The organism is Umezawaea endophytica (genome assembly GCF_025061645.1).
GTDB lineage: Bacteria > Actinomycetota > Actinomycetes > Mycobacteriales > Pseudonocardiaceae > Umezawaea > Umezawaea endophytica.
Map to the genome: position 1 here is coordinate 149697 of NZ_JANYMP010000019.1, position 46224 is coordinate 195920.

The following is a 46224-nucleotide window of genomic DNA, read 5'->3' on the forward strand; positions in this document are numbered from 1 at the left end:
TGGGGGGGGGGGGCGCCCCCCGGCCGACCACACCGGGCGTCACGCGCGGTCGTCCGGTTTCGCCACGGGCGGCGAGGTGAGCTTGCCGCTCTCGCGCAGGGCGAGCACGGAGTGGCTCTTGCCGTAGGCGAAGTACACGACGACGCCCGCCGCCATCCAGATGAGGAACCGGACCCACGTCAACGCGGTCAGGTTCAGCATCAGCCACAGGCAGGCGAGGATCGCCAGCACCGGCACCAGCGGCACGAGCGGGGTGCGGAACCCGCGCGGCAGGTCCGGCCGGGTCTTGCGGAGGACCAGCACACCCGCCGAGACGAGGATGAACGCGAACAGCGTGCCCACGTTCACCATCTCGGCCAACTTGCCCGCCGGGAAGAAACCGGCGGCCAGCGCGATCAGCGTGCCGACCAGGATCGTGACCCTGGTGGGGGTGCCGTGCTTGCCGGTCTTCGCCAGGCCCCTGGGCAGCAGGCCGTCGCGGGACATCGCGAACAGCACGCGGGTCTGGCCGAGCATGAGGACCATGACCACGGTCGTCAGACCGGCCAGCGCGCCCACCGAGATGACGTTCGCCGCCCAGTCGACCCCGAGGTTCGCGAACGCGGTCGCCAGGTTCGCGGGCGTGCCGTCGGCGGACGTCTTGAGGTCCGTGTACGGGACCATGCCGGTGATCACCAGCGCCACCGCGACGTACAGCACGGTGACGATGATCAGCGAACCGATGATGCCGCGAGGCAGGTCGCGCTGCGGGTTGCGGGTCTCCTCGGCGGCCGTGGCCACCACGTCGAAACCGATGAACGCGAAGAACACCAGCGACGCGGCGGCGAGCATGCCGTACACGCCGAACGTGCTGCCCTCCTGGCCGGTGATCAGCGAGAACAGCGACTGCTCCAGCCCACTGGACCCGACGCCCGTGCCACCGGTCTCGGCGGGCGGGACGTACGGCGAGTAGTTCGAGGCCTTGATGTAGCCGATGCCGACCACGATCACCAGCAGCACGACGAGCACCTTGACGGCCGTGATCACCTGGCTGACGCGCGACGACAGCTTCGTGCCGAGCACCAGCAGCACGGTGAGGGCGACGACCAGCAGCACGGCGCCCCAGTCGAAGTCGACCGACCCGACGGAGACCGTGGTCTTGGCGTCCAGCCCCACCTGCGCCAGCACGATCTGGAGGTAGGACGACCAGCCCTTCGCCACGGCGGCCGAGCCGACCGCGAACTCCAGCACCAGGTCCCAGCCGATGATCCACGCCACCAGTTCGCCGAACGTGGCGTAGGAGAACGTGTACGCGCTACCGGCCACCGGCACGGTCGACGCGAACTCGGCGTAGCAGAGCGCCGCGAGACCGCACGCGACGGCGGCCAGCACGAACGACAGCGAGACCGACGGCCCCGCCAGGTCACCCGCCGTCTGCGCGGCGACGGTGAAGATGCCCGCACCGATGACGACGGCGACGCCGAACACCATCAGGTCCCAGGACGTGAGGTCCTTGCGGAGCTTGGTGTCCGGCTCGTCGGTGTCCTCGATGGACTGCTCGATGGACTTGGTGCGCCACAGCCCGTTCCCCGGCACGGTGGTCCTCCTCTTGCAGGGTGAAGTACGACCTTTCACCCTAGGGGTCCACGCGTGCCGGGGCCTCTCGGCGAGATCAGGATCCCTCGGACGCCGATCCGGAGTTCGTCTGGCTCAGGCTGCGGTCGAGGTCCGGCTCCAGGTAGATGAGCCGGGCGGCCGGGATCTTGTTGCGCACGCGCAGCTCGGCGTCGTTGATCGCCTCGGCGGTCTCGGCCACGGTCAGGCCGGGGTTGAGGGCGATCTTGGCGGCCACCAGCAGCTCGTCCGGGCCGATGTACTGGGTGCGGATGTGGATGACGTTCTCCACCTTGCCCTTGGCCAGCTCGGCCTCCAGCACGTCCAGCTCGGCGGGCGAGGCGCCCTCGCCGATCAGCAGGCTCTTCATCTCGATGATCAGGATGATCGCGATGACGCCCAGCAGGACGCCGATGGAGATCGTGCCCAGCGCGTCCCACACCGGGTCGCCGGTGATCGTCGCGAGGCCGACGCCGATGAGGGCCAGCACCAGGCCGATGAGCGCGCCCGCGTCCTCCAGGAGCACGACGGGCAGCTCGGGCACCTTCGACTGGCGGATGAACTGCCACCAGGTCGCGTTGCCCTTGATCAGCTTGGACTCCTTGATCGCCGTCATGAAGCTGTAGGTCTCCAGGCCGATGGCGACGACCAGGATGACCACGGCGACCATCGGCGACGACAGGCCCTCGGGGTGTTGCAGCTTGTGGATGCCCTCGTACAGCGCGAACACCGAGCCGAGGGTGAACAGCATCAGCGCCACGACGAACGAGTAGAAGTACCGGTCGCGGCCGAAGCCGAACGGGTGGTTGCGCGTGGCGGCGCGCTGCGACGTCTTCTGCCCCAGCAGCAGAAGCCCCTGGTTGGACGTGTCGGCCAGCGAGTGCACCGACTCCGCGAGCATCGACGACGACCCGGTCACCAGGAAGCCGACAAACTTCGCGACGGCGATCCCGGCGTTGGCCACGAGCGCGGCGATGATCGCCTTGGTCCCGCCCCCTGCTGACAAGTGAGCCCCCTGATGAGGTCGAAAGTCCGATTTGTCGAGCCGAACCCTAACCGGCCGGGTCGCCTCAAGCCCCGGCGGTGGCCCGGAACACGAGCGCGGGTTCCCCGTTCGCGGACCTGGCAACCACGGCGGGGTCCGCCGCGGCGAGCCACATGGACTGGCCCCTGGTCAGTTCGAGTTCGCCACCGGCGCCGTCCAGGACGGACACGGTGCCGCGGACGCACAGCAGGATCTGCGGCCCGGCGTCGTCGACGCGGACGTCCACGCCCGCGGTGAGGTCCAGTCGGGAGAGTTCGAACTCCGACGACGGGGTGCGGTAGACCGCCAGGCCGGGGGTGACCTCCTCGCCGCGCTGCACGGGCATGTCGCCGCAGGTGAAGTCCAGCACGCGCAGCAGTTCCGGCACGTCGACGTGCTTGGGCGTGAGGCCGCAGCGCAGGACGTTGTCGGAGTTGGCGAGGATCTCGATGCCGGTGCCGTGCAGGTAGGCGTGCAGGTTGCCCGCGGGCAGGTGCACGGCCTCGCCCGGCTGGAGCACGAGGCGGTTGAGCAGCAGAGCGGCCAGCACACCCGCGTCACCGGGGTAGGCCTCGCCGAGTTCCAGGACCGTTCGGCACTCCAGGTCGAACTCGCCGCGCTCCTTGACGTGCAGCACGCACGCGTCCAGCACCTGTGGGAGCAGCAGGTCCAGCGCGGTCTGCGGCAGCGTGATCAACGTGGTGAACAGGGCCCGCAGGCCCTGCGCGTCCGGCTGGGCCGCGAGGAGTTCGGCGTAGGGCGCGAAGTCCGGCGCGTCGAGCGACCGGAGCAGGGCGGCGCTGCGGTGCGGGTCGCGGAACCCGGCCAGCGCGTGGAACTCCGTCAGCGCACAGATCAGCTCGGGCTTCGGCGACGGGTCCTTGTAGTTGCGGGTCGCGGCGTCCATCGGCACGCCCGCCTTCTCCTCGGCCGCGAACCCCGACGCGGCCTGCTCGGCCGACGGGTGGGCCTGCAAGCTCAGCGCCTCCTCGGCGGCGAGCACCTTCATCAGGAACGGCAGCCTGCCACCCCAGCGGGTCGCGAACACCTCGCCGAGCTGGCCCTTCGGGTCCTCCGCCAGCAGCTCCAGCAGCGACCGCTCGGCGCCGTCCGGCCCGACCACCTTCGACGGGTCGCCGGGGTGCGCGCCCATCCACAGCTCGGCCTCGGGGTGCGGTGCGGGAACGGCCTTGCCGAGCAGTTCTGAGATGGCCGTGCGCGAGCCCCACGCGTACGGCCGGATCGCGTTGTGCAGCAGTTCCACGGTCTCGTCCACTCCCTCGTCGGCGTCAGACCGCCGGTGCGTACAGCCCCGGTCCGCCCAGCTTGCCCGCGGCGAGACCCAGGTAGAGCGCGGCCAGCTCGAACCGCAGTGCGAGCAGCGCGGCGCACACGGCGTCGCCGCCGGTCACTTCCTCCGCCGGTTCGAGCACGTCGGCTCCCGGCAACGTCTCGTGCGCGGCACGACGGGCCATCTCGGCGAGCTGCCCCTGCCGCACGGCGAGCAGCAGCACCCTCACCTGACCGGTCGGCTCGTCGTCGGGGTCCGCGAACAGGTCCTCGGCCGACGTGGACTGGACGGCACGCCGGTGCAGGACCGACCTGGTGAGCGCTTGGGGGTACCCCGCCACGTCGCTCACCACACCCGCGTAGCAGGCCAGCATCGCGGCACCGTGCGCCGCCACCGCCGTCGCCGGGTGGTCGAGCCCCCACAGCAGCGGGGTGCGGTCGGCGATCCGCAGCGCCAGCGACTTCGCCGGGTTCACGAACGACTCGTGCATCGGGTGGTCGCGCTCGGCCTCGCGGTCCAGCTCGTCGGCGATCAGGCCGACGTCCGTCTTGAGCAGGCCCATCGCGTTCAACGCGACGAGCCAGCCGCCGAACGCCCGCGCGAACCCGAAGCCCTGCGGCACGGGCACCCGCGGCGGGATCAGCAGCGCGTGACCCGCGGCCGACGCGGCCACCGGCCCGTCCGGCTCGGCGGTCAGCAGCACGCGCGCGCCGCGACGGCCCGCGCGGTAGATCGACTCGGCCAGCACGGCGTCGCCGGGGTCCTCGGTGTGCGCCAGCACCACGTCCAGCGCGCCGACCCACGGCGGCAGCTCGTCCGCGACGACCACCGGCACCGGGCAGGCCGGGCCCAGCAGCGCGGACGCGAGCTTCGCGACCGACGTGCCCACACCGGGACGGGTCAGCAGGACGAGCGCGCGCGGCCGTTCCCCGAACGTCCTCGCCACGCCCAGCTCCCCCGCGACCTCCGCGGTGGCGCGGACCTGCGCCCCCGCGTGCGCGGCGGCGCGCAGCCAGCCACCGGTGTCGTTGTCACCGAGGCGGCGCGAGTCGTCCAGCAGGCTGTCGTCGAACACGCCGGGTCACCCGTCCGTCGGGTCCTGGTCGGCGTCCAGCCGCACGGCCTCGTCGAGCAGCAGCACCGGGATGCCGTCCGTGACGGGGTACGAGCGGTGGCACACCGAGCAGGTCAGGAAGTCGGCCCCCGGATCGGCGGGGGTGCCGACCAGCAGCGCGCCGTGCTCCGGGCACGGGCAGGCCAGGATCTCCAGCAACTGGGCGTCGAGTTGCACTGCCATTGGTCGTTCCCTTTCGTCAGCCGCGCACGATCGCGAGGACTTCGTCCCGCAATGCGGCGACCGCGTCGGAGTCGGCGGCTTCCACGTTCAGGCGGAGCAGCGGTTCGGTGTTGGACGCCCGCAGGTTGAACCACGAACCGTCGGGGAGCTCGACGGTGAGACCGTCCAGCTCATCGAAGGTGACGCCGTTCCGGGCCCCGAAAGTTGCCTTGATGGCCGAGATCCGGTCGGACTGGTCGGCGACGGTCGAGTTGATCTCGCCGGACGCCGAGTACCGCTCGTACTCGCGGGCCAGTTCGGACAGCGGCTCCGGCTGCTCGCCCAGCGCGGCCAGCACGTGCAGCGCGGCCAGCATGCCGGTGTCGGCGTTCCAGAACTCGCGGAAGTAGTAGTGCGCCGAGTGCTCGCCGCCGAAGATCGCGCCCGTCGTCGCCATCTCGGCCTTGATGAACGAGTGGCCCACGCGGGTGCGGACCGGCTTGCCGCCGCGCTCGGCGACGATCTCCGGGACGGCCTTGGAGGTGATCAGGTTGTGGATCACCGTGGCGCCGGGGTCCTTGGCCAGCTCGCGCACGGCCACCAGCGCGGTGATCGCGCTCGGCGAGACCGGCTCGCCGCGCTCGTCGATCACGAAGCAGCGGTCCGCGTCGCCGTCGAACGCCACACCGGCGTCCGCCCCGACCTCGACGACCTTGGCCTGGAGGTCGACCAGGTTCTTCGGGTCGAGCGGGTTCGCCTCGTGGTTCGGGAAGTTGCCGTCCAGCTCGAAGTACATCGGGACGACCTCGATGGGCAGGCCCTGGAAGACCTCGGGCACCGTGTAGCCGCCCATGCCGTTGCCCGCGTCCACGACGACCTTCAGCGGACGGCTGCCCGACAGGTCGACCAGTGCGAGCAGGTAGGCCGCGTAGTCGGCGAGCAGGTCGCGCTCGGAGCGCGTGCCCGGCGTGACGCCCTCGGCGTCCGGGACCTCGCGCTCGGCGTCCTCGCGGACCTGCGCCAGGCCCGTGTCCTGGCCGACCGGCGAGGCGCCCGCGCGGCACAGCTTGATGCCGTTGTACTCGGCCGGGTTGTGGCTCGCGGTGAACATGGCGCCGGGCAGGTCGAGCTTGCCGGACGCGAAGTACAGCATGTCCGTGCTGGCGAGGCCGATGCTGATCACGTCGACACCCTGCGCCGTCACGCCGTCGGCGAAGGCGCTCGACAGCTCGGGCGACGAGTCGCGCATGTCGTGACCGATGACGACGGCGGGACCGCCGACCAGGCGCGCGAAAGCGGCACCCAGTGCGCGGACGACGGCGGCGTCGAGCTGCTCACCCACCACACCACGCACGTCGTAGGCCTTGACGACGCCGGACAGATCGCGCACGCGGACACTCCTCGGCTGGACACACTCGGCTTCGGCAGCTCTTGACACCGCCCGGCCGGAAGCCTACCGGTGACCCGCCCGGCGACTCAGTCCTCGTGCGGATCAGGCAGTACGCGCAGGTGACCCCGCCGTATGTTGCCCGTCTGGAGGTCGCGCTGGAGATCGCGCACCTCCAGCGGCCGATCGGCCCGTCCCGCCTCGCGCACCGCCTCGGCCAACGCCGTCAGGTCGTCCACGGTCGGCTCTGGAGCCGCGAACTCACCCTGGTACCTCACGACTTCCCACCCGCGGGGGGCGGTGAGCCTCAACGCGTGCTCCTCGCACAGGTCGTAGCTGTGCGGTTCGGAGTACGTGGCGAGGGGACCGACGACAGCGGTGGAGTCCGCATAGGCATAGGTGAGCGTGGCGACTGCCGGGTTAGCGCACCCGGTTCGCGAGCACCGTCTCACGCTCCGCACGGCGGGGACGATAGCGCGTCCGGCCGCCGCCGTGTCGGAGGCACGCTGGTTTTGGCGTGGGACACCTCTCGTCCACCTGTCCGGAGGGCGGGTTTGAACACCTCCCCAGCAGGACAACTAGGCTTGAGGGGTGGTGATGGCTCGGGATTCGTGGCGACAGGGTTCTCCGCGGCGACGGAATCGCGACAGGCACGGAAGAGGCCTGCGCGGCCCGCTGTACCCGGCGACCCTCCCCGCGGCCCGGAGCAGGGCCGAGCGCTTCGACGCGCTGGTGCTCGAAGCGCTGGAGCCGATCGAGGCGCGGTGGCGGACGGAGCTGACCCAGCTCGACGTCGCGGTCGACGACGTGCCCGACGTCCAGCCGACCGACAGCGAGGACGGCGGGGTCGTCGAGGACGGCAACGTGCCGCTCGCCCGGCTCATGCCCGCCGCGTCGGACAAGTCCGGTGGGCCTTCGCGGGCGCGGATCGTGCTGTACCGCCGTCCGCTCGAAGCGCGCGCCAAGGACGGCGCCGACCTCTCCGACCTGGTGCACGACGTGCTGGTGGAGCAGGTCGCGAACTACCTCGGCCTCGACCCGGACGTCATCGACGGGGAGTAGCCGCCGCCCGTGACGGGATGGCCGTCAGCAGGGTGAACAGGACCGCTGCCGCCTGGAGCAGCAGCAACAGCTCGCGCACCGAGCCGGGCGCCTCGATCCGCACCTCGCTGGCCGTGGTCGGCACGGTGACGCCGACCTGGTGGCCCCAGACGCGGGACACCGGGGCCGGTCGTCCGTCGACCACCGCCCGCCACCCCGGTTCGTCCTCCGCGGCGAGCACGAGGACGCGGCCCTCCGGGCCTTCCGAGACGCGCATGGCGGCCGACGGCGGCCCGGACTCGACCGGGGCGATGCCGGGGACGCCGAGTTCCGTCGGCGGGCCACCACCGGAGCGGGCGCGGCGGGCGAGTTCCGGCGACAGCAGGACGGCGTTGCCCGCCGCGAGCTGGACGCGCAGCACCGGGCGGCCGTCCGTCATCGGGGGCGCGTCCGCCACGAGGTCGCCGACGGCGGCGCGCACCCGGTCGGCCGCGGGTCCGTCGGGCAGCACCACGAACGCGACCCCGGCCGTGGCGGCCTGGGCGAGCGCCAGGCGGGCGGCGTCGGGGGTGCCCTCGGTCAGGTCGCGGGTCCAGCGGTTCAGCCGGGCGGGGCTGGACGACGTCGGCGCGAGGTCGTCGTCGCCGAAGGACGGCATCCGGCCTGCCACCTGGCGGGTCCGCTCCCCCAGGACGAGCACGGCCCGGCCGGTGCGCGGCAGTTCGGCGGCGACGGTGGACGGCAGTTCGGCGCCCCCGGTCCGGAGCGGACCCTCGCGCAGGCCGAACACGCCCGAGCAGGCGAGGCCGACGACGGCCACCACGCCCGCCACGGACACCAGGTGCCGCACGCGGGCGGTGGCGGGTGGCCCGTCCCGCCCGCACGCGGCCAGGACGACCCACAGCAGGCCCCAGCCGAGCAGCACGAGCGGCGCGCCGGTCCAGCCGTACTGGGCCGGGCCGCCGGTCAGCGGGGTCATCGGCACGGCGAGCAGCGCGGCCCCGGAGAGGACGCCGAGGACGACCACGCCCAGACCGGGCAGCATCGCCCGGTTCGGCCGCAGCGCGAGCGCGCCGAACGCGGCCAGCACCACCAGCGCGCCCACGAACGGCAGCGCGCCGGGCCCACCGGGCCGCAGGGCGACCAGGTCGAGCGGACCGACCTCCGGGGTGGCCACGGCCGCCCCGGTGCCGTGCAGGACCACCACGGGGTGCTGGAGCACCACGGCGGGCCACGGCAGCAGCAGCGCCATCGGCAGCAGGACGACGGCGAACAGCCCGGCGACCCGGCGCCTGCCCTCCCCCGGCTGACCGGGGACGGCGACGAAGCCGATCAGCGCGCCCACGATCACCGCGAGGTGCACCAGTGGCGAGAACGCGCCGACCACGGCCGTGGCGAACGCGGTGCCGGACACCACCGTCAGCCACGACCGGCCGCCCGCCCCGCGCAGCACACCGAGCACGCCAGCGAACACCAGCGGCGCGAGGACGTGGACGACGACCACGTCGAGCCGCCCCTGGCTGACGGCGGAGGTCGCGGCGGGCAGCAGCCCGTACGCGGCGGCGACCACCGCCCGCACCGGGCGGCGCACCCGCACGCGCCTGCTGGCGACGTAGGCGCCCAGCGCGGCGAGCGGCGCGTCGAACAGCAGGACCAGCGCGACCACGGCGGCCGGACCGCCGAGGAACGAGCCGAGCAGGCCCAGCACCGCGAGCGTCGCGGGGGCGGGCGAGGTCGTGCCGCCGCTCACCGGGTTCCACGCGGCCAGGTAGCCGGACCACGTCTCGCCGAGCCCCTGCACGGGGAGCAGGCGACCGCCGGACAGGTCGATGCCGAGCCTGCCCGAGTTCGCCACCAGCGCGAACAGCGTGAGGCCCAGCACCAGCAGCAGCGGCGGGCCGATCAGCAGCGACCGCAGGACGCGGGCCCGGTCGACCTCGACGAAGACCAGTGCGGGTTCCGGGGCCGTGCCCCTGGGCACCGGCGACGGGCGCGGTGTGGGGCTCGGCCGCAACGCGGGCGCGAGTTCCGCCGCGTCGGTCGCGACCGGCACCACGGTCGCGGGGCGGCGCAGGCCGCTGGTCGCGCGCGCCGGGTGGCCCCGGCCGAGCACGCCCGCGGGCAGGGCGTCCGGGCCGACGACCCGGCGGCGGGTGTCCTTGCCGGACGGCGGTGGCCGCCAGCCGCTCGGCCTGCCCTCGTCCTCCGGCAGCCTGCCGAGGCTGACGTCCGCCTGGACGCGGCGGCGGATCAGGTACGAGGTGGCCGAGCGGACGGCGTTGCGGAACCTGGTCGTGCGGCTGGTGACGAGCCCGCGGACCGCGCCGGAGCCGCCGCGCCTGGCCCGGCGGGCGGCGAGCAGCCCGGCCCGGCCGCTGAGCAGGTAGCGCAGCGCGCCGAACTCGCCGCGCGCGTCCGTCCACCTGCGCAGCAGCACGAAGCCGAGCGCGCGCAGGACCTGGAGCACGGCGAGCCGGGGCAGGCCGAGCAGGAACGAGGGCGTGGACGTGTTCGCCAGGAACGTCCGGAGGCCGTGCCCCCGGTCGACGCCGCGCAGCAGCGGACCCGGCCTGGCGGCGACGGCGTCCAGCCTGCGCAGGCCGCGCGAGGCGGCGCGGACGTGCCGCATCCTCGCCACCGGGACGCACAGCACGAGGTGGCCGGCGCGGTTGGCGCGCCAGCCGAAGTCGAGGTCGTCGCGCAGCATCGGCAAGCGCTTGTCGTAGCCGCCGAGGTCCTGCCAGACGCGGCGCTTGACCAACGAGCCCGCCGAGGACACCGCGAGCGCCTCGGTGCTCTGCTCGAACCGCGCGGAGCCGCCGGAGCCGAAGCGGCTCCAGTCCGGTTCGGCAGGCCCTATCCCGGTCTGCCGGTGGCCGGAGGAGTCGGTCGAGACGCCCGCCTCGACGACGAGCCTCGGGTCGGCCCAGTCCAGGGACAGCGGGCCGAGCACGGCGGCACCCGGCGAGAGTTCGGCGGCGGCCAGCAACGAGGACAGGCAGTCCGGTTCGGGCGCGCTGTCGTCGTGCAGGAGCCAGATCCACTTGCCGGGGTCGCCCCAGCGCTGGACGGCGTGGTCGACGGCGGCGTGCACGGCGGCGGCGAAACCCGCTCCCCTCGGCATTCCGAGGACGCCGTCGAGGATCCGGTCCGGACCGTCGGCGGCCTCCGCGAGCATCTTCGCCGTGCGGTCGGTGGAACCGGTGTCGACCGCAATAACGTGACGAGGCCTCGGTTCTTGGCGGCGCAACGCTGACAGCGCGGTGCCGAGCCACTGGTCCCCGTCGTGGCAGACCAGCACGGCCAACACCGGCGCGGTACGAAGCCGCGGAGTGGTACTGCTCACCAAGTGCCCACTCCCGTGCCGCTCGCCGCCTCGCCTGTCCGCTGAGCATTCCTCACGACAGGCCGGTTCGGCGAGCTTTCACACGGCGCGCTTCTTGAGCTTCCTCCGCTCGCGTTCGGACAGGCCGCCCCAGATGCCGAAGCGCTCGTCGTGCGCCAAGGCGTACTCCAGGCATTCCGAACGCACCTCGCAGCCAAGGCAGATGCGCTTGGCCTCACGGGTGGATCCGCCCTTCTCAGGGAAGAACGCCTCCGGGTCGGTCTGCGCGCACAGGGCGCGCTCCTGCCAGTCCTGCTCGTCAGTCGGGTCGTACAACTCGGTCAGCATTCCCAGCTCCTGCGCCGGGCCCTCCAACCGGTCCACGCCACGATCCCCGTCGATTTCCTGCATACAGTCCGCCTCCTCGCCTTCCGCTCTCCCCGGTTGGCGGACACCACTCGCAGTCCCACAACAGCGAATGACACCGATGTGATTACACCTGCGTCACAGCAGGGGGTCAAGCCGAGTCCACAGGACGGGGGATATTCCCGCGAATGGCCCCAAAACCCTTGACTAGCAGCACAGACGGTGATTGGTCCCACGCTGGCAGCGATGCCCGCAGCTCCAACGGCCTAGAGGCCGCTCCGCGGGACAGGCCACACTGATGGGGTGAAGCGATCAGCGGTCCGACCCAGTCCACTGTTCCTGGGTCTGTTGGCGGTCACGGCAGCGGGGGCCGTGCTCACCACCATCGGCGTCGAAACCGGCCCCCTCGCGGTGACGGGAACCGTGCTGTTCATCCTCGGTGGATGGGCGGTTTCCTTGTGCCTGCACGAATTCGGGCACGCGATCATCGCCTACCGCGGTGGAGACTACTCGGTCGCGGGCAAGGGATACCTGACCCTCGACATCCGCCACTACACCGATCCAGTGCTGAGCATCGTGCTACCGCTGGTGCTATTGGCCTTCGGCGGAATCCCCCTTCCGGGTGGTGCCGTGTGGATCAACCACCACTCCCTGCGGTCGAAGGGGGTGCAGTCGGCGGTCTCCTTCGCGGGTCCGCTGACCAACCTCGTCCTCGGTCTGCTCCTCGCCGGATCGGTGGCAATTTTCAACCCGTCCGTGGCACTCGCGTGGGCGCTCTCGTACCTCGCGTACCTCCAGATCATCGCCTTCGTGCTCAACATGCTGCCGATCCCCGGCCTCGACGGGTGGGGCATCTGGGAGCCGTACCTGCCCTACAAGGCGCAGGAGTTCGGCGCCAAGGTCCGGCCGTGGGCGCCGCTGGCGCTGTTCGCCGCGCTGTTCGCGTTCCCCGCCGTGGCGAGCGTGTTCTTCGTGCTCGGCGAGTCCGTCTTCGAGCTCATCGGCGGTGAGATGCGGCTCGCGGGCTTCGGGCAGTTCAACTTCATGTTCTGGCGCTGACGAAACGGGGGAACCGGCCACGTGGGAGGATCGCGCCCCGTGAAGGTCGTCGTTCTGGTTGGTGGCGTTGGCGGTGCCCGGTTCCTGGTCGGCCTGAAGGCCCTCCTGGGGGCCGAGGCGGGGCACGAGGTCGTCGCGGTGGTGAACACCGGTGACGACGTGTGGATGCACGGGCTGCGGATCACGCCCGACCTCGACACGTGCATGTACACGCTCGGCGGCGGCATCGACGCCGAGCGCGGCTGGGGGCGGCAGGACGAGTCCTGGACCGTCAAGGAGGAGCTGGCCGCCTACGGCGCGGAACCCACGTGGTTCGGCCTGGGCGACCGGGACATGGCGACGCACCTCGTGCGCACGCGGATGCTCCGGGCCGGGTACCCCCTCTCCGCGGTCGTCGAGGCGCTGTGCGTCCGCTGGCAGCCGGGGGTGACCCTCCTGCCGATGTCGGACGACCGCGTGGAGACGCACGTCGTCGTCGAGCAGGACGGGGAGCGGAAGGCGATCCACTTCCAGGAGTGGTGGGTCCGCCACCGCGCCGAACTGCCCGCGAAGTCGTTCGCCTCCGTGGGCGCCGACACGGCGACGCCGGGTCCCGGCGTGCTGGACGCCATCGAGACGGCGGACGCGGTGGTCCTGGCCCCGTCCAACCCCGTCGTCAGCGTCGGGACGATCCTCGGCGTGCCCGGTGTCCGCGACGCGCTGCGGAAGACCGAAGCCGGTGTGGTCGGGCTGTCCCCGATCATCGGCGGCAAGCCGCTGCGCGGGATGGCCGACGCGTGCCTGACGGCGATCGGCGTGGAGACGACCGCGGAGGCCGTCGGCCGCCACTACGGCTCCCGCAAGTGCTCGGAGGACGGCGTGCTGGACGGCTGGCTCGTGCACACCGGCGACCGCGCCGACGTCGAGGGTGTCGCGGTCCGCGCCGTGCCGCTGCTGATGTCCGATGTGGACGCCACGGCCGCCATGGCCGCGGCGGCGCTGGACCTCGCGGGGGTCGACCTTGGCTGACCACTCCGCGCCGGGCGGCATCGAGCTGCTGCCGGTCCCCGGCCTGCCCGAGTTCCGGCCGGGCGACGACCTGGCGGCGGCGCTGGCCGACGCGGCCCCGTGGCTGCGGGACGGCGACGTGGTGGTCGTCACCAGCAAGGTCGTGTCCAAGGTGGAGGGTCGGCTCGTCACCGTCCCCACCGACCCCGAGGAGCGGGACGCGGTCCGGCGGCGGTGGGTCGAGGCCGAGTCCGTTCGCGTGCTCGCCCGCAAGTCCCGCACGCTGATCACGCAGAACAAGCTCGGCATCGTGCAGGCCGCGTCCGGCGTGGACGCGTCGAACGTCGCGGGCGACGAGATCGCCCTCCTGCCCGTCGACCCCGACGCCTCGGCGGTCGCGCTGCGCGCGGACCTGTTGGCGCGCTTGGGGGTCACGGTCGGCGTCGTCGTCACCGACACGATGGGCCGGGCGTGGCGCGTCGGCCAGACCGACGCGGCCATCGGCTCGGCGGGCCTGGCCGTCGTGCACCGCTACCGCGGCCAGGTCGACGGCCAGGGCAACGAACTGGTGGTGACCGAGGTCGCCGTGGCGGACGAGATCGCCGCCGCCGCGGACCTCGTCAAGGGCAAGCTGGGCGCGACCCCGGTCGCCGTCCTCCGTGGACTGTCCATTGAGGACGACGGCTCCACGGCCCGCGACCTGACCCGCCCGATCGAGGACGACCTGTTCCGCCTGGGGACGGAGGAGGCCATCGCCCAGGGCCGCGCCGAGGCCGTGCTGGTGCGCCGCTCCGTGCGGGCGTTCACCGACGAGCCGGTGGACCCGGCGCTGCTGCGCCGGGCCGTCGCGGCGGCGCTGACCGCGCCCGCACCGCACCACACGAGGCCGGTCCGCTTCGTGCACGTCCGCTCGCGGCGGGCCGCGCTGCTGACCGCCATGCGGGACCGGTGGGAGGCGGACCTCCGCGCGGACGGCTGGGACGACGAGCGGATCGCCCGCCGGGTCAAGCGCGGCGACCTCCTGCACGGCGCCACGGAGGTCGTGCTGCCGTTCCTCGTCCGCGAGGGCGCCCACGACTACCCCGACACCCGCCGCGCGAGCGCCGAGGTGACCATGTTCACGGTCGCGGGCGGCGCGGCCGTCCAGGGCCTGCTGGTCGCGCTGGCGGCCGAGGGCGTGGCCTCCTGCTGGGTGTCCTCGACGATCTTCTGCGCCGACGTGGTCCGCCGGGTCCTCGACCTGCCGGACGGCTGGGAGCCCCTGGGCGCCGTCGCGGTGGGCCACCCCGTGGAACCACTGGTCCCGCGCGCTCCGCGCGACCTCGACGAAGGGTTCCTGGAACTGTGACGCTGCACGCCGACGCCGTCTCCACGCTGACCGCCTGGACCCCGGCCGACCGGGAGCAGGAGGCGCTCAAGCAGGCGTACCTCGGCTTCCTGGGAGCGCGGGAGGACGCCTGCGCCCGCTCGTGCGAGCCGGGCCACCTCACCGCCTCCGCGCTGGTGCTGGACGCCACCGGGGAGCGGACGCTGCTGACCCTGCACCCGAGGGTCGGGCGCTGGCTGCAACTGGGCGGGCACTGCGAGCCCGCCGACGAGACCCTGCGGGAGGCCGCGCTGCGCGAGGCGACCGAGGAGTCGGGCATCCGCGGGCTGCGGATCGAGCAGCAGCCGATCCACCTGGACGTGCACCCGATCACCTGCTCGCTGGGGATCCCCACGAGGCACTTCGACGTGCGGTTCCTGGTGCGGGCACCGGTGGGGGCGCGGCCGGTGCGGAGCGCGGAGTCGGTGGACCTCCAGTGGTGGCCGCTGGACTCGCTGCCGGGCAACGTGGACGACCTGACGCCGATGATCGACGCGGCCCTGGCGAGGTTGCGCTAGGACGGGGCTCCGGTCACGACGGGGCCCCGGTCACATGGCGCGGTAGTCGCGCGGCGAGAACCGGGGGGCGAAGCGGGGCTTCCGGAACCCGGAGGCCTCCACGTACCGCACGGCCCGGTGCCGCTGGGGCGCGTACGGGGCCAGCACCTCGGCCATCCCGTCGTCGTCCAACGGCTTCCCCAGCAGGGCCCACCCCACCACCGACGGGATGTGGAAGTCCCCGAAGCTGACCGCGTCGGCGTCCCCCCACGCCCGCTGCGCCACCTCGGCCGCCGTCCACACGCCGATGCCGGGGATCAGCCGGAGCAGCTTCCGCCCGGCCTCCCCGCGCAGCTCCACGGCCTTCTCCAGCCGGTGCGCGACCTGGGCGGCGGCGATCAGCGCGCGCCGCCGAGCGCTGTCCACCCCGGCCTTGTGCCACTCCCAGTCGGGGATCCCCAGCACGGCCCGAGGCGTGGGGGCGACCCGCATCCCGACCGGCACCGGTCCCGGAGCGGGCGTCCCGAACCGGCGGCACAGCTCCCGGTAGGACCGCCGGGCCTCGGTCCCGGTCACCTTCTGCTCCAGCACCGAGGGCAGCAGCACGTCCCACACCCGCCCGGTGGACCCCAGCCGCAGCCCCGGCTTCCGCCGACGGGTCTCCGCGATCAACGGGTGATGCCCCTCGAACCCGGAGTCGTCGTCCTCGGCCCCCAGCAGGGCGGGCAGGCCGTCGAGGAGCCACGGGCCGCCGTCACCCCACGCCGTGCCCTCCACGACCTCGCTCGGCCGCCGCACGCACAACGTCCCCGGCCCCAGCGGGGTGTTGGCCGTCAGCCACACGGCCCCGGCCGCGTCCTGCTGGAACGTCGGATCGCCCGCTCCGCGGCGGAGCGGGCCCAGCACCGACCCGAGGTCCAGCGGGAACGGGGGCGACCAGGTCCTAGACATCGGCGGAGAAGCGCACCCCCGCCTCGGGCAGCACCACGGCGGGCCACACCCGTGCCCCGCCGACCAGTTCGCAGCGGGCGCCGATGACCGCGCCGTCACCGATCACCGCGTCCCTCAGCACCGCGTCGGCCTGCACCAGCGCGCCCGCGCCGAGGACCGACCGTTCCACCACGGCGCGCTCGCCGACCACTGCGCCGTCGAAGACCACGGAACCGGTCACGACCGCACCGGCCGCGACGGTGGCGTTGGCGCCGATGGTCGTCCCGCCGGACAGCCGGGCGTCCTCGTGGACGTCGGCCCCGCCGAGCACGATCGCCTCACCGGGCTCGGACGGCAGCGCCGACGACGGCGCGATGCCGCGCACCAGGTCGGCCGACCCCTGGACGAACGCGGCGGGCGTGCCCAGGTCGAGCCAGTAGGTGGCGTCGACGTGCCCCTGCACCCGAGCGCCGCGCTCCAGCAGGCCGGGGAACGTCTCGCGCTCCACGGACACCGGCCGACCCTCCGGGATCTCCAGCACGACCTCGCGCCGGAAGACGTAGCAGCCGGCGTTGATCTGGTCGGTCGGCGGGTCCTCGGTCTTCTCCAGGAACGCCGTCACCCGCCCGTCCTCGTCGGTCGGCACGCAGCCGAACCGCCGCGGGTCGTCGACCTTGACCAGGTGCAGCGTGACGTCGGCCTCGGACGTCCGGTGCGTCTCGACGATCCCGCGCAGGTCGACGCCGGACAGGATGTCGCCGTTGAACACCATCACGTCCCGCTCGCGCAGCTTGTGGGCGACGTTGCGGATGGCGCCCGCCGTGTCCAGCGGCACGTCCTCCACCACGTACTCCAGCTCCAGGCCGAGCTTCGCCCCGTCGCCGAAGTAGTCCTGGAAGACTTCGGCCTTGTACGAGGTCCCGAGCACCACGTGGGTGATGCCGACGGCCCTGATCCGCGACAGCAGGTGCTCCAGGAAGGGCACGCCCGCCGTCGGCAGCATCGGCTTCGGGGCGGACAGGGTCAGGGGACGAAGTCGGGTTCCCTTGCCACCGACCAGAACAACCGCTTCCACGCCGTGCAGCTCCGACATGCCCGTTTTTCCTCCTCCACTAACACGCAACGACCGATTCGAATACTGTGGCAGACAGCATCCGATAGACGGGCAGTGGTCCCTGGCGGGCGCGTGTCAGAAATCGGGAACGCCGGCACCCCCAGCCGGCCCTAGGCAACGCAGGAGAGATCCGAATGGACCCCCGCGACCGGGCCGACGCGCTGCTTGCCCGTGCACGAGCACGTGGCGCCCACGTCGTCACGCCGGACAACATGACGTCGCCCATGGACTCGTCGGCGACGCAGCAGATCCCGAGGGCCGTGGTGAACGCGGTCGACCCGCGTGAGCTGGACCCGGAGTCGACGATGGTCATCTCCGCGCAGATGGCGTCGGGCGGCAGGCCGCAGCAGGCCCAACAGCAGCAGTACCAGCAGCAACAGCCGCAGCAGCACCAGCAGGCGCCACATCAGCAGCAGCACTACCAGCAGCACCAGCAGCCGACCCAGCCCGAGCCCGTGCAGCGGGTCGGGCCGGGTCCGGTGCCGACGGTGCAGCAGGCGCCGAGCGGGCGGCCGAGCCTGACCCAGCGGCTGAGCGGCGACCAGCCGCCACCGCCGGGTCTGGCCCAGCGGCTCAGCGGCGACGCGTGACGAGCTTCAACCTCAGCCCGAGCCCGAGCCGGACGGCGAGCAGCACCGGGGCCCACTGCGGGCCCCGGTGGCGGTCGGACAGGTAGCGGTAGGCGCTGCTGTGGTGCGCGGCGAGCATCCGCGAGGACGCGCTCGCGGTCGAGTGGCCGCCGATGTGGACCACTTCGGCGTCCGGTACGTACACGTTGAGCCAGCCCGCGCGGCCGATCCGGTCGCCGAGGTCGACGTCCTCGAAGTACATGAAGTAGCGCGCGTCGAAGCCGTCGACCGAGTCGAAGGCCTCGCGGCGCATCAGCAGGCACGACCCGGACAGCCAGCCCGCGGGCCGCTCGGTGATCTCGGTCTTCTCCTGCCGGTACTCGCGGGTCCACGGGTTCGCGGGCCAGACCTTGCCGAACACGGCGTGGCCGAGGCCGCGGCCGAGCGACGGCAGCAGCCGGGCGGACGGGTAGACCTCGCCGGTCGTCTCGCGGATCAGCGGGCCGAACGCGCCGCCGCGCGGCCAGCGCTTGGCCGCTTCGAGGAGCTTGTCGAGCGACCCCTCGGCCCACTCGACGTCCGGGTTCGCCAGGACGATCCAGCCGACGTCGTCAGGCAGCGAGGCCACCCCGCGGTTGAGGCCGCCGCCGTAGCCGAGGTTGCCGCCCGTCGGCAGGAAGGTGACGTCGTCGCGTTCGGCGGCGGCGCGTTCCGGCTCGCCGTCCTTCGACCCGTTGTCCGCCAGCACGACGCGGACCGGCAGCGTCGTGGCCTTCGCCAGGGTGTCCAGGAAGCGGTCGAGGGTCTCACCCGGTGAGTAGGTGACGGTCACCGCCGCCAGTGCGTCGCCGTAGCGCGTGGATTCGGTCACGCGCCACATTGTGGCACCGTCAGTGGTGGTGGACGTGGTGCACCACCGCGTGCCCCTTGCCGCGCGAGATCAGCCACCGGTTGACCGGCACGGTCAGCACGAAGGCGACCGCGAGCGAGAACGCCAGCGCGCCCCAGAACAGCACGCTCGCGAGGCCCGCGTCCATCGCGCCGGGCACGACGACCATGACCGCGTTGTCGACGACCTCCATGACGGCGATCGACACGGTGTCGGCGGCCAGCGCGAGCTTCACCGCGGCGCCGAGGCCGATCCCGGCCTTGAGGACGCCGCGGAGCGTGAGCGCGTAGCCGAAGAGGAAGGCCAGCGCGACGGACAGCACGACCGTGCCCCACGTGGGCAGGCCCGCGGACGTGCCGATGACCATGCCCAGCACCTCGCCGATCGCGCAGCCGGTGAGGCAGTGCAGCGTGGCCGAGACAGCGGTGGACCAGGAGGCGTTCATGCCGGTGAATATACCCCTGGGGGGTACCTGGCGCGAGGTGTTCCGCCATGACTTGCACGAAGGTGTGGACCGGCTGGGTGGGTGCGGTGTTCTCGGCAGCGCACACCAAACGCCCGACCCTGAGGTCGGGTTCGTCCGGGTCCTGGACGTCGTCGAGCGGGCGCTAGCGGCCCTTGCGGTGCACGTGGTGCGCGCGCGAGTAGGCCAGGCGGTGGCGGGCGGCGCTGGTCGACCAGGTGAACGCCTTCGCCCGGACCTGGGCGTCGGCGGCCAGGTCGGCGCGGCGGGCCGGGTCGTCGAGCAGGCCCGCGATGCCCGCGGCGATGTCGCCCGCGCCGACGCCGCAGTACGCGACCGCGTCGCCGCCGACTTCCGGCAGGCTGAGCCGCCGGGTCGTGAGCACGGCCGCGCCGCAGGCCATCGCCTCCAGCACCGGCAGGCCGAAGCCCTCGCCGAGGCTGGGGTAGGCGACCAGCTCGGCGCCCCCGAGGAACCCCGCCAACTGGCCGAACGGCAGGTAGCCCGCGCGGATCACCCTGATCCGGTGCGGGACCACGTCGAGCGCGCGTTCCACCTGGCTGTCCCAGCCCGGCTGGCCCGCGAGGATCAGCGCGGGCGGGTTCGGCCTGCCGACGCAGGCCTGGGCGAAGCCGCGGATGAGGGCGGGCACGTTCTTGCGGGGTTCCAGCGCGCCGAGGAACGCCACGTACGGCATGTCACCGAGGCCGAGCGTCCGGCGGACGACGGCGCTCTCGTCCGGCGCGGGCGGGTGGAACCGGTCGGTGTCCACGCCGTGCTGGGCGATGTGCAGCGCCCGGCGGTCCGCCCCGGCCACGCGCTCCAGTTCGGCCGCCGTCGCCTCGCTCGGCACGACGCACAGGGCGGCGCGGCGCAGCGACGCGCGCGTCCAGCCCCGGAAGAACCGCGCCTTGACCGAGGAGTGCAGCACCGGGTCGGTGAAGAACGTGGCGTCGTGCAGCGTCACGACCGTCGCGGCCCGGTTCGCCAGCGGCATCGTGTAGTGCGGGGAGTGCAGCACGTCCGCGCCGAGGCGCGCGACGATCCGCGGGAGCGTGGTCTGCTCCCACGTGAGGCGCGCGGTGCGGGTGGCCACGGACTCGGCCGCGACCAGCACCCGCGAGGACGGCGCCATCCGGGTGTACAGCTCGGCGTCGCGCGGCTGGCAGACGACGCTGAGCCGAGCGCCGTCGGCGTCCAGCGCGGCCACGAGCGAGTCGACGTACCGGCCTACGCCACCCCGGTCCGAGGGCACCGCGGTGGCGTCGATCAACACGCTGGGTTCGACGATGGGCACGGGCTGAGACTAGTGCCGTCGACCACCCGATCTACCGCGCGTCGCTCAAGTGACGCGCGGTAGACGGAGTCGGAGGTGCGCCGCCCACGTGTCCCGCGCGGCTTTCTCCCAGGTGAACTCCTCGGCGCGCCGCAGACCAGCGCTTACCATGCCCGCGGCGCGGGCCTCATCGTCCACAACGGACCGGATCGCCGCTGTGAGCGCCCCCACATCGCCACGCGGTGTGACCAGTCCCGCCCCACCGGCCACCTCCACCAGCGCGGGCGCGTCCGAGTGCACGACCGGGACGCCCGCGGCCATCGCCTCCAGCAGCGGCAGGCCGAAGCCCTCGGTCAGGCTCGGCACCACGAGCACGGCCGCGCGGCGCAGCGCGTACACCAGTTCCGCGTCCGGCAGACGACCGAGCACCCGCACGTGCGGCGCGTCCGCGTCGACCTCCCCCCAGCCGCGAGGACCAATCAAGACAAGGGGAATGCGCATTCCAGCCGTGGCCTCGACCAGCGTTCCCAGGCCCTTGCGGGGTTCCAGCGTCCCGATCGCGAGCACGTACCGCTCGGGCAGCTCCACCGGGGACTCGTCCGGCCACGCCGTGACGCCGTGGCCGATCACGTGCACCGGAGCGGCTCCGGGCGCGTGGTGCGCGAGGTCCTCGGCGACCGCACGGGTGGGCACGACGATCGCGCCCGCCTTGGCCGTGGCGCGGGAGATCACCTTCCGGTGCCACGCGACCCCGCGCCGCGTGAGGGTTTCCGGGTGCGTCCACGGCACCGCGTCGTGCACGGTCACCACCACCCGGCCGCCGGGGGGCGCCAGCGGCGTCGGCGCGTGCACCGCGTCGCCGCCGGGCCAGAACGGGATCCCGTGCTCCCAGGCCGCGATCAGGGCCCGACGCGGCAGCGGCAGCACCTTCGGGCCCTCCACGCCGGGGACCACGGCCGCCTCGACGTCGCGGTGGCGGCTCACGGCACCGGTGACGGTCCACCCGGCGGGCGCGGTCGCGGCGAGCGCCGCGGCCAGCTCACGGGTGTACCGCCCGGTGCCGCCGGGGACGGGGGCGAGCAACTGCTCGGTCAGCACAACGAGCTGGGGCACGTGCCGTACCGTCTCACGCCGTGTCCAGTTCCAGCACGGTGGTCGTGGTGACCTGGCGCGGGCGGGAGCACGTCACGGCGTGCCTCGACGCCCTCGCGGCCCAGAGGAGTCCACACCGGACACTCGTCGTGGACAACGCGTCGGATGACGGGACGGCCGACCTGCTGGCCGCCCACCCGAGCGCGCCGGACGTCGTGCGGCTGCCCCGCAACCTCGGCTACGCCGGTGGTCTGGCGGCCGTGCTGGACCAGGTGGACACGCCGTACGTGGCCTGGCTGAACGACGACACCGTCCCCGACCCGGCGTGGCTGTCGTCGCTGGAGGAGGCGCTCGACGGCGACCCGCTGGCCGCCGCGGCCACCTCCTCGATGGTGCTCGCGGACGGCGCCACGCAGTCGGTCGGCGTCGCGCTGACGGCGGACGGCCACGGCGTGGACGTGGTGCTCGCGGGCCGGGAGGTGTTCGGCTTCTGCGGCGGCGCGGCGCTGCTGCGGACCGACGTCCTGCTCCGCGCGGGTGGCGTGCCCGCCGGGTTCTTCTGCTACTACGAGGACACCGACACGGCGTGGCGGCTGCGGCTGGCCGGGTACCGGGTGGTGTCCGTCGGCCCCGCCCGCGTCCGGCACCGGCACGGCGCGAGCACGCGGCCCGGCTCGGCCCCGTTCCACCGGTGGAACGAGCGCAACCGGCTGCTGATGCTGCTCAGGTGCGCCCCGGCGGCCGTCGCGCTGGAGCAGGCCGCCCGGTTCGCGGTGATCACCGCGCTGCTCCCGTTCCGCTCCGGGGTGCCCGACGCGGCGAACTTCCGGGTCGGGCTGCGGCTGCGCGTCCTGGCCGAGGTGCTGCTCCGCGCCCCGTCCGCGCTGGTCGCGCGAGCGGGCGTCGGGCGGCGCTCGACGGTCGCCCGCCGTGACGTGTGGCGCGCCTGGGCGGGCCAGTAGCACCTTCGTCGCACGGCGCTCGGGGCGATGAGGCAGGCTTACCCCGCACAGCCGTCGTGGAGCGAGGAGACTGATGGTGCTGCCCGTCGTATCCGTGGTCGTGGTGAACTACCGCGGCGCCGAGGACACCATCACGTGCCTGCGGGCCCTGGAGGGCCTCTCCTACCCGGCGGACAAGCTCCAGGTCGTCGTGGTGGACAACGCCTCCGGTGACGGCGGCGCCGACCGGATCCGGGCCGCCGTGCCGTCGGCGACCGTGGTCGAGTCCCCGACCAACCTGGGCTTCGCGGGCGGGTGCAACCTCGGTGTCGAGTCGGCGACCGGCTCGGTGCTCGCGTTCCTGAACAACGACGCCAAGCCGCACCCGGACTGGGTGCGCGCGGCCGTGAAGGTGCTCCAGACCGAGCCGACCGTCGGCGCCGTGGCCAGCAAGGTGCTCGACTGGGACGGCACCGACATCGACTTCGTCGACGGCGGGCTCACCTGGTTCGGCATGGGCTACAAGCGGCACGCGGGCCAGCCGGACGACGGCAGCCACGACGCGCCGCGCGACGTCCTGTTCGGCACCGGCTCCGCCCTGTTCGTCCGCGCCTCGGTCTACCGGTCGCTCGGCGGGTTCGACGAGCGGTTCTTCATGTTCTACGAGGACGTCGACCTCGGCTGGCGGATGAACCTGCGCGGCTGGCGGGTCCGCTACGAACCCGCGTCGCTGACGTTCCACAAGCACCACGCCTCGATGTCGTCCATCGACCACAGCCGCGAGCTGTACCTGCTGGAGCGCAACGCGCTCGCCGCGCTGTACAAGAACTTCTCCGACGACACGCTGGCCAAGGTGCTGCCAGCCGCGCTCGCGCTGGTGGTGCGCCGGGCGACCGCGCGCGGCGAGATCGACGCGACCCAACTGGAGATCACCCGCAGGCCCGCGGACGTCGCAGACGACGCGGCACCGGTCCCGGTCGACCGCAAGGCGCTGGCCGGGTTCCTCGCGATCGACCAGTTCGTGGAGCTGATGCCGTCGCTCCAGGAGTCGCGGAAGGTCGAGCAGGCCAAGCGCGTCCGCAGCGACCGCGACCTGGTCCCGCTGATGCGCAAGGCGATGGAGCCCGCGTACCCGCTGCCGCGCTACCTCGCGGCGCACGACGTGCTGGTGGACGTCTTCGCGCTGGACGAGGTGTTCGGCAGGCCGCGGCGGATCCTGATCATCACCGGGGACGCGATCTCCGAGAAGATGGCGGGCCCGGCCATCCGGGCGTGGAACATGGCCGACGTGCTCGCGGGCGAGCACGAGGTCCGGCTCGTCACGGTGAACCCGCTGTGCGCGCCGCCGGACGCCCCGTTCACCGTCACCGGCTCCAAGCCGCGGGACCTCGCCCCGCACATCGGCTGGGCGGACGTGGTCGTGCTCCAGGGCCACGTGCTGGAGATGGTGCCGGAGCTGAAGCGCACCGCGTCCACCAAGGTCGTCGTCTGCGACGTGTACGACCCGATGCACCTGGAACTGCTGGAGCAGGGCAAGGACGCCACCGACGAGCAGCGCGCGCTGGACATCGTCGGCGTGACGCGGGTGCTGAACAACCAGTTGAAGCGCGGCGACTTCTTCCTCTGCGCGTCCGAGCGGCAGCGGCACTTCTGGCTCGGCCACCTCGCCGCGCTCGGCAGGCTCACGCCGACGCTGTACGACAACGACCCCACCGTCCGCTCGCTGCTGTCCGTCGTCCCGTTCGGCCTGCCCGGCAAGCCGCCGCAGCGCACCGGACCGGCCATCAAGGACGTCGTGCCGGGCATCGCGAGCACCGACAAGGTCGTGCTGTGGGCCGGTGGCGTCTATAGCTGGTTCGACCCGCTGACCCTGATCCACGCCGTGCACCGGCTGCGGGACGACCACCCTGACCTGAAGCTGTTCTTCCTGGGCATGAAGCACCCGAACCCCGAGGTGCCGGACATGGACATCGCGGGCCAGACGCGCTCGCTGGCCAAGCGGCTCGACCTCGTGGGCTCCTCGGTGTTCTTCAACGAGACGTGGGTGCCCTACCACGACCGGCAGAACTGGCTGCTGGACGCGGACTGCGGCGTCACCACGCACTACGAGCACGTCGAGACCACGTTCGCCTTCCGCACCAGGGTGCTGGACTACCTCTGGTCCGGGCTGCCGATCGTCACCACGGCGGGCGACTCGTTCGCCGAACTGGTGGAGCGCGAGCGGCTCGGCGTCGTGGTCCGCTCCGAGGACCCGGACGAACTGGCCCGCGCGCTGGAGAAGGTGCTCTACGACGAGGAGTTCGCCGCGGGCTGCCGCGAGCGGATCGCCGTGGTGGGGGAGCGCTTCACCTGGGAGACCGTGCTCGCCCCGCTGGTCGAGTTCTGCCGCAACCCCCGCCCCGCAGCCGACCGGCTGCCGGGCAACGCGCCGCTCGTCCGCAACACTCCGCTGACCACGACCGCGAAGGTGCGCCGCGACGTCAAGCTCGTCCGCGAGTACCTCGACCAGGGAGGACCGACGGAGTTGGCCAAGCGCGCGACCGGCCGGGTGTTGAAGAAGCTGCGCGGCGGCGCACATGGCTGAAGCGCTGCGCGTCCTGCTGGACGGCACCCCGCTGCTGGGCCACCGGACCGGCATCGGCCGCTACACCTCCGCGCTGGCCGAGGAACTGGCGTCCATGCCGGACGAGGTCGACGTGCGGGCGGTCGCGTTCACCCTGCGCGGCTGGCGCGCGTTGCGGACGGTCCTGCCGCACGGCGTCCAGGCCCGCGGCCTGCCCGTGTCCGCCCGGCTGCTCCGCCAGTGCTGGCTGCGCGTCCCGTTCCCGCCGGTCGAGCTGCTGGCGGGCGTGACGGACGTGATGCACGCCACCAACTTCGTGCTGCCGCCGACGATCAGGGCGGGCGGTGTCGTGACCATCCACGATCTGGCGTTCCTGGCGTCGCCCGGTGACCTGCCCCCGTCGGACGCGCGCCTGCCGGAGCTGGTCCGCCAGTCCGCCCAGCGCGCGGACGTGGTCTGCACCCCGACCGAGGCGGTCGCCCGCACGGTCGAGGAGCGGCTGGGCATCGGGTCGGACCGGATCGTGGTGACGCCGCTGGGCGTCGACCCGGCGTGGTTCGCGTCACGGCCCCCGAACGACGCCCTGCGCGCCCGCCTGGGCCTGCCGTCGCAGTACCTGCTGTTCGTCGGCGCGGGCGGGCCCCGCAAGGGCCTGGAGACGCTCCTGAAGGCCCACGCGTCGGACACCTCGCTGCCGCCGCTGGTGCTGGCCGGTCCACGTCAGTCCGGAGTGGACGGACGGGTGATCCGCACCGGCTACCTGGCCGACGTCGACCTGCGCAGCGTCGTCGCTGGCGCCTCAGCGCTCGTCCTGCCGTCGCGCGACGAGGGCTTCGGCCTGCCCGTCCTGGAAGCGCTTGCCTGCAACGTGCCGGTCGTCTGCTCCGACGTGCCCGCGCTGCGCGAGGTCGCGGGCGGCCACGCCCTGCTCACCCCGGTCGGCGACGCGGACGCGCTCGCGCACGCCCTGTTCGAAGCCGTGGAAACGCCGCCCAGCACCGCCGCGCAGGCCGCTCGCCGGACGCACGCGTCGGGCTACACGTGGCGCAGGTGCGCCGAAGCCACCCTGGTGGCGTACCACCGGGCGGCGGGTCGGTAGAGGTGGCCCGCGCCGGTGCGGGCCGGGGGACCTAGCGCCTGGGCGCCCGGTCGTCCGCGTCGTCGCGCGAACCGGTCAACGTGGTCAGCGAGACCTGCCGGGACCCGGTCACGGCGGCCACGCAGCGGAGGAAGCGGCGTCGGTCGCCGTCCTGGCTGCGGCTGGAGGGTGCGGGGACACGCCCGTGGTCGGACATCTGAAAAGGTTCTCGCAAGCGCGCAGCGTTATCCAGTCCTCCGGTCAGTCACCACCCCATCGGCGCAAGCTACCGCCGTTTGCGGCGGGAGTCGTTCACTGAGAGCATCCATTCCGCCTCGTCGACGAAACGAAGAGAAGGCCAACGAGATGAGCTTCAACGCGGTGTGGTCCGTCCAGGGCGCCGACGAGTCCGGTGAGCAGATGACCGTGACGACGCCGGAGGAGGTGGACGCCCTGCTCGCCAGGCTGGCGGAGGCCGGTGCGGGCGCGGCGGTGATCGAGCACCAGGAGCGCGCGCTCATCCCCGACGCCGAGGGCCTGCTGGGCGCGCCCGGCGAGGTGAAGATCCCGGACCACGACGTGGCCGCGGCGGTGAGCGGCGGTTTCGGGTACCTCACCTACGCGGACCCCGACCAGGACTACTCGACGCTGGTCGGCGAGGAGGGGTCGCCGGTCTACGCGTCGGAGTACGTCGACTACCCGGCGGGCAGCGGGGTCCAGGTGGGGCTGCTGGCCGCGGCGCTCAAGGAGTTCCTGATCACCGCGCAGCGGCCGTCGTGCGTCCGGTGGCAGGACGCCTAGGACACCAGCGACGGCCGTTCGACCTCCCAGCGGGAGTTGCCGAAGCTCCGGATGCCGGAGACCAGCCGGTCCACGTCCGCTTCCGGGCGGACGACGAGCCGGACGAACTGGCCGCTCATGCCGAGCTTGTTGCCGCACTCGCGGATGAAGATCTGCTGCTTGTGCAGCAGGTAGTCGCGCAGTTCGACGCCGTCGACGTCCGGGGCGAGCTTCACCAGCAGGAAGTTCGCCTGGGACGGGTACACCTGCAACTCGGGCAGCCGCGACAGCTCCATGCCCATGCGGTAGCGGTCCATCGACAGCTTGACGAGGCTCTCGCCGTACTCGTCGAGGTGCTCGCCGAGCATGAACACGAACGCCTCGGCGAGCGAGTTGAGGTTCCACTTGGGCAGCGTGGCCGCCATCCGCTTGGCCAGCGCCGGGTTCGCGACCAGGTAGCCGAAGCGGACGCCGTGCAGGCCGAAGTTCTTGCCGAGGCTCTTGAGCACCACCACGTTCGGCCTGATCATGGCTTCGCTGACGACGGACGGGTTGCGCTCGACCTCGACGAAGTCGATGAACGACTCGTCGATGACCACCAGGTCCAGATCGGCCAGTTCGTCCATGAACCGGATGATCTCCCGGCGGGGCAGGTAGCCGCCGTCGGGGTTGTTCGGGTTGCACAGCACCGCGACCTTCGACCCGCGGGCGCGGATGAACTTCAGGTAGGCGTCGATGTTGAGCTCGAAGCCCTCGCTCTCCTGGAGCGGGAACATGTCGACGCGCTTGCCGGTCTCCATGGGCTGATCGGTCCACCGGCCGAACGTGGGGATCGGGATCGCCACGCTCTCCTTGATCCACAGGTGGTCCATCCACGTGATGATCTCGGTGGAGCCGTTGGACATCGCGATGGTGGCGGGGTTCAGCCGCAACGTCTTGGCGAGCTGACCGGCGATGGCGTCGGTGCTGCTCGGGTAGAACTTCAGGATCGCTTCGAGGTTGTTGGCGAGCGTGGCGAACATCTGCGGTGTCGGGAAGTACGGGTTGCAGGGGATGCAGAAGTCGACCATGTGCTGGGCGCCGTCACCCAGCTTGCGGGACAGTTCGAAGAAGGACGGGCTGTGCGCGGTCTTGCCGAACACATCCGAGTCCACACCATGCCGCACGTGACCACTCCCCTGCTCGCTGCTGAAGCCGGTACAGGTGGGCATACGTGCGGACCGCGCGGCCGGTTCACGGCGTGGCCCCGGACGTGCGTCCGCTAGATCGCGACAGGTCCGAGCACACCGGCGGCGAACGCCGCCGAAAGCGCTTCCCGCCACGGGCGCAGCGGGGTGAGGCCCGCCCGTTCCCACGACTTCCCGGACAGCACCGAGTACGCCGGGCGCGGTGCCGGGCGCGGGTACTCGGTCGACGGGCACGGCCGCACGCGGCCCGGATCCGCGCCCAGCTCCTCGAAGATGGCGCGGGTGAAGTCGTACCAGGTGGTCTCGCCGCCGCCGGTGCCGTGCAGCACGCGGTCCGCGGGCTCGCGCCGCGACGTGACGAGGTCTGCGAGTTCGACGAGCCCGGTGGCGAGGTCGAGCGTCCACGTCGGCGTGCCGCGCTGGTCGTCCACAACGGACACCGTGTCGCGCTCGGTCTCCAAGCGCGCCATGGTCTTCACGAAGTTGCCGCCCGAAGCGCCGTAGGCCCACGCGGTGCGCACGACCCAGGAACGCCGCCAGGAGGCCAGAACCCTCTCCTCGCCCGCGAGCTTGGTGCGCCCGTAGGCCGAGCGCGGACCGGTCTCGTCGGACGGCTCGTAGGGCCGCGTGGCGTCACCGGGGAACACGTAGTCGGTGGACACGTGCAGCAGCGGCACGTCGTGCCGCGCGCACTCGACCGCGAGCAGCTCCGGGCCGAGCGCGTTCACCGCGAACGCGCGGTCCTCGTCGGTCTCCGCCCGGTCGACGGCGGTGTACGCGGCGGAGTTGACGACGACGGGCCGCAACCCGCCGTCGCGGGCGCTCGCGGCGAAGCCCGCGACGGCGTCCGCGACGCACTCGGCGTCGGTGATGTCCAGCTCCGCCGACGACGGCGCGTGGACGAGCCCGTCGCGCGGGGCGGCGGTGACGAGGTCGTGGCCGAGCTGCCCCCGGCCACCGGGCACCAGCAGTGCGAGTGCCATCAGCCGTTCGCCCGAGCCTTGAGCTTCTCCCACCACGGCCGGTTGTCGCGGTACCAGGCCACGGTGCTCGCGAGGCCTTCGGCGAAGTCGACCCGCGGCGCGTAGCCCAGTTCGGTGCTGATCTTGGTGATGTCGACCGAGTAGCGGCGGTCGTGGCCCTTGCGGTCGGTCACCATCTCGACGGAGGACCAGTCGGCGCCCATCGCGTCCAGCAGCAGCTCAGTCAGCTCGCGGTTCGTCAGCTCGGTGCCGCCGCCGATGTTGTAGACCTCACCGGGACGACCGGCCTCGGCGACGAGCTGGATGCCGCGGCAGTGGTCGGCGACGTGCAGCCAGTCGCGGACGTTGAGGCCGTCGCCGTAGAGCGGCACCTTCCCGCCGTCCATCAGGTTCGTGACGAACAGCGGCAGCACCTTCTCCGGGAACTGGTACGGACCGTAGTTGTTCGAACACCGGGTGATGGTCACCGGCAGGCCGTGCGTGCGGTGGAACGCCCGCGCCAGCAGGTCCGAGGAGGCCTTCGACGCCGAGTACGGCGAATTCGGCTCCAGCGGGTGGGTCTCGGGCCACGAGCCCTCGTCGATCGACCCGTAGACCTCGTCCGTGGACACGTGGACGAACTTGCCGACACCGGCGTCCAGCGCGCCCTGCAACAGGGTCTGGGTGCCGAGCACGTTGGTGAGCACGAAGTCCGCGGACCCGGAGATGGAACGGTCCACATGCGACTCGGCCGCGAAGTGCACGACCACGTCGACGCCCGCCATGACATCCGACACCGCGGTCGGGTCGCAGATGTCGCCCTGGACGAACCGGTAGCGCGAGCTGTCGGCCACCGGCGCGAGGTTCTCCTCGTTGCCCGCGTAGGTCAGCTTGTCGAGCACCACGACCTCGGCGTCGGCGAACGCCGGGTAGGCACCGCCGACCAACTCCCGGACGTAGTTGGAGCCGATGAAGCCTGCTCCTCCGGTCACCAGAACGCGCATGTCCAAGTCCTTTACACAGGTGTAACCGTCGCGGTGGGTCACCTAGTAAACCGTGCAACCCACCAGGTTGTTACAGCGTCTCCCGTATATAAGAGGAACAACCAGCGCTGACGGCACCTGGCCCACTAATCTTTGTCGAGTAGCACCACGCACGGGGGAGGCACCACTCGTGGAGGGCAGACCGCCACTGGCGAGCGAGAGACCAGGACCTATACGGGTCGACACACCCCCGGCGCGCAAGCGCTCGACCACGCTCCGCGCACTGCTCATCACGGGGCGCTCCTTCCTGGCTCTGCTGTCCGCCGCTGTGATGGTGGTCACCTGGTACGGCTGGAACTTCCTGCGCACGCTCGACCAGGGCACGGCGACGACCGACGTGATCGCCGCGCAGGTGGGCGAGGAGCCGGGCGGCGTCGGGCGCAAGCCGCTGGACGGCGCGGTCGACATCCTGATGGTCGGCATCGACAGCCGCGTCGACATGCAGGGCAACCCGCTGGCGCCGGAGGTGCTCGACCTCCTCAGCGGTGGCGTCGCCGACGGCGAGATGAACACCGACACGATGATCCTGGTGCACATCCCGGTCGACGGCACCCGCGCGCGGGCGTTCTCGTTCCCGCGCGACTCCTACGTGGAGATCGCGGACGGCTTCGGCAAGCACAAGCTGAACTCCGCGTTCGCCCGGCAGAAGAACACCGTCGCGGAGGAGCTGGCCGCGCAGGGCGCGGACCAGACCAGGATCAACACCGAGTCCACGACCGCGGGCCGCAAGACGCTCATCAAGACCATCGAGAACCTCACCGGCGGCGCCGTCACCATCGACCGGTACGCCGAGGTGAACCTGGCGAGCTTCTACGAGGTCACCAAGGCCATCGGGGGCGTCGAGGTCTGCGTGAACCAGGCCACCAGCGACTACAAGTCCGGCGCGAACTTCGTCGCGGGCCCGCAGACGATCGAGGGCGCGCTGGCGCTGTCGTTCGTGCGGCAGCGCGAAGGCCTGCCCGGCGGCGACCTCGACCGCATCGCCCGGCAGCAGGCGTTCATCGGCGCGCTGGCGAAGAAGGTCCTGTCGACCGGCATGCTCACCAACATCGACCAGCTCGACGCGCTCGTCTCGGCGGTGCAGAAGTCGGTGGTGCTGAGCGCGGGCTGGGACATCACGACGTTCGCCGAGCAGATGCAGGGCCTGGTGAGCGGCAACATCGAGTTCCGCACGATCCCGGTCGGCGACACGATGGACACCTACGGTGACGGCAACGTGCTCCAGGTCGACCCGGCGAAGGTGAAGAACTTCATCAAGAACCTGGCGAGCGACGAGAGCGCGGCGCCCGGCACCTCGGCGTCGAACACCCCGGTCACGGCGAACGACAAGGTGACCGTGCAGGTGTACAACGCGTCGGGGACCGCGAGGCTCGCGGCGACCGTGCTGGACACGTTGGTGGGCAAGGGTTACCTGCGCGGCCAGGCGCTCTCGGCCGCGACGCTCCTCGACTCGACGGTGATCCGCTACGCGCCCGGCGACAAGGCCGTCGCGGAGAAGCTCTCGAAGGAACTCGCGGGCGCGGCGGTCGAAGAGGACGATTCGCAGACCAGGAACCAGCTCTCGGTCTACGTGGGATCGGACTACAACCCCGTGCAGGACCGGTCGGACCCCGCGGGCACGCCCGGCACGTCGGTCCCCGGCTCGCCGACCTCGTCCGCCGCTCCCCCCGCCATCACCGCGGGCGGGCTTGTCTGCGTGAACTGAGCCTCTGTTCGGCCAAGAAGTCCACCTGAGGGGTCACCCGCTGGTTAGCCTTGGTGTTCACCCCTGTTCGCACCGAGGAGGACGTCTTGAGGGCTGCCCTGACCGTGACCGTGCGCGTGCTGGTCGCCCTGCTGTCGGCGGCCGTGCTCGCGGGCTCGGGGTACGGCTGGGCGACCTTGAAGCGGGTGCAGGAGAGCGTCAACACGACCGACGTGCTCGCCGACCTGTCGACAGTGCCGAACGCCCCGCCGGTGCTGGACGGCGCGACGGACATCCTGCTCGTCGGCAGCGACAGCCGCACCGACGCGCAGGGCAACCCGCTGCCCGCCGACGTGCTGCGCCAGTTGCGCACGGAGGCGTCCGACGGCCTGAACACGGACACGATCATCGTGCTGCGCGTCCCGCACGACGGCGGGAAGGCCACGGCCATCTCGATCCCGCGCGACACCTACGTGCCGATCCCGGACATCGGTGAGGACAAGATCAACGGGGCGTACGGGCTGACGAAGTACGCCACCGTGCAGCGGCTGGAGAACGAGGGCGTCGGCGACCGGTCCGAACGCGAGAAGCAGGGCGACCAGGCCGGTCGGCGGGCGCTCATCCAGGTCGTGCAGGAGCTGACCGGGGTCCGCGTGGACCACTACGCGGAGATCAACCTCTACGGCTTCTACCTGCTCACCCAGGTGATCGGCGGCGTCGAGGTGTGCCTCAACGCGGGCACCAGCGACCCGGCGTCCGGCGCGAACTTCGGCGCGGGGCGGCAGCGGGTCGACGGCGGTGACGCGCTCGCGTTCGTGCGGCAGCGCAACCTGCCCGGCGGCGACCTGGGTCGGATCCGGCGGCAGCAGGTGTTCCTGTCGGCCGCCGTCACCGAGCTGCTGTCCGCGGGCACGTTCACCGACCAGGGCAAGCTCACCGGGCTGCTGGACGCGGTCACCAAGTCGATCGTGGTGGACGAGAAGCTCGACCTCGTGACGCTCGCCCAGCAGGCGAGGGGCGTCGCGGGCGGCAACGTCGAGTTCGCCACCATCCCGGTGGTCGACGTCAACGCCCGCAGCGACAAGGGGCAGAGCATCGTGAAGGTCGACGTGGCCGCGGTGAAGGCGTTCGTGGGGCAGCTACTCGGCCCCACGCTGGTGCCCGGCACCACGACCACGGTCCCGAGTGCCGCCCCGAGCCCGACCCAGCGGGTGGCGGGTGGCAAGGTGGTCGGTCTGGACGGCGCACGACGGGTCGTCCAGCCGGAAGTGCCTTGCGTCGACTAGGAGATGCACCACTGTGAGCGTCACCGAAGCTCTGTTCGCGCCGCTGCTGGCCGCCGGGCCTGGGCGACCGCTGATCACCCACTACGACGACGCGGACGGTTCGCGGGTCGAGCTGTCGCGGGCCACCGTCGCCAACTGGGCCGCCAAGACGGCCAACTGGCTGCGGGACGAGCACGACGTCGAGCCCGGTGACCGGGTCGCCGTGCTGCTGCCCGCGCACTGGCAGACGGCCGGGGTCCTGCTGGGCTCCTGGTGGTGCGGGGCGGTCGTGGTGGACGACCCCGTCGGCGCCAAGGTCGCGTTCGTGGCGCCGGGAGGTGCGGCCGAAGGGGCCGACGTGGTGGCCGTCGCCTCGCTGCACCCGATGGGCCTCGGCCTGCGCGGGCAGGAGCTGGGCGGCGCGGTCGACTTCCTCGACGACGTCCGCGTCCACGGCGACGACTTCACCCCGTACGGCCCGACCCCCGGCGACGCGCCCGCGCTCGGCAAGTCCACTGTGGACGACATCGTCGCGGAAGCCCGCACCCGCGCGGAGACCCTCGGCATCGGCCTCGACACGCGGGTGCTGTCCACTGTGGAGTGGGACCTGCCGGACGGTCTGCTCAACGGGCTGCTCGCCGTGCTCGCGGGCGGGGGCTCGCTCGTGCAGTGCAGCAACCTGAACGCGGACCTGCTGCCCGCGCGCAGGCTCAGCGAGAAGACCACCGTGGAACTGGGCGGCGCGGCCTAGGCCCCACGTCGTTTTCCCGCCGGACAAAGGACTTCGGCTCGGCCACGCTGAGGTCATGAACAAGATCGAGGGCAAGGTCGCACTGGTCACCGGCGGCAGCCGCGGCATCGGCGCCGCGGTGGCCGTGCGGTTGGCGCGACAAGGTGCCGACGTGGTGCTGACCTACGAGAACGACGAGGACAGCGCCGCGTCGGTGGTGGGTCGCGTCGAGGCGGCGGGACGGCGGGGGCTGGCCGTGCGGACGGACAGCGCCGACGTCGACGCCGTGACGGGCGTGGTGGAGCGGACGGTCGAGGAGTTCGGCGGGATCGACGTCCTCGTCAACAACGCGGCCGTGTTCCACTTCGCCCCGCTGGAGGAGTTGGGGCCCGAGGAGTTCGACCGCACGGTGGCGGTGAACGTGCGGGCGCCGTTCGTGGCGGCACGGGCGGCCGTGCCGCACATGCGCGGCGGCGGGCGGATCATCAGCATCGGCAGCAACATGGCCGAGCGGGCCGCGTTCCCCGGCTTCAGCCTGTACGCCATGAGCAAGACGGCGCTCGTCGGCCTGACCAAGGGCCTGGCGCGGGAGTTGGGGCCGAGGGGCATCACGGTGAACCTCGTCCACCCCGGCCCGACCGACACCGCCGCGAACCCGGCCGACGGCCCGATGGCCGACGTGATCAGGAGCTTCACCGCGCTCGGCCACTACGCCACGGCGGACGACATCGCCGCGACCGTGTCCCACCTGGCCGGACCGGACTCCCGGTACACCACCGGCGCGGTGATCAACGTCGACGGCGGGTTCGCCGCCTAGTCGTGCTGGCGCTTGGCGTACGCGCGGGTCACGACGACGAGCACCCCGACCACGAGCACGGTCAGCAGCGGTGACCCGACCACCATCACGTCGACCGGCAGCGCGTACGCCAGCGGCACCCGCAGCGCGGCGTCGAACAGCAGGCCCGCGCCCCACAGGAGCGTGGCGAAGCGGACCGTGCGCCGCACCGCGGGCGACTCGCGGTACCGCTCCTCGACCACGGGCGCGGTCTTCGCCACGAACGCCAGCAGCAGCGGCCTCCCGGCGAACAGCGAGCCGAGGAACACCAGTCCCAGCGCCAGGCTGATCAGGGAGTCCTTGGCGATCACGAACCGCGCGTCACCCGTCAGGAACAACGTCAGCAGCCCGAAGGCGAACAGCCCGAGCATGAGGGCCGCGACCGCGTCGACCCGGCGGCTCCGCACGATCCCGGCGAGCAGCAGCACACCGGACACCGCACCGCCCGCGGCGAGCGCGACCCAGTCGCTCACACCGAACCCGCGCAGCAGGTAGTAGCCGCCGACGGGCAGGGCGAGGTCGAGCAAGAGGGTCGGCAGCAGCGACCTGATCCGGCTGTTCACGAGGGCGGACGTTAGCCGTGGGGGCCTTCGCGGCCCCCACGGCGTCGCCTCAGGCGGGCACGGACTCCCGCGACCGCGACCTCAGCAGGAACCGGTCGACCGAGTACGCGCCGCCGTTGAAGCCCAGCGCCAACGCGCCCACCCCCAGCACCAGCACCAGTTGGTAGCCGTTGGGCGCCAGCATCCCGTTCGACAGGTGCACGAGCACCAGCGCGCCCGCCATGTCGAGCGCCAGCAGCACCCCCGCAACCGGCAGTGCCGCGCCGACCAGCAGCAGCGCACCGCCCACCAGTTCCACGACCGCCGCGAACCAGGCCGACGCCGTGGCCGCGGGGACTCCCATCTGCACGAACGACGCGGCCGTGCCGTCCATGCCGTACTCGAAGAACTTCTGCCAGCCGTGGGCGATGAACACCGCACCCAGGCCCAGTCGTCCGATCAGTGCAGCCGAATCCCGCACGCGCTCCATCGAAACACTCCCCGATTCGTTCGTATTTGAACGACACTCTAAGGAAGCGGAACGGCGTTTCGGATGGATTCGAGCTGTCGAAACGCTGTCAGCATTGGGCAAGCGTTTGCGCGCCGGGCAGAAACGCGAAAGCGGTGACACTGCTCACCAGCACCGATGTTTGTCACCTGATCGGGTGACAGTCGTAACCCTCGACCGCTTCCCGGTCGACATGGACACCATGCGCACACCACTGCTCCTGGCCGCCGTGGTGCTCCTGGTCACCGCTTGCGGCAAGGGCCGACCCACCGGCATCGAACCGACCACCGCGATCCCACCGGCGGTCCCCGTCGTGCTCACGTGGGACGGCGACGGCACCAGTTCCGGCGTCCACGTCAAGGTGGGCAGGCCGGTCGCGGTCGGCGAACCGGTCATCGGCGTCGACGGCAAGCCCGATCCGGCGTTCCGGTTCGTCGAGGTGCCCGTGACCGCGGACAACAAGACCGACGAGAAGGCCCGACTGTCGTTCTCCGGCCGCGTGGGGACGAAGGAGGTGCTGTGGAAGGCGAACAACTCCGTCACTGAGGCACCGGCAGCCGAAACGACGACCACGACCGCCCGGTTCAGGGTGCCGGTCGACGCGGAGGACCTGACCGTCGAGGTACACGCGAACGTCAGCGGTGCCGTGACGACCAACCGGTTGACGTTCAAGGGACCGCTGACCTGAGGGGCGTGGCCCCCGAGACGGGAGCCACGCCCTTCGGGCCGTGAAGCCCTAGCCCTTGAGCAGCGCGCGCGACATCACGACGCGCTGGATCTGGTTGGTGCCTTCATAAATCTGGGTGATCTTCGCGTCGCGCATCATCCGCTCCACCGGGAAGTCGCGGGTGTAGCCCGCGCCGCCGAACAACTGCACGGCGTCGGTCGTGACCTCCATGGCCACGTCGGATGCGTAGCACTTGGCGGCGGCGGTGATGAAGCCGATGTTCGGTTCGCCCCGTTCGGCCTTGGCTGCGGCCACGTAGACCATGTGGCGGGCGGCTTCGATCTTCATCGCCATGTCGGCCAGCATGAACTGCACGCCCTGGAACTCGGCCACGGCCTTGCCGAACTGCTTGCGGTCCTTGACGTACGCGATGGCGGCTTCCAGCGCGCCCTGCGCGATGCCCACGGCCTGCGCGCCGATGGTCGGGCGGGTGTGGTCGAGGGTGCGGAGGGCGGTCTTCAGGCCGGTGCCGGGGTCGCCGATGAGGCGGTTCGCCGGGATGGTGCAGTTCTCGAAGTGGATCTCGCGGGTGGGTGAGCCCTTGATGCCCAGCTTGCGCTCCTTGGAGCCCACGACGAAGCCGGGGTCGTCCTTGTGGACGGCGAACGCGGAGATGCCGTTGGACTTCTTCTCCGCCTTGGGGTCGGTGACCGCCATGACGGTGTACCAGGTGGACTCGCCCGCGTTGGTGATCCAGCACTTGGTGCCGTTGAGCACCCAGTGGTCGCCGTCGAGCAGGGCGCGGGTGCGCATGGAGGCGGTGTCCGAACCGGCCTCGCGCTCGCTGAGCGCGTACGACGCCATGGCCTCGCCGGAGGCGATGGACGGCATGACGAGCTGCTTCAGCTCCTCGGACGCGGACAGCAGGATCGGCATGGTGCCGAGCTTGTTGACCGCCGGGATCAGCGACGAGGACGCGCAGACGCGGGCCACCTCTTCGATGACGATGCAGGTGGCGACGGAGTCGGCGCCCTGGCCGTCGTACGCCTCGGGCACGTGCACGGCGTTGAAACCGGACTTGACCAGCGCGTTGAGCGCCTCGACCGGGAAGCGCTCGTTCTCGTCGACGTCGGCGGCGTGGGGTGCGATCTCCTTGTCGGCGAGCGAGCGGACGGCTTCGCGCAGCGCGTCGTGCTCCTCGGCGAGCTGGTACGTGCCGAAGCTCGGGTCCACTTGTTACCTCCCAGTAGGGCCTACTGGGACGATGTTAGCGCGCGTTCACATGCCAACGCACGGGTGCCTTTCGACACGTCGGAAGGCACCCGTGCGCCCGCTAGAGCGCCTTCTGCAACGCCGCGTCCTTGTCGAGCACCATCTGCTCGAGGTCCGCCTGGAACGTCGCGACGCGCTCCTGGAGCGCGGGGTCCGACGCGGCGAGGATGCGCACGGCCAGCAGGCCCGCGTTGCGGGCGCCGCCGACGGCCATCGTGGCGACCGGGATGCCCGCGGGCATCTGCACGATCGACAGCAGCGAGTCCATGCCGTCCAGGTACTTCAGCGGCACGGGCACGCCGATGACCGGCAGCACGGTGGTCGAGGCGACCATGCCGGGCAGGTGGGCCGCGCCGCCCGCGCCCGCGATGATCGCCCGGAGGCCCCGACCGGCGGCCGAGCGCGCGTAGTCGATCATCCGCTGCGGGGTCCGGTGCGCCGACACCACGCTGACCTCGTACGGCACGTCGAACTCGGCGAGCGCCTCGGCGGCGGCCTTCATCACCGGCCAGTCCGAGTCGCTTCCCATGATCACGCCGACCTGCGTCACTGCTGCTGCCCTCCGTGGATGTCGTACCCGTCCAGCCACACGCCGTCGGACAGCCAGTGCGCGGCGAGCTTCGCCCGTTCGCGCACGTCGTCCATCCGCTCCCCGAGCAGCGTCACGTGGCCGATCTTGCGACCCGGCCGCTCCGCCTTGCCGTACAGGTGCACGTGCGCGTCGGGGAACCGGGCGAACAGGTGGTGCAGCCGCTCGTCGGGGCCCATCTCCGGGGCGTTCTGGGCACCGAGGACGTTCGCCATCACGACGGCGGGCGCGGCCAGGTCGGTCACGCCGAGCGGGTAGTCCAGGACGGCCCGCAGGTGCTGCTCGAACTGCGAGGTGCGCGAACCCTCGATGGTCCAGTGGCCGGAGTTGTGCGGGCGCATGGCCAGCTCGTTCACCACGACGCCGTCCGCGGTCTCGAACAGCTCCACGGCCAGCAGCCCGACGACGCCCAGCTCTTCGGCAACCCGCAGCGCCAGCTCCTGCGCGGCCTCCGCGACACCGGGGTCGACGGCGGGCGCGGGCGCCAGCACCTCGACGCAGATGCCCTCCGACTGCACGGTCTCCACCAGCGGCCACGCGGCGCCCTGGCCGAACGGCGACCGCGCCACCAGCGCGGCCAGCTCGCGGCGCATCGGCACGCACTGCTCGACCATCAGCGGTGTCCCGGCGGCCAGCAGCTCGTCGACCACGGTCTGCGCGCTGTGCGGCGTGTTCAGCATCCACACGCCCTTGCCGTCGTACCCGCCGCGCACCGCCTTGAGCACGCACGGCCAGCCGTGCTCGGCGCCGAACGCCAACGCGTCGGCCGGGGCGGTCACCTCGGCGAACGGCGGCACCGGCAGCCCCATGCCGGAGAGCTTGCGGCGCATCACCAGCTTGTCCTGCGCGTGGATCAGCGCCTCGGGGCCGGGGTGCACCTTCACCCCCTCGGCGACCAGCGCCCGCAGGTGCTCGCCGGGCACGTGCTCGTGGTCGAAGGTGACCACCTCGCAGCCCTTGGCGAACGCGCGCAGCGCGTCCAGGTCGGTGTGCGTGCCGAGCACGACGTCGCGAGCGACGAGCGCGGCGGGATCGGAGTCGGAGACGGCGAGCACGCGCAACGACTGGCCGAGCGGGATGGCCGCCTGGTGGGTCATGCGGGCGAGCTGGCCGCCGCCGATCATTCCGACGACGGGAAGGCCGGTACGGGAGTCCACGGGACGGTCACTCTACCTGCACAAACGTGGACTCCCGACACCGGCTACACCCGACGGGCCCGCTTGACCCCGGCCCAGGCCAGCGCCAGCAGCGCGGCCGCGAGGACGACGAAGATCCCGGTCTCGATCCACTGGAACAGCCCGAGCCGTTCGAGGGGTTGGAATTCCGCGAAGTGCCCGGCCACGCCGTTGGCCTTCAGGCAGTCAAGCTGCCCAGCCGACCCCACCCTGTCACCGCAGCCCCAGCTCCCCTGGTAGTCGATCCGCACGCCGTTCGCGTCGGCGTACCCGCTGCCGACGTACATCGCGTAGTCGGGGACCTGGTTCTTGTAGTCCGCGTTCCACGCCTCGAACGTGTGCACCGGCGGCCGGAGGTACGGCCGCGCCCACTCGATCACCGCGACCCGCACGACCCCGAAGCCGACCAGCGCGATCCCCATCGCGGGCAGGGTGCGCCGGACCAGGACGCCTGCGGCCAGGCCGAGGGCGAGGCCGAACAGGGCGTAGCCGATCTGCAGGTGCGGAGCGACCTCGTACCAAGTGGTGAAGGGCGTGAAGGTCCTGCCTTCGCTCAACTCGCGCATCGTGTCGACCATGTACTGCTCGGACATCCACACCATCGCGGCGAGGCAGGTCGCGACGGCGCCGAGCAGCACCACCTGACCGGCCAGCCACCGGGTGGCCGGAACGTCCTGCCCCCAGGCCAGGAGGTTCGTCCGCGCCTCGTGCTCGCGCGCCACCAGCGGCGCACCCCAGAACACCGCGATCACCGCCCCGAAGAGCAGGTTGGTGTCCTGGGGCTGCCAGAACAGCCGGAAGTAGATGGCAGGCAATCCGCCCAGCTCGGTGTCCGTCATCCCCATCAGCACGAACACGCCCGCCACCACGGCGGCCGTCAAGCCCGTCATGGCGAGGATCGCCGTGCGGTGCGTGCGCCAGGCGACCCAGAGCAGGTCTCCCCAGCCGACGCGGGGTTTCACCACCGTGGTCATGCCGAATCCCCCTTGCGCGTGATCGACAACTGCGCCAGCACGTAGTCCTCCAACGTCACCGGTCGCACCACCCACGGCGCGGACACCGCGGGCGTGGACGGCGTCTTCACCAGGAACAGCGACTGGCCATCCAAGTGCCTGTCCCACAGCACTTCCCCCTCCACCGGCGGCTCGTCCGCCCGCGGCCCCACCACCATCACGTGCGCGGCGAGCAGCTCGTCCAGGTCTCCTCCGGCGAGCAGCTTCCCGTGCGCCAGCAGCAGCAGGTGGTCGGCGACGCCCGCCAGCTCCGTCACGATGTGCGTCGACAGCACCACCGTCGTGCCGGAGTCGGCGACCTCGGCCAGCAGTTCGCGGGTGACCTCGGTGCGCGCCAACGGGTCTAGGTCCGCGAGCGGCTCGTCGAGCAGCAGCAGCGTCGGCCGCGAGCCGATCGCCACGGCCAGCGCGACCTGCGTGCGCTGGCCGCCGGAGAGCTTGCCGCACCTGCGGTCCAGCGGGACGTCGAACCGCTTGAGCCACGCCTCCGCCCGCGCCTGGTCCCAGACCAGGTTCAGCCGCGCGCCCAGTCGGAGCATCTCCTTGGGCGTGAAGTGCTTGTACACCGGCTTTTCCTGCGACACGAACGCCACCCGCTCGTCCGGCCGCAGCGCGAACTCCCCCGCGTCCGGCCGCAGGAGTCCGGAAAGGACGGTCAGCAGCGTCGTCTTGCCCGCGCCGTTCGCGCCCACCAGCGCGGCGACCCGCCCCTCGGGCAGGTCGAAGGTGCAGTCCTCCAGCGCCACCGACTTCCCGTACCTCTTGCCCAGCCCCCGCACGGCGATGCCTGCGGTTCCCACCACAGCGGTCGTCATGGCACCTCGTTCCTCTCCCCCTCGGCGAGCACCGACCCGACCAGCGCGTCGATGTCCTCGTTCTCCAGTCCCGCCCCGCGCGCCTCGCCGACCCAGTCGACGAGCTTCCCGCGCACCCGCTCCATCACCTCGGGATCGACCGATCCCAGTGCGGCCTTCACGAACGTCCCCGAGCCCTGCCGCGCCTCCAGCAGGCCCGCGCGCTCCAGCTCGCGGTAGGCCTTCAGCACGGTGTTGGCGTTCACGCCGCTGCTCGCGACGACGTCGCGGACCGTCGGCAGCCGGTCCCCCGGTTTCAGCCAGCCGAGCCGCAGCGCCTCCCGGACCTGCCGGGCGAGCTGGAGGTACGCCGGGAGTCCGCTCGCCTTGTCGATGCGGAACTCGACCACGCCACCCTCCCTGAATTGTGTCACTGTACTAAGACACTAGCTAACTAGACCACTTGACCACGTGTCAAGCCCGCGACGACGAACGCCCGCCGCTCCGAGGAGCGACGGGCGTCCGGGCAGGGAGGAGGGTGCTGGACAGGGGTTCAGCGCCCGAGTGGTCTCACCCCCGCGGGTGGGGTCAGCGGGCCAGCGCGGCGATCAGCTCGCAGGCGTCGTGGTGGGTCGCGGGGAGCCGTTCCGACCAGACCTTGGCGGGACCGGTGGGTCTCACGTGCGGGTCGACGGCGAGGCGGTCGGCGGCCAGCACGCGCAGGTTGGACATCTTCTGCGCCAGCGCCGCGTCCCGGCGCGCGAGGACGACGGCCACGGACGGCCCGATCGTGGCCAGGGTCTCGCCGCCGTCGAAGACGACCCGCAGGACGTCCGAGAGCAGGGTCATCGCGACCACGCGCGACCAGCCGGTGGCGCGGGTCAGGTCGAGGCCGACCAGCACGAGCGCGTAGCGCTCGTCCGGCGCCGTCGGCTCGCGGTACAGCTCACCCAACCGGGTACGCAGGTAGCCGCGGGTGGCGAGACCGGTCAGCGGGTCCTCCGCGCCGCGATCGCACGCCTCCTCGGTGACGACCTCGGCCCAGCCGGACGCGGTCAGCCGCAGCATCCGGGCGGGCAGGGCGTCGACGTTCGGGACGACCAGACCGCCACCGCCGCCGAGCACCGCGTGCAGCGCGGCCAGGTCGAGCAGGGTCTCGTCGAGCCCCGCACCCGCCCCCGCGCGGGCCCGACCCAGCTTGACCAGCGCTTCGTCGGGGTCGACCGGGTCGATCATCGCGGCGCAGACCTCGTCGACCTCCCGCAGCGGCCAGTCGCCGGGGAACGGCCAGCCCGCCGCGAGGCTGGCCGTCCGCCACCTGGACTTCAAGACGCGTTCCGCCTGTGCGACACCCACGTGGGTCGTCTCCCCTCCCGGTCGGTTCACTACCACGGGACGCGGCCGAAGGGCTTTCGTGACGGGATTTCACCCAACCAGTCGAGGGGCTTGAGGTGACTTAGCGCTACGCCGTGAGTCACACTGGCCGCTGCGAGGGAGGAAATACGTGGCGACCGTTCCTGCTGACGTCCAGGGACCGAGCGACGCGGAGCTCATCGGCTCTGTGCGCGGCGGGAAGATCGACGCCTACGGCGAGCTGTACGAACGCCACGTATCGGCGGCCTACAACCTGGCCCGGCAGCTCACCCGCTCCCCCGCCGAGGCGGACGACCTCGTGTCCGAGGCCTTCGCCAAGGTGCTGGACACTCTCCGTGGTGGGCGGGGTCCGGACACGGCGTTCCGCGCCTACCTCCTGACCGCTCTGCGGCACACCGCCTACGACAAGACCCGCCGCGACAAGAAGGTGGAGCTGTCCGACGACGTCTCCGCCGTGTCCGGGGTCCCGGCCGAAGCGGTGAGCGTGCCGTTCAGCGACACCGCCGTCGCGGGCCTCGAGCGGTCGATGGCCGCGCAGGCGTTCGCCAAGCTGCCCGAACGCTGGCAGACCGTGCTGTGGCACACCGAGATCGAGGGCCAGTCGCCCGCCGAGGTCGCCCCGCTGCTCGGGCTGACGGCCAACGGCGTGTCCGCGCTCGCCTACCGCGCCCGCGAAGGCCTGCGCCAGGCCTACCTCCAGGTGCACCTGACCGAGACCACGTCCGACCGCTGCCGCGCCACCGTGGACAAGCTGGGCGCGTGGACCCGCGGCGGGCTGTCCAAGCGCGAGACGACCCAGGTCGAAGCCCACCTGGACGAGTGCGACCGCTGCCGCGCGCTCGCCGCCGAACTGGTCGACGTCAACGGCTCGCTGCGCGCGATCGTCGCGCCGCTGGTCCTCGGCATCGGCGTCACCGGCTACCTGGCCGCCGCAGGCGCGGGCAAGGCCGTCGCCGCGACGGCCGCCGTCGCGGGCGCGGCCGGAGCGGGCGGCGCGACGGGCGCGCTCGGCTCGCTGCCCCGCCAGCTCTTCGGCATCGCCGCCTCGGGCGCCGCGCTCGCGGTCGCCGTCGCGATCGGCCTCACGGCCGGTGGCAGCGACACCGTCCCGGCCGTCGCCGAAGCGCCACCCGTCGTCACCAGCCAGCCCGCCGTACCGCCCGCGCAACCGGTGCCGACCGTGCCACCGCCCGTCGTCGCGCCCCCCGTCGTGCCACCACCCGCCCCCGCTCCGCAGCCGGACCCGCCGACACCCACCCCACCGGCCCCGACCCCGGCCCCGGCACCCGCGCCGACCCCGGAACCCACCCCACCGGCCGAGCCGCCGCAACCGACACCGGCCGCCCTCGTGCCGACGGTGCCCAGCGGCTTCACGCTCGTCCCCGGCGAGGCCCCCAAGGCCCTGCCGATCACCATCCGCAACACCGGCGAGTCCGCGTCGGCCCCCGCCAGCACCGCGCTGACCCTGCCCCCCGGCGTGCGCTCCGTCGGCCCCGTCGGCTCGTTCGGCGGAGCACGCCTGCTGGCGCTGGACGGCGCGCCCGAGCAGTCGGTCACCTGCCCGGCGGGCGCGGGCGCGGTGACCTGCGCGACCACCCAGGGCATCGCACCGGGCGGCACCGCCACGTTCGTCTTCAACCTCCAGGCCGACCCCACGGCGCTCGGCGGCGTCATCACCGGCGTCGTCACCGCGGGCGCCACGCTGACCGTCCAGGTCACGGTCGCCGTCGAGGTCCAGCCGGTCCGCGACGACCTCACCCTGACCGTGACCAAGTGGCACGAGGTCTTCTGGGACCCCCGCCTGGACGTGACGGTCCGCAACACCGGCACGAACGCGGGCACGATGACGCTGACCCTCTCGGCCGACGACAACATCGTCCTGGTCGCACCGCACGCGGGCTGCTCGGTCCTCAGGCACCACATCGAGTGCAAGGCGGAACTCCCGCGCGACGGCACCTACCGGATGTCCGCGTGGGTCTTCGGCCTGCCGTTCCGCGACGGCACCGTCCACGTCACCGCGACGCTCGGCAACGCCACCAAGACCGTCGACGTACCGATCACCCTCTTCCCCGGCCACCCACCCGTCGACCCACCAGTGGACCCGACACCCACCCCCACCACCGACCCGACCGTCCCACCCACGACCACCACCACCAAGACCCCGCCCACCCAGACCCAGACCACCACGGTCCCGCCGGACCCGACCAAGCCGACCACCCCCGCCGAGGAGGAACCACAGCCCCCGGCCCCCACGACCACCACCCCTCCTCCCACGACGACCACCCCACCACCGGACCCGACGACCCCGCCCCCCACCACAACGGACCCGCCCACACCCCCGTGCCAACCACGCCCGCCGTGGTGGCCGCCCCTCCTGGGCGACCTGCTACCGGGCTACTGCCCGCCCCCTCCGTAGTCAGTTGATCACGCATCCGTAAACTGCCCCGGTGCTGCCAGCCGTACGCCGGGCCTTGGGCCGACTGCCGGAACCCCTCCGCTTCCTGCTGAACAAGCACCGCGAGCTCATCAGGTTCGCGGTCGTCGGCGGAACGACGTTCCTGGTCGACAACGGCGTCTGGTACGCCCTGAAGCTGACCGTGCTCCAGGAGAAGGTCGTCACGGCCAAGGCCATCGGCATCCTCGTCGCGGTCATCGCCAGCTACGTGCTCAGCCGCGAGTGGTCGTTCCACACCCGCGGGGGTCGCGAACGTCACCACGAGGCCGCACTCTTCTTCCTGGTGAGCGGCGCCTCAGTCGGCCTCAACCTGCTACCGCTCTGGATCTCCCGCCACTTCCTCGGCCTGCAGCACCCAGCGGTTTCCCTGGTCACGGAGGAGATCGCCGACTTCGTCAGCGGCTCCATCATCGGCATGCTCGTCGCCACCGCCTTCAAGTTCTGGGCCATGAAGAAGTGGGTCTTCCCCCAGGCGGACGCCCGCCCGGAGGTCGTCCGAGCGACCAGACGACTGCGCATGGTCACCGAACCCGAAGACCGCGAAGTCGCCTGACCTGCACCGCAACCCGATCTCCGTACACTGCTTGGGTGTCCGTAGTCGAAAACATGGTTCTCCGGTTCCCCGAACCGTTCCGCTCACTGGCCTTGAAGCACCGCGAACTCCTCAAGTTCGCCGTGGTCGGCGGCACCTGCTTCATCATCGACACGGCCATCTTCATCGGCTTGAAGTCGACCATCCTGGCGGACAAACCAGTAACCGCGAAGATCATCGCGACCTTGGTCGCAACGATCGTGTCGTACGTACTGAACCGCGAGTGGTCCTTCAGAACCCGAGGCGGCAGAGAACGCCACCACGAAGCCCTGCTGTTCTTCTTGATCAACGGCGTGGGCATCGCACTGAACTCACTGCCGCTGTACGTCTCCAGGTACTTGTTCGACCTGCAAGAACCACATGTGAGCAGGCTGGCGGAGGAAATCGCCGACTTCACCAGCGCCCAGATCATCGGCACCCTGATCGCCATGGCGTTCCGGTGGTACGGGTACAAGAAGTGGGTCTTCCCGGAGGCCGACGCCCGCCCGAGGAAGGGACAGGGCACACCGGAGGAAATCGACGAAGACGTCGAGGGGTTGGGGCATAGCTAGGTAGGTGGGTCGGCAGTTAGGTTCTTTTGTCTTTCTGACGACCACCTACGAATCCGGACGCCGCCTACGCAGCGTGGCC

General features: G+C 72.0%; 46 protein-coding genes. 18 read left to right on the forward strand and 28 right to left on the reverse strand.

What is annotated here, in order from left to right:
* Window positions 1-39: 39 nt before the first annotated feature.
* The 7 genes from NZH93_RS32950 to NZH93_RS32980 form a co-directional block, all read right to left on the reverse strand.
* Window positions 40-1575 carry an amino acid permease gene (locus NZH93_RS32950; RefSeq protein ID WP_259627171.1) on the reverse strand — a complete coding sequence of 512 codons (1536 nt, stop codon included), beginning with the start codon at window positions 1573-1575 and terminating at the stop codon, window positions 40-42.
* A gap of 76 nt (window positions 1576-1651) precedes the next feature.
* The gene (locus NZH93_RS32955; RefSeq protein ID WP_259627172.1) at window positions 1652-2599 is read right to left on the reverse strand and encodes a cation diffusion facilitator family transporter; all 948 of its coding nucleotides are present in this window, start codon (window positions 2597-2599) and stop codon (window positions 1652-1654) included.
* A gap of 64 nt (window positions 2600-2663) precedes the next feature.
* Complete coding sequence (gene manA / locus NZH93_RS32960; RefSeq protein WP_259627222.1) at window positions 2664-3881, reverse strand: mannose-6-phosphate isomerase, class I; 1218 nt, start codon at window positions 3879-3881, stop codon at window positions 2664-2666.
* A gap of 25 nt (window positions 3882-3906) precedes the next feature.
* On the reverse strand, window positions 3907-4983 hold the full coding sequence (locus tag NZH93_RS32965) for an SIS domain-containing protein (protein ID WP_259627173.1): 1077 nt from the start codon (window positions 4981-4983) through the stop codon (window positions 3907-3909).
* A gap of 6 nt (window positions 4984-4989) precedes the next feature.
* Window positions 4990-5205 carry a Trm112 family protein gene (locus NZH93_RS32970; protein ID WP_259627174.1) on the reverse strand — a complete coding sequence of 72 codons (216 nt, stop codon included), beginning with the start codon at window positions 5203-5205 and terminating at the stop codon, window positions 4990-4992.
* Window positions 5206-5221: 16 nt separating this feature from the next.
* The gene (locus NZH93_RS32975; protein WP_259627175.1) at window positions 5222-6574 is read right to left on the reverse strand and encodes a phosphomannomutase/phosphoglucomutase; all 1353 of its coding nucleotides are present in this window, start codon (window positions 6572-6574) and stop codon (window positions 5222-5224) included.
* Window positions 6575-6660: 86 nt separating this feature from the next.
* Window positions 6661-7032, reverse strand: coding sequence for a DUF3499 domain-containing protein (locus NZH93_RS32980; RefSeq protein ID WP_106187360.1), 372 nt, complete (start codon window positions 7030-7032; stop codon window positions 6661-6663).
* A gap of 136 nt (window positions 7033-7168) precedes the next feature.
* Here NZH93_RS32980 and NZH93_RS32985 point away from each other — a divergent pair, with 136 nt between their 5' ends.
* Window positions 7169-7633 (forward strand): metallopeptidase family protein, encoded by a 465-nt coding sequence (locus NZH93_RS32985; RefSeq protein WP_259627176.1) that lies wholly within the window; start codon window positions 7169-7171, stop codon window positions 7631-7633.
* Here the strand turns inward: NZH93_RS32985 and NZH93_RS32990 are convergent.
* On the reverse strand, window positions 7617-10958 hold the full coding sequence (locus NZH93_RS32990) for a glycosyltransferase family 2 protein (protein ID WP_259627177.1): 3342 nt from the start codon (window positions 10956-10958) through the stop codon (window positions 7617-7619). The two genes, NZH93_RS32985 and NZH93_RS32990, sit on opposite strands and share 17 nt — an antisense overlap.
* Before the next feature lie 78 nt (window positions 10959-11036).
* A complete protein-coding gene (locus NZH93_RS32995) occupies window positions 11037-11285 on the reverse strand; it encodes a WhiB family transcriptional regulator (RefSeq protein ID WP_259627223.1) in 249 nt (82 codons plus the stop codon).
* A 321-nt stretch (window positions 11286-11606) separates the two neighbouring features.
* Between NZH93_RS32995 and NZH93_RS33000 the strand changes: the two genes are divergently transcribed.
* Genes NZH93_RS33000 through NZH93_RS33015 form a run of 4 tightly spaced genes read left to right on the forward strand, consistent with a single transcriptional unit; the run spans window position 11607 to window position 15233 of the window.
* Window positions 11607-12362 carry a site-2 protease family protein gene (locus tag NZH93_RS33000; protein ID WP_259627178.1) on the forward strand — a complete coding sequence of 252 codons (756 nt, stop codon included), beginning with the start codon at window positions 11607-11609 and terminating at the stop codon, window positions 12360-12362.
* Between the two features lie 39 nt (window positions 12363-12401).
* The gene (cofD, locus tag NZH93_RS33005; protein WP_259627179.1) at window positions 12402-13370 is read left to right on the forward strand and encodes a 2-phospho-L-lactate transferase; all 969 of its coding nucleotides are present in this window, start codon (window positions 12402-12404) and stop codon (window positions 13368-13370) included.
* A complete protein-coding gene (locus NZH93_RS33010) occupies window positions 13363-14697 on the forward strand; it encodes a coenzyme F420-0:L-glutamate ligase (RefSeq protein ID WP_259627180.1) in 1335 nt (444 codons plus the stop codon). The genes cofD and NZH93_RS33010 overlap by 8 nt, the downstream gene beginning before the upstream one ends.
* Complete coding sequence (locus tag NZH93_RS33015; RefSeq protein WP_259627181.1) at window positions 14694-15233, forward strand: NUDIX hydrolase; 540 nt, start codon at window positions 14694-14696, stop codon at window positions 15231-15233. Before NZH93_RS33010 ends, NZH93_RS33015 begins: the two co-directional genes overlap by 4 nt.
* A 30-nt stretch (window positions 15234-15263) precedes the next feature.
* Here the strand turns inward: NZH93_RS33015 and NZH93_RS33020 are convergent, their stop codons facing one another.
* Window positions 15264-16163: a DNA-3-methyladenine glycosylase family protein gene (locus NZH93_RS33020; protein WP_259627182.1), complete on the reverse strand. Its 900-nt coding sequence runs from the start codon at window positions 16161-16163 to the stop codon at window positions 15264-15266.
* A complete protein-coding gene (gene manB, locus NZH93_RS33025) occupies window positions 16156-17235 on the reverse strand; it encodes a mannose-1-phosphate guanylyltransferase (protein ID WP_259627183.1) in 1080 nt (359 codons plus the stop codon). Before manB ends, NZH93_RS33020 begins: the two co-directional genes overlap by 8 nt.
* A 155-nt stretch (window positions 17236-17390) precedes the next feature.
* On the opposite strand from manB, the gene NZH93_RS33030 reads away from it, so the two are divergent.
* On the forward strand, window positions 17391-17846 hold the full coding sequence (locus tag NZH93_RS33030; RefSeq protein ID WP_259627184.1) for a hypothetical protein: 456 nt from the start codon (window positions 17391-17393) through the stop codon (window positions 17844-17846).
* Here NZH93_RS33030 and NZH93_RS33035 read toward each other — a convergent pair.
* The 4 genes from NZH93_RS33035 to NZH93_RS33050 all read right to left on the reverse strand — a co-directional run bounded on the left by NZH93_RS33035 (window position 17830) and on the right by NZH93_RS33050 (window position 21566).
* On the reverse strand, window positions 17830-18705 hold the full coding sequence (locus NZH93_RS33035; protein WP_259627185.1) for a glycosyltransferase family 2 protein: 876 nt from the start codon (window positions 18703-18705) through the stop codon (window positions 17830-17832). The two genes, NZH93_RS33030 and NZH93_RS33035, sit on opposite strands and share 17 nt — an antisense overlap.
* Window positions 18706-18715: 10 nt before the next feature.
* Complete coding sequence (locus tag NZH93_RS33040; RefSeq protein ID WP_259627186.1) at window positions 18716-19159, reverse strand: DUF4396 domain-containing protein; 444 nt, start codon at window positions 19157-19159, stop codon at window positions 18716-18718.
* A 163-nt stretch (window positions 19160-19322) separates the two neighbouring features.
* Window positions 19323-20453, reverse strand: coding sequence for a glycosyltransferase family 4 protein (locus NZH93_RS33045; protein ID WP_259627224.1), 1131 nt, complete (start codon window positions 20451-20453; stop codon window positions 19323-19325).
* Between the two features lie 66 nt (window positions 20454-20519).
* Entirely contained in the window at window positions 20520-21566 is a 1047-nt protein-coding gene (locus tag NZH93_RS33050; RefSeq protein WP_259627187.1) for a glycosyltransferase family 4 protein, read from the reverse strand.
* A 20-nt stretch (window positions 21567-21586) separates the two neighbouring features.
* On the opposite strand from NZH93_RS33050, the gene NZH93_RS33055 reads away from it, so the two are divergent.
* The 3 genes from NZH93_RS33055 (at window position 21587) to NZH93_RS33065 (ending at window position 26148) form a co-directional block, all read left to right on the forward strand.
* Entirely contained in the window at window positions 21587-22507 is a 921-nt protein-coding gene (locus tag NZH93_RS33055; protein WP_259627188.1) for a glycosyltransferase family 2 protein, read from the forward strand.
* Between the two features lie 73 nt (window positions 22508-22580).
* Entirely contained in the window at window positions 22581-25070 is a 2490-nt protein-coding gene (locus tag NZH93_RS33060) for a glycosyltransferase (RefSeq protein WP_259627189.1), read from the forward strand.
* Entirely contained in the window at window positions 25063-26148 is a 1086-nt protein-coding gene (locus tag NZH93_RS33065; protein WP_259627190.1) for a glycosyltransferase family 4 protein, read from the forward strand. Before NZH93_RS33060 ends, NZH93_RS33065 begins: the two co-directional genes overlap by 8 nt.
* A 31-nt stretch (window positions 26149-26179) precedes the next feature.
* On the opposite strand, the gene NZH93_RS33070 is transcribed toward NZH93_RS33065, so the two are convergent.
* Window positions 26180-26344, reverse strand: a complete 165-nt coding sequence (locus NZH93_RS33070; protein ID WP_259627191.1) for a hypothetical protein — start codon at window positions 26342-26344, stop codon at window positions 26180-26182.
* 149 nt (window positions 26345-26493) lie between these two features.
* Between NZH93_RS33070 and NZH93_RS33075 the strand changes: the two genes are divergently transcribed.
* Window positions 26494-26928, forward strand: coding sequence for an Imm1 family immunity protein (locus NZH93_RS33075; protein WP_259627192.1), 435 nt, complete (start codon window positions 26494-26496; stop codon window positions 26926-26928).
* Here NZH93_RS33075 and NZH93_RS33080 read toward each other — a convergent pair.
* The 3 genes from NZH93_RS33080 to rfbB form a co-directional block, all read right to left on the reverse strand.
* Window positions 26925-28073 (reverse strand): pyridoxal phosphate-dependent aminotransferase, encoded by a 1149-nt coding sequence (locus NZH93_RS33080; protein WP_259627193.1) that lies wholly within the window; start codon window positions 28071-28073, stop codon window positions 26925-26927. The genes NZH93_RS33075 and NZH93_RS33080 overlap by 4 nt on opposite strands.
* A gap of 95 nt (window positions 28074-28168) precedes the next feature.
* A complete protein-coding gene (gene rfbD / locus NZH93_RS33085; RefSeq protein WP_259627194.1) occupies window positions 28169-29077 on the reverse strand; it encodes a dTDP-4-dehydrorhamnose reductase in 909 nt (302 codons plus the stop codon).
* Window positions 29077-30060, reverse strand: coding sequence for a dTDP-glucose 4,6-dehydratase (gene rfbB, locus NZH93_RS33090; protein WP_259627195.1), 984 nt, complete (start codon window positions 30058-30060; stop codon window positions 29077-29079). Before rfbB ends, rfbD begins: the two co-directional genes overlap by 1 nt.
* A gap of 310 nt (window positions 30061-30370) precedes the next feature.
* Between rfbB and NZH93_RS33095 the strand changes: the two genes are divergently transcribed.
* The 4 genes from NZH93_RS33095 (at window position 30371) to NZH93_RS33110 (ending at window position 34595) form a co-directional block, all read left to right on the forward strand.
* Window positions 30371-31804: an LCP family protein gene (locus NZH93_RS33095; protein WP_259627196.1), complete on the forward strand. Its 1434-nt coding sequence runs from the start codon at window positions 30371-30373 to the stop codon at window positions 31802-31804.
* Window positions 31805-31890: 86 nt separating this feature from the next.
* Window positions 31891-33069, forward strand: coding sequence for an LCP family protein (locus NZH93_RS33100; protein WP_259627197.1), 1179 nt, complete (start codon window positions 31891-31893; stop codon window positions 33067-33069).
* Between the two features lie 13 nt (window positions 33070-33082).
* The gene (locus NZH93_RS33105; protein ID WP_259627198.1) at window positions 33083-33799 is read left to right on the forward strand and encodes a TIGR03089 family protein; all 717 of its coding nucleotides are present in this window, start codon (window positions 33083-33085) and stop codon (window positions 33797-33799) included.
* A 55-nt stretch (window positions 33800-33854) separates the two neighbouring features.
* Complete coding sequence (locus NZH93_RS33110) at window positions 33855-34595, forward strand: SDR family NAD(P)-dependent oxidoreductase (RefSeq protein WP_259627199.1); 741 nt, start codon at window positions 33855-33857, stop codon at window positions 34593-34595.
* On the opposite strand, the gene NZH93_RS33115 is transcribed toward NZH93_RS33110, so the two are convergent.
* Both NZH93_RS33115 and NZH93_RS33120 read right to left on the reverse strand, forming a co-directional pair.
* The gene (locus NZH93_RS33115; RefSeq protein ID WP_259627200.1) at window positions 34592-35176 is read right to left on the reverse strand and encodes a VC0807 family protein; all 585 of its coding nucleotides are present in this window, start codon (window positions 35174-35176) and stop codon (window positions 34592-34594) included. The genes NZH93_RS33110 and NZH93_RS33115 overlap by 4 nt on opposite strands.
* Window positions 35177-35225: 49 nt before the next feature.
* Window positions 35226-35645: a DoxX family protein gene (locus tag NZH93_RS33120; protein WP_259627201.1), complete on the reverse strand. Its 420-nt coding sequence runs from the start codon at window positions 35643-35645 to the stop codon at window positions 35226-35228.
* 175 nt (window positions 35646-35820) lie between these two features.
* Between NZH93_RS33120 and NZH93_RS33125 the strand changes: the two genes are divergently transcribed.
* Window positions 35821-36351, forward strand: coding sequence for a hypothetical protein (locus tag NZH93_RS33125; protein WP_259627202.1), 531 nt, complete (start codon window positions 35821-35823; stop codon window positions 36349-36351).
* A 48-nt stretch (window positions 36352-36399) separates the two neighbouring features.
* Here NZH93_RS33125 and NZH93_RS33130 read toward each other — a convergent pair whose 3' ends face one another.
* The 7 genes from NZH93_RS33130 to NZH93_RS33160 all read right to left on the reverse strand — a co-directional run bounded on the left by NZH93_RS33130 (window position 36400) and on the right by NZH93_RS33160 (window position 42529).
* The gene (locus NZH93_RS33130; protein WP_259627203.1) at window positions 36400-37563 is read right to left on the reverse strand and encodes an acyl-CoA dehydrogenase; all 1164 of its coding nucleotides are present in this window, start codon (window positions 37561-37563) and stop codon (window positions 36400-36402) included.
* A gap of 100 nt (window positions 37564-37663) precedes the next feature.
* On the reverse strand, window positions 37664-38152 hold the full coding sequence (purE, locus tag NZH93_RS33135) for a 5-(carboxyamino)imidazole ribonucleotide mutase (protein ID WP_259627204.1): 489 nt from the start codon (window positions 38150-38152) through the stop codon (window positions 37664-37666).
* Window positions 38149-39348 carry a 5-(carboxyamino)imidazole ribonucleotide synthase gene (locus tag NZH93_RS33140; protein ID WP_259627205.1) on the reverse strand — a complete coding sequence of 400 codons (1200 nt, stop codon included), beginning with the start codon at window positions 39346-39348 and terminating at the stop codon, window positions 38149-38151. Before NZH93_RS33140 ends, purE begins: the two co-directional genes overlap by 4 nt.
* Window positions 39349-39392: 44 nt before the next feature.
* Entirely contained in the window at window positions 39393-40340 is a 948-nt protein-coding gene (locus NZH93_RS33145) for an ABC-2 membrane transporter-related protein (protein ID WP_259627206.1), read from the reverse strand.
* Entirely contained in the window at window positions 40337-41194 is an 858-nt protein-coding gene (locus tag NZH93_RS33150) for an ABC transporter ATP-binding protein (RefSeq protein ID WP_259627207.1), read from the reverse strand. The genes NZH93_RS33145 and NZH93_RS33150 overlap by 4 nt, the downstream gene beginning before the upstream one ends.
* On the reverse strand, window positions 41191-41583 hold the full coding sequence (locus tag NZH93_RS33155; RefSeq protein WP_259627208.1) for a GntR family transcriptional regulator: 393 nt from the start codon (window positions 41581-41583) through the stop codon (window positions 41191-41193). The genes NZH93_RS33150 and NZH93_RS33155 overlap by 4 nt, the downstream gene beginning before the upstream one ends.
* A gap of 178 nt (window positions 41584-41761) precedes the next feature.
* Entirely contained in the window at window positions 41762-42529 is a 768-nt protein-coding gene (locus NZH93_RS33160) for a nucleotidyl cyclase domain-containing protein (protein WP_259627209.1), read from the reverse strand.
* Window positions 42530-42677: 148 nt separating this feature from the next.
* Between NZH93_RS33160 and NZH93_RS33165 the strand changes: the two genes are divergently transcribed.
* Genes NZH93_RS33165 through NZH93_RS33175 form a run of 3 tightly spaced genes read left to right on the forward strand, consistent with a single transcriptional unit; the run spans window position 42678 to window position 46145 of the window.
* The gene (locus tag NZH93_RS33165) at window positions 42678-44963 is read left to right on the forward strand and encodes a sigma-70 family RNA polymerase sigma factor (protein ID WP_259627210.1); all 2286 of its coding nucleotides are present in this window, start codon (window positions 42678-42680) and stop codon (window positions 44961-44963) included.
* A 34-nt stretch (window positions 44964-44997) separates the two neighbouring features.
* Entirely contained in the window at window positions 44998-45555 is a 558-nt protein-coding gene (locus tag NZH93_RS33170) for a GtrA family protein (RefSeq protein ID WP_259627225.1), read from the forward strand.
* A gap of 35 nt (window positions 45556-45590) precedes the next feature.
* Complete coding sequence (locus tag NZH93_RS33175) at window positions 45591-46145, forward strand: GtrA family protein (RefSeq protein WP_259627211.1); 555 nt, start codon at window positions 45591-45593, stop codon at window positions 46143-46145.
* Window positions 46146-46224 lie beyond the last annotated feature (79 nt).

Bases quoted from the DNA above. Each gene is read 5' to 3' on its own strand.
- NZH93_RS32970 (WP_259627174.1), bottom strand. From the start codon at position 5,205: ATGGCAGTGCAACTCGACGCCCAGTTGCTGGAGATCCTGGCCTGCCCG.
- NZH93_RS32985 (WP_259627176.1), top strand. From the start codon at position 7,169: ATGGCTCGGGATTCGTGGCGACAGGGTTCTCCGCGGCGACGGAATCGC.
- NZH93_RS32995 (WP_259627223.1), bottom strand. From the start codon at position 11,285: ATGCTGACCGAGTTGTACGACCCGACTGACGAGCAGGACTGGCAGGAG.
- NZH93_RS33020 (WP_259627182.1), bottom strand. From the start codon at position 16,163: ATGTCTAGGACCTGGTCGCCCCCGTTCCCGCTGGACCTCGGGTCGGTG.
- manB (WP_259627183.1), bottom strand. From the start codon at position 17,235: ATGTCGGAGCTGCACGGCGTGGAAGCGGTTGTTCTGGTCGGTGGCAAG.
- NZH93_RS33030 (WP_259627184.1), top strand. From the start codon at position 17,391: ATGGACCCCCGCGACCGGGCCGACGCGCTGCTTGCCCGTGCACGAGCA.
- NZH93_RS33035 (WP_259627185.1), bottom strand. From the start codon at position 18,705: ATGTGGCGCGTGACCGAATCCACGCGCTACGGCGACGCACTGGCGGCG.
- NZH93_RS33040 (WP_259627186.1), bottom strand. From the start codon at position 19,159: ATGAACGCCTCCTGGTCCACCGCTGTCTCGGCCACGCTGCACTGCCTC.
- NZH93_RS33060 (WP_259627189.1), top strand. From the start codon at position 22,581: ATGGTGCTGCCCGTCGTATCCGTGGTCGTGGTGAACTACCGCGGCGCC.
- NZH93_RS33065 (WP_259627190.1), top strand. From the start codon at position 25,063: ATGGCTGAAGCGCTGCGCGTCCTGCTGGACGGCACCCCGCTGCTGGGC.
- NZH93_RS33070 (WP_259627191.1), bottom strand. From the start codon at position 26,344: ATGTCCGACCACGGGCGTGTCCCCGCACCCTCCAGCCGCAGCCAGGAC.
- NZH93_RS33075 (WP_259627192.1), top strand. From the start codon at position 26,494: ATGAGCTTCAACGCGGTGTGGTCCGTCCAGGGCGCCGACGAGTCCGGT.
- rfbD (WP_259627194.1), bottom strand. From the start codon at position 29,077: ATGGCACTCGCACTGCTGGTGCCCGGTGGCCGGGGGCAGCTCGGCCAC.
- rfbB (WP_259627195.1), bottom strand. From the start codon at position 30,060: ATGCGCGTTCTGGTGACCGGAGGAGCAGGCTTCATCGGCTCCAACTAC.
- NZH93_RS33095 (WP_259627196.1), top strand. From the start codon at position 30,371: ATGGTGGTCACCTGGTACGGCTGGAACTTCCTGCGCACGCTCGACCAG.
- NZH93_RS33110 (WP_259627199.1), top strand. From the start codon at position 33,855: ATGAACAAGATCGAGGGCAAGGTCGCACTGGTCACCGGCGGCAGCCGC.
- NZH93_RS33120 (WP_259627201.1), bottom strand. From the start codon at position 35,645: ATGGAGCGCGTGCGGGATTCGGCTGCACTGATCGGACGACTGGGCCTG.
- NZH93_RS33145 (WP_259627206.1), bottom strand. From the start codon at position 40,340: ATGACCACGGTGGTGAAACCCCGCGTCGGCTGGGGAGACCTGCTCTGG.
- NZH93_RS33150 (WP_259627207.1), bottom strand. From the start codon at position 41,194: ATGACGACCGCTGTGGTGGGAACCGCAGGCATCGCCGTGCGGGGGCTG.